Source organism: Stutzerimonas nitrititolerans (genome assembly GCF_003696285.1).
Classification (GTDB): Bacteria; Pseudomonadota; Gammaproteobacteria; order Pseudomonadales; family Pseudomonadaceae; genus Stutzerimonas; species Stutzerimonas nitrititolerans.
Genome location: NZ_RFFL01000013.1, coordinates 56,703 through 113,017 on the forward strand (window position 1 = coordinate 56,703; position 56,315 = coordinate 113,017).

The following is a 56,315-nucleotide window of genomic DNA, read 5'->3' on the forward strand; positions in this document are numbered from 1 at the left end:
CCCAGCACGCCGTGGCCGTGGACCGCGCCGCCAGCAAGGCCCAGGCCGAGGCGCTGTACCAGGCCGTGTTGGATGCGCAGAAGGCGCTGGAAGACTTCCGCCGCAGCCAGACCCTGGCCGCCGAGGAACCCGCCAAGCTGGAGCAGCTGGCCCAGGCCGAAGCCGCCCAGGACGAACTCAAGCGCACCAGCGATGCCTTCGCCGAACGCGTGCAGCAGATTTCCGCCAAGCTGCAGCTGGTCGGTCGTCAGCTGGCCGATCTGGAAGCCAAGGAACGTACGCTGGAAGATGCCCTGCGTCGGCGCCAGCTGCTGCCGGCCAACCTGCCCTTCGGCACACCTTTCATGGACCCGGTGGACGATTCGCTGGACAACCTGCTGCCGCTGTTGCACGACTACCAGGACAGCTGGCAGGCGCTGCAGCGCGTGGACGGTCAGATCGAGGCGCTCTACGCCCAGGTGCGCCTGAAGGGCGTGGCCAAGTTCGACAGCGAGGAAGATCCCGAGCGCCGCCTGCAGCTTTTGGTCAACGCCTACGCCCACCGCCAGGACGAAGCGCTGACCCTGGCCAAGGCGCGCCGCGCGGCAGTCACCGACATCGCCCGCACCCTGCGCAATATCCGCAGCGACTACGAAAGCCTCGAACACCAGCTGGCGCTGTTCAACCGCGAGATCAACAAACGCCAGGTGTCCAACCTGGAAAGCTTCCGCATCGTGCTGGCGCCGAACAAGGATGCGCTCAAGCACATCGACCAGATCATCCACAGCGCCGGCCAATATGAAGAAGGCGAGACGCTGTCGGTGTTCGACCTGTCGCAATCGGCCGAGCAGGACGCGAAGAACGAGGAAGCCAAGGAATACCTGGCGCGCCTGGTGGCGGCGAACAACAACCAGCTGGGGCTGAAGGACCTGTTCGAGCTGGCGTTCGAGATCACCAAGGTCGGTGGCCAGCCGGTGATCCATACCGACATCGACGGCGCCGCATCCAACGGCACCACCATGACCATCAAGGCGCTGACCAACATGTATCTGCTGCTGCACCTGATGGACCGCGAGCAGGCCGGGCGCATCCGCCTGCCCTACTACCTCGACGAGGCGGCGGACATCGACGAGCGCAATCAGCAGGCGCTGATCGAAACCAGCCTGCAGCTGGGTTTCGTACCGATCCTCGCCTCGGTGAAACCGCAGGTCTCGGCGCACGTCGCCATCGACCTGGAAGGCGGCAGCGGGCCGGCCGGTATCTACATCGACGAAGCAGACTGGAAATTCATCCGCCGCCGCGAATCGGCCGAGCAGGCTACCCCGGCGACGCACGAGGAGGTCGAGCTGGCGTGAGTTACGGGAACGAGTGGACCGTCCGGGCCTGCGGTTCACCCAGGCCGGCCCCATGAACTACCTCGCACACCTTCACCTGGGCGGGCCGCGGCCCGCCGACATGCTCGGCAGCCTCTACGGCGACTTCGTCAAGGGACCGCTACAGGGCCGCTGGCCGACTGGGATAGAGGCCGGCATCCGCCTGCACCGACAGATCGACGCCTATACCGACAGCCACCCGCTGGTGCTGCAGGCCAAGGCGCGCTTCCCCGCGCAACGGCGACGCTATGCCGGCATCCTGCTGGACCTGTTCTTCGACCATTGCCTGGCGGCCAACTGGCAGGACTACTCGTCCGAGCCGCTCGACCACTTCACCCGGCGGGCCTACCGGGTGCTGGAGAACGAGCCCGAGTTGCCGGGCAAACTGGCGATGATCGCACCACGCATGGCCGCCCAGGACTGGCTGGGCAGCTACCGCGAATTCGCCGTGCTGGAGCAGGTGCTGGCCGGCATGAGCCGGCGCCTGTCCCGCCCCGAAGGTTTGGCAGGCGGCCTGGCGGAGCTGGAGCAGTTGTACGAACCGCTCCTCGAGGACTTCCGCATCTTCTACCCGCAATTGCAGGATTTCGCCCGACGAGGGACGTGACGCACGAAAAACCTTCGCTCGACCGCCAGGTCTTCTCAGCCGCGCAAGGTCTTGGCGAAGTTCTCCAGCCAGGGCTCGGCGTCGGTTTCCGGCGTCACCGTCTCGCTGGCGTCCAGGCGCAGCATTTCCTGCACCTCGCGCACCCCGAGCTCGCCGTACAGCTCGCGAACCAGTTCTCCGCCGCCACAGAAGGTGTCGCCGTAACTGGCATCGCCCAGAGCGATCACGCCGCCTGGCAGGCCTTGCCAAGCCGGAAACTGGTCGCGGATGGCCGAATACAGCGGCACGAAATTGTCCGGCAGCTCACCCATGCCGGTGGTGGCGGTGACTACCAGCAGCGCGTCGGGCGCAAATTCGAGGACCTGCGCCAGCTGCGCGCGAGGATCGTGCCAGGCCTCCAGCCCGGCGGCTTTCAGGACGCCGGCGGCATGGCGAGCGACATCTTCGGCGGTGCCATAGACGGTGCCGGAAAGGATTGCGACTTTCATCAAGCGTCTCCACGCGGATCAAAGCGAGACATTATGCCGCAATCAGGCCCTTCACCCGAACCCGTCGCGGACGTAGCGCACAATGATCGCAACCGTCATTGAACCTGCGGCAAAACTCGTGGTCGCAAAGCGAGTCTTACAGTCAGTGGCCGCTCCATATGCGGCCGGGCCGGAGCCTGAGAGGCATTCACATGACGGAAGAAACGGTACTGACCAGGGACGAGCTGGCGTACATCAACCGACTCGTCAACCGAGCCGGCCCCGATACCGCCGCATCCCGCACGGGCTTTCGCATCGACGGCGGACCTCAGCCCAATGAGTTGCTCGTGCGCCTGGCCTCTCAGACCGAGCTTTCGCTGCAGGCGAAATTCCCCGACTTCACCATGTCGTTCCCGCTGCAGCTCAAGGAGGACGAGTTCCATAACCTCGACCTGCAACTGGCACCACCGCTCATCTACGAAGAACACGGTTCGGTGACCCGCGCCTGGCGCCTGCAACTGGAAGAACCGCTGGCCTTGCTGACCAGCGACGGCAGCGAAAGCTCGCTCAGCGTGCAGGAACTGTCGTCCCACGGCTTGCTGGTGAATGCCGGCAAACACCGCAAACCGCCGAAACACTTCCACCTGTGCCTGGCGCTGCCGGACGATGCGCCGCTGGAGATCGAAGCGTCCCGGGTACGCGAAATGAAGGGTGGGCTGGCGGCCTACGAGGTCGAATTCGCCAAGGAACAGGACGCCGAGCGCATCCGCGCGTTCCTCTACCAACAACATCAGCGCCTGCATCCCGAATTGCAGCCCGAGCTGCCCGTCGATCTGGTGTAAGCTGCCGAGCCGGCGGCGCTGGGGCCGCCGACCCTGCGATAGAACCTCATGAAGCAGCCTCCGATCCTCATCACCGGAGCCGGCCAGCGAATCGGCCTGCATTGCGCCGAACGCCTGCTGGACGATGGACATCCGGTCATCATCAGCTATCGCCGCGAGCGCGATGATATCGACCGCTTGCGGGCCCGGGGCGCGACGGCGCTGCGGGCCGAATTCGACGACGAAGCCGGCATCATGGCCTTCATCGGCGAGCTCGGGAAACACACCGACCGCCTGCGCGCCATCGTCCACAACGCCTCGCAATGGCGGCCCGATACGCCCGGCCAGGAAGCCGAGGCGTTCCGGCAGCTGTTCCATGTGCACATGCTGGCGCCCTACCTGATCAACCTGCATTGCGCCGAACTGCTGCGCCACGGCGGCCCGGCGGACATCATCCATATCGGCGACGACGTCACCCGTAAGGGCAGCCGGAAACACATCGCCTACGCCGCGAGCAAGGCCGGTCTGGACAACCTCACGCTGTCCTTCGCGGCCAGCCTGGCGCCGCAGATCAAGGTCAACGGCATCGCCCCCGCGCTGATCCAGTTCAATGTCGACGATGACGAAGCCTATCGCCGTGCAGCGCTGGCCAAGTCGGCGCTGGGCATCGAGCCGGGCGCCGAGGTGATCTACCAGAGCCTGCGCTATCTGTTGGACAATCCCTACGTCACCGGCACCACACTGACCGTGAACGGCGGCCGCCACCTGATCTGAACACAAGGAGACGACATGCCCAGACTGGAACCCGCGATGGCCCGCATCCGCGTCAAGGACCTGCGGCTACGCACCTACATCGGCATCAAGGAAGAGGAAATCCTCAACAAGCAGGACGTGCTGATCAACCTGACCATCCTCTACCCTGCCTCCGACGCCGTACGCGGCAACGACATCGACCAGGCGCTGAACTACCGCACCATCACCAAGGCGATCATCCAGCACGTCGAGGAAAACCGCTTCGCACTGCTGGAACGCCTGACTCAGGAAGTGCTGGACCTGGTCATGCAGCAGCCGCAGGTACGCTACGCCGAAGTGGAAGTGGACAAGCCCCACGCCCTGCGCTTCGCCGAGTCCGTTTCCATCACGCTGGCGGCGCACCGGGACTGACCGGCGCCAGGCCAGCGCTGGCCGCTTCAGTATTGCGGCGTTATGATCCGCCCGACCTCAGCCCACGCCGAGACCTGAACATGACCGAACAAGAACGCACCGAACTCGAAGCCGCCGCCTTCCGCCGCCTGGTCCAGCACCTGCGCAGCCGGCCGGACGCGCAGAACATCGACCTGATGAACCTCGCCGGCTTCTGCCGCAACTGCCTGTCCAAGTGGTACAAGGCCGCCGCCGACGACCTCGACATCGAAGTCAGCCTCGACGAGGCCCGCGAAGAGGTTTACGGCATGCCCTATGCCGAGTGGAAACGGCGCTACCAGAAAGAAGCCACGCCCGAGCAGCAGGCGGCTTTCGACAAGGGCCAGCCTTCATGAGCACGCTCAGGGACTTCCGTGCCCGCCTGCGCAACCGCAATCACCCGTTCAGCGACACCCTGGCATTCATCGCCGAGACCTACGACTACCAGCCCAGCCGGTTCGTCAACGGCAACGTCGAGAACGCCGCCGGGGAGAACGAAGGTTCCTGCAAGACACTGGGCATGGCGGTGCTGGAAGGCTTCAGTACCGAAGAGGCCTTGCTGGCGTTCGGCGAGCATTACCAGGCGGTGCTGGCCAACCCCAGCGGTAATGACCACCGCAACATCCGGACGCTGATGGAAACCGGCCTGCCCGGCGTGCGCTTCGACCAGCAACCATTGACGCGTCGCTAGGTAAGCAGTGCCGGGCCGGCACCGCATCGGCCCGCAAGCCCTCCGCCAGCGCCAGCCGGCTCTTTTCCGGGCCGAGCAAAGCCGGTAAGGTCCGAGCGTTTTCCTCTCGGAGCACTCCATGCCCTTCCCTGTCCTGTCCGGCCCGCAATACCTGCGCGAAGGCCTGCGGCTGATCCTCAGCCCCGGCCTGCGACTGTTCGTGATCCTGCCGGTGACGGTGAACCTGATACTGTTCGTCGGCCTGATCTACTTCGCGGTACGCCAGTTCGGCGGCTGGGTCGATGCCTTCATGCCGAGCCTGCCCGACTGGCTGGCCTTTCTCGAATACATCCTGTGGCCGCTGTTCGTCGCGCTGGTGCTGCTGATGGTGTTCTTCACCTTCACCATGCTGGCCAACATCATCGCCGCCCCCTTCAACGGTTTTCTCGCCGAAAAAGTCGAAACGGTGGCACGCGGCGAGGACACCTCACCGCCTTTCAGCTGGGCGGAACTGCTGGCCATGCTGCCCCGCACCCTCGGCCGCGAGGCACGCAAGCTGGCCTACTTCGCCCCTCGCGCCCTGGCCTTGCTGATCCTGTCATTCATCCCCGTCGTCAACCTGGCAGCCGCGCCGCTGTGGCTGCTGTTCGGCATCTGGATGATGGCGGTGCAATACATCGACTACCCGGCCGACAACAACAAAATGAGCTGGACCGAGATGATGGCCTGGCTGCGCCAGCGCCGTTGGCAGAGCCTGAGTTTCGGTGCGGTGACCTATGCCGCGCTGCTGGTGCCGGTGCTGAACCTGCTGATCATGCCGGCGGCGGTCGCGGGTGCCACCCTGTTCTGGGTGCGTGAGGGCGGCAAGGGGCAGCCTGTCGTTCGCCGATGAACTGCCAGCATGGACGATGTCTAGATTCAGACACATCCAAGCTCAGGAGCCCCCAATGGCGCTTTCCGCTCTGGCGATAAACTGCACGCTCAAGGCATCCCCGCAGCAATCCTCCTGCGATCTGTTGTTGACCCAGGCCCAGCGCGAGCTGGAAAAGCTCGGCGTGACCTGTGAGCAGCTGCGGGCCGTGGATTTCGACATCAAGCCCGGGGTGACCTCCGACGAAGGTCCCGGCGACGACTGGCCGATGATTCGCCAGAAGGTACTGGCCGCCGACATACTCCTGCTGGGCACGCCGATCTGGCTGGGCCATCCATCCAGCGTATGCCAACGGATACTGGAGCGCCTCGATGCCTTTCTCGGCGAGACGGACGACCAACAGCGGATGGTGTCCTACGGCCGGGTCGCCTGCGTGGCCGTGGTCGGCAACGAGGACGGCGCCCATCACGTGGTCGCCGAGCTGTACCAGGGCCTAAATGACGTCGGCTTCACCATTCCCGCCAATGGCTGTACCTACTGGGTCGGCGAGGCGATGGGCTCGACGGACTACAAGGATGCCGGGCCCCGCGAGAAGACCGCCAATACCAACGCCATGCTCGCCCGCAACGCGGTGCACCTGGCGAAGCTGCTCAAGCAGTCCGGTTACCCAGGCGCCTCGGAATGAGGCAGCCGCTGCGCAAGGCACTTGCCTGCGCAGCGGGCATACGACTCAGGCCAGCGTTTTCAACGCCTCGCGGCTGAACGGCAGAATTTCCTGCATGCGCCCTTCGCGCACCTTGAGCGCCCAGTCCGGATCACAGATCAGCGCACGACCGACGGCGACCAGATCGAATTCCTGCCTGTTCAGGCGCTCCAGCAGGCCCTCGATGTTGGCGGGCTGGGCGACCTTGTCGGTCTTGACCATGAACTGCAGGAATTCGCCATCCAGGCCGACGCTGCCCACGGTGATGGTCGGTTTGCTCGTCAGTTGGCGGGTCCAGCCGGCCAGGTTCAGCTCGGAACCTTCGAACTCCGGCTCCCAGAAACGCCGCGTCGAGCAATGGAAGATATCCACCCCGGCGGCCGAGAGCGGCGCGAGGAATGCGCCGAGCTGTTCCGGCGTAGTCACCAGCCGCGCGGTGTAGTCCTGCTGCTTCCACTGCGAAAAGCGGAAGATGATCGGATAGTCGGGGCCGACCGCGGCCCGCACCGCCGCCACCAGTTCGACGGCGAAACGCGAGCGATTGGCCAGGCTGCCGCCGTATTCGTCGGTACGCTGGTTGCTGCCTTCCCAGAAGAACTGGTCGATCAGATAGCCGTGGGCGCCATGGATCTCGACACCATCCATGCCGATGGCCTTTGCATCCCGGGCGGCCTGGGCGAAGGCGGCGATCACGTCCTGGATATCATGCCGGGTCATGCCGTGCACGACGACCTGATCGTCCTTGCGCTTTTCCATCGGCCCGTAGGCAGGCACTTCCGGCTGCGGCTCGGTGCCCTGGCGCCGCACGTTGCCGACATGCCACAGCTGCGGGACGATCTTGCCGCCGGCGGCATGCACCGCATCCACCACCTTCTTCCAGCCCGCCAGCGCATCCTCGCCGTAGAAGCGCGGCACGTGCGCGTAGCCATTGGCCGCCGGGTGGTTCACCGTGGTGCCCTCGGTGACGATCAGCCCCACCCCGGATGCGGCCCGACGACGGTAATACTCGACCACATCGGCGGTCGGCACGCCGTTCGGCGAGAAGGAACGGGTCATCGGCGCCATCACCACACGGCTCGGCAGTTGCAGACTGCCCAGCTGGAACGGCTGGAACAGGGCGTTTACGGCTGCGGTCATGCGTTGTTCTCCTTGAACTCGGAAAAATTGCAGCCAGGCACCAGCAGGTGCTCCAGCTGTGTCAGGAAAATCTTCAGCGGCGCCACGCTGCTGCCCACCTTCATGCGCAGCAGCGCGCCTTCCCAGGCGTTGCCGATGAACTCGGCCAGCGCCAGGCAATCGGTTTCGGCGCGGATCTCACCCTGCTCGCGCGCCTGCTCCAGACAGACCGCCAACACCTCGACCGAACGCAGCAGGATCGCTTCCACCTGCTGGCCGATGGGGCGGCACAGCTCGGACATCTCGAAGCTCAGGCTGCCGATGAAACAGTGATATTCGGGACGTTCCTGGCGGGCGAAATGGGCGATCAGCTCGGCGTAGTAATCCAGGATGCGCTGGCGAGGCTGCAGGCGCGCGTTGCTCAATGCCGCCTGGTAGCGCGCCAGGCGTGGCGCGTAGAGGTAGTCGAGCGCCTGCAGGGCGAAGTCTTCCTTGCTGGCGAAGTAGTGATAGAAGGAGCCCTTGGGAATACCCGCCGCCTGGACGATCTCCTGCACGCCGGTGCCGTGGTAACCACGACGCGCCATGGCCTGCGCCCCTCGGGCGAGGATGAGGTCACGCTTGTCTGTTCGGGTCGGGCTGTTCATGGGGCGAGCATATGACCGGTCGTCTAGTGCGACCAGCATCATCGACCAGGCTTATTGCCATGCAACCACCGCAGCGATGAAACAACGCTCTGCCGGACAGTCGCCCACAAAAAACCCCGGTAGGTACCGTAATGCTGCTCACTCGAGTATCAGACATTGCCCTCCCCTCTCCCTTGATGGGAGAGGGGCCGGGGGAGAGGGTGAGAGGCTCATCCCCCTCTCCCAACCCTCTCCCGCAAGGGGAGAGGGGACTGAATACCTAAGCGAACAGCACCCGTAACAACCGGGGTTTCTTCGTCAGCCCGCCGCAGCGGGAAGCCACTCAGTGGTGATGACCACCTTCGCCATGCACGTGACCGTGGGCCAGTTCTTCTTCGCTGGCGTCACGCACGCTGACGACCTTCACATCGAAGTTCAGGCGCTGGCCGGCCAGGGGATGGTTGCCGTCTACCACCACGTCGTCGCCTTCGACATCGCGAATGGTGACGATCTGCATGCCGCCATCGGGACCGGAAGCGTGGAACTGCATGCCGACCTCGAGCTCCTCGACGCCCTCGAACATGGCGCGGTTTAGTGTCGCAACCAGCTCCGGGCTGTATTCGCCATAGGCGTCTTCGGGTTCAATGGCGACCTGAACATGATCGCCGCCCTGCTTGCCCTCCAGGGCTTTTTCCAGGCCGGAGATGATGTTGCCTGCACCATGCAGGTATGCCAGCGGCGTACCGCCAGCAGAGCTGTCGATCACCTCACCGGCGTCGTTGGTGAGTGTGTAATCGATGGATACAGCTTTGTTAGCGGCGATCAGCATGGGGCAAAACCTTTGCTTGGGGAATGATGGGCAAAAGTTTAACCGTCAGTTACGCGGAATGCGAACCGGGGCCAGATAAATGGAGGTTTCACGAGGCTAAGGGTCTGTTGACGTTTCGGCGCGGCCGCGCCGAAACGTCAACAGACCCTTGAAGGACATGCTTAAGGCGCCTCGCATACAACCTTCGGATGGCATCCGTTTCCGGCAGGATGTGAAAGAATCCGGGCCTGAAATAACTGGCAGACGCTAATTAAAAACAAAATCCAGCTAAATCGAGGAAATCCGATGTCGGCTCGCAACATCCTGGTGATCAACTGCGGTAGCTCGTCGATCAAGTTCGCCTTGGTCAACGAAGCTCAAGCGACTTTCCCCCTGCAAGGCCTGGCCGAACGCCTGGGCAGCCCGGAAGCCGTGCTTCACTGGCAGTTGGGCGACGAAAAGCAAAGCCTGGAAATACCCGGAGCCGCTCACCTCGCCGCACTGGAACAGTTGCTGCCGCTGGCGCAGGAAGCCGCTGGCGGCAAGATCGATGGTATCGGCCATCGCGTGGTGCATGGCGGCGAGCACTTCACCGGCTCCTGCCTGATCACCGACGAAGTCCTCGCGGCCATCCGTGCCAACGCGCAACTGGCGCCACTGCACAACCCGGCCAACCTGATCGGTATCGATGCCGCCTTCGCACTGTTCGCGGAGCTGCCGCAGGTCGCCGTGTTCGACACCGCGTTCCACCAGACCATGCCCGAGCATGCCTATCGCTATGCGGTGCCGGAGTTCCTCTACAAGGAACACAACGTCCGTCGCTACGGCTTCCATGGCACCAGCCACCACTTCGTGAGCAAGCGCGCCGCGGAGATGACCAACCTGCCCGTCGAGGACAGCTGCTGGCTGACCGCCCACCTGGGCAACGGTTGCTCGACCTGCGCCGTGGTCAACGGCGAAAGCCGCGACACCAGCATGGGCATGACGCCGCTGGAAGGCCTGGTCATGGGCACCCGCAGCGGCGACGTCGACCCCAACCTGCACAGCTACCTGCACCGCACCCTGGGCTGGAGCCTGGAGCAGATCGACCGCATGCTCAACCATGACAGCGGCCTGAAGGGCCTGTCCGGTCTGTCCAACGACATGCGCACCCTCTACGAAGCACGCATATCCGGCCATCCGGGCGCCATGCTGGCGTTCGAGGTGTTCTGCTATCGCCTGGCCAAGTCCCTGGCCGGCATGGCCTGCGCACTGCCCAAGCTGGACGGCCTGATCTTCACCGGCGGTATCGGCGAGAACTCTTCCGCCGTTCGCAGCCGCACGCTCGAACATCTGAAGCTGTTCAACTTCAAGCTCGACGAGCAGGCCAACGCCCGCTGCACACGCGGCGTCGGTGGTGAAATCCAGGCCGCAGGCAGCCCGCGCGTGCTGGTGGTACCGACCAACGAAGAACGCCAGATCGCTCTGGACACGCTCGCCCTGCTCGACGTCTGACCAGGCTTGCAGGCGCGCGCAGCGCACTCCGAACCCGACGCCCGCGTCGGGTTTCGCGTTGCTCGCCTGGTTCCGACTCCATAGAAGGAGATCCTCATGCATACGCTGTTTCTCGCCCCCTCAGGTTTTGGCGGCGGCCTCAACTCGATCAGCCTTGGCCTGATCCGCGCCCTCGAAAGCGCCGGCCTGAAGGTCGGATTCTTCAAGCCCATCGCCCAGCCCTTCCCCCTCGACCGTGGCCTCGAGCGCTCGTGCATCCTGGTGGAACGCACGCTCAACCACAGCTCGCCCGAACCTCTGCCGCTGGAGCAGGTGGAACGCCAACTGGCCGATGGCGAGCTGGACCTGCTGCTCGAAGACGTCGTCAGCCGTTACCAGCAGGTCGCCGCCGGCAAGGATGTGGTGATCGTCGAAGGCATGGTGCCGACGCGCGAGTTCAACCACACGTCGCGCATCAACAGCCATCTGGCCAAGAGCCTGGACGCCGAGGTCATTCTGATCGCAGCGCAGGGCAAGGACACGCTCAAGCGCATGGCCGAGCGCCTCGAGATCCAGGCGCAGCTGTTCGGCGGCACCAAGGACCCAAAGGTGCTCGGCGTGATCCTCAACAAGATCAAGAGCGAAGACGGCCTGCCCGCCTTCATCGAACGGCTCAAGGAGCAGCTGCCGATCCTCGGCACGGGCGACTTCCAGCTGCTGGGGGCGATCCCCTTCGCCGAGGAGCTGAATGCGCTGCGCACCCGCGATATCGCCGAACTGCTCGAAGCGCGCATTCTGCATGCCGGAGAGGCCGAGCAGCGCCGCGTGAACAAGATCCTGCTCTGCGCACGCGCCGTTCCCAGCACCGTCCCGCTGCTGGAGCCGGGCGTGCTGGTGGTCACCCCCGGTGACCGCGACGACATCATCCTCGCCGCCTGCCTGGCTTCGCTCAACGGCGTCAAGCTCGCCGGCCTGCTGCTGTGCAGCGATTTCGAGCCGGATCCACGCATCATGGAATTGTGCAAGGCCGCGCTCGACGGCGGCCTGCCGGTGATGGCCGTGCAGACCGGCTCCTACGACACCGCGACCAACCTGTTCGGCCTGAACAAGGAAACGCCTGCGGACGACATCGAACGCGCCACCCGGGTGACCGAGTTCATCGCCAAACACCTGCAGCCCGAGTACCTGCACAGCCGTCTCAGCGTGCCGCGAGGCGAGCTGCGCCTGTCGCCACCGGCGTTCCGCTACCAGTTGGTCAAGCGCGCCCAGGAAGCCAACAAGCGCATCGTCCTGCCGGAGGGCAACGAGCCGCGCACCATCCGCGCCGCCGCCATCTGCCAGGAACGTGGCATCGCTCGCTGCGTGCTGCTCGCCAAGCCGGAAGAAGTCCAGGCCGTCGCCCGCGAGCAAGGCATCAACCTGCCGGCCAGCCTGGAAATCCTCGATCCGGAACACATCCTCAACCGCTACGTCGAGCCGATGTGCGAGATGCGCAAGGCCAAGGGCCTGACGCCCGAGCAGGCGCGTGAACAGCTGGCCGACACCGTGGTGCTCGGCACCATGATGCTCGCCCTGGACGAGGTCGACGGCCTGGTTTCCGGTGCCGTGCACACCACCGCCAACACCATCCGCCCGGCCCTGCAGCTGATCAAGACCGCGCCGGGCTACAGCCTGGTGTCCTCGGTGTTCTTCATGCTGCTGCCGGACCAGGTACTGGTCTACGGCGACTGCGCGGTGAACCCGAACCCGAACGCCACCGAACTGGCGGAAATCGCCCTGCAGAGCGCCGAGTCGGCGGTCGCGCTCGGCGTCAATCCGCGCGTGGCGATGATCAGCTACTCCACCGGCAGCTCCGGCAGCGGCGCCGAGGTGGAGAAAGTCGTGGAAGCCACGCGCATCGCCCAGGAGCGCGCGCCGAACCTGCCGATCGACGGCCCGCTGCAATATGACGCGGCATCGGTACTCAGCGTAGGCCGGCAGAAGGCGCCGAACAGCCTGGTCGCAGGCCAGGCCACGGTGTTCATCTTCCCCGATCTGAATACCGGCAACACCACCTACAAGGCCGTCCAGCGCAACGCCAACTGCCTGAGCGTAGGGCCAATGCTGCAAGGCCTGGCCAAGCCGGTCAACGACCTCTCGCGCGGCGCCCTGGTCGAAGACATCGTCTTCACCATCGCACTGACCGCCCTGCAGGCCGACAACCAGAAAGGTTGATCGACCACGCACTGCGCCCGCGACCGTTACGGCCGCGGGCGCAGTGCGTCTCCCTCCCGAGATGACGATCCCACTTGCAGTTCGGCGCGCAATCGTTACTCTGCCGCCCCAAGGGTCTGTTGCCGTTTCATATGCGGCCGCGCCGGAGCCTGCTTTTGCGCGAAGCAAGGCATGAGGAGCGAGGTTTGGCATTCCAAATGAACGACGAATAACGCCGCATCGCGCAAAAACAGGCCCGGCCCGAAGGGTTGCGCGGGAAATGGCGCCAGCTGTCGTTGTAGGACTTGGCAAGGGAATGCCATTACCTGCGTCCTACGCCTAACCTGGCGCCATTTCTCGCTGCAACGCGGCCTGCATTGAAACGACAACAGACCCTCATGAGCGAAACGAGATCATCGATGCTGAACTTCCTACCTGCTCCCCTGCGGGGCATCCTGGCCGGTCTGATCCTGGCGCTGAATACGCTGTTCTGGTGCTGGCCGCTGTTCGCCCTGGCGCTGTTGAAGGTGCTGTTACCGGTGCCGCGCATACAGCGCACCCTGCGTTTCGGCATGCACTGGATCGCCGAATCCTGGATGGCCGTCAACAGCTTCTGGATGGATCTGGTGCAGCGCACCCGCTGGGATGTCACCGGGCTGGAGCATGTCGACATGCGGCACTCCTACCTGGTGACCAGCAACCACCAGAGCTGGGCCGACATCCTGATGCTGCAGTACCAGCTCAGCCGCCGGATGCCGATCCTCAAGTTCTTTCTCAAGCAGGAACTGATCTGGGTGCCGGTGATCGGGCTGTGCTGGTGGGCGCTGGAATTCCCCTTCATGAAGCGCTTCAGCAAGGAATACCTGGAGCGGCATCCGGAAAAGCGCGGCCAGGACCTGATCACGACGCGCAAGGCCTGCGAGCGCTATCGGACCAACCCGGTTTCGGTATTCAACTTCCTGGAGGGCACGCGTTTCACCCAGGCCAAGCACGACCAGCAGGTCTCGCCATACCGCTACCTGCTCAAACCACGGGCGGGCGGAATTGCCTTCGTGTTCGACGCCATGGGCGAGCAGCTGCACGCGGTGATCGACGTCACCATCCACTACCCGGGCGGCGCGCCGAGTTTCTGGGACCTGCTCAGCGGCCGCATCGAACAGGCCGTGATGCGCATCCATGCACAACCGGTACCCGAGCAGTTTTTGCATCGAAACTACGATCAGGACGAACAGTACCGGCTCGAATTCCAGCAGTGGGTCAACCAGCTCTGGCGTGACAAGGACGAGGAGCTGGAGGCCCTGCACCAGGCTTTTCCACCGAAATAGTCGGCTGTTGAAAAGCTAACTGCATTGGCAACTTCGTTGAAAACAGCCTCGTCTTGCCTGCCTCGCCTACGTCTTTCAACGGCCTGTTGGCGATCAGTGGCTGGTCGAATCGCCTAGTTGGCGCCAGTCCACTTCGTGCGGAAAGGCCAGGGCCTGGCTGAACGACAGTCCCGGCGCGACGAGAAAGCCCTGCATCACCTGACAGCCGTGCTCGATCAGCCAGTCGCGCTGGGCCAGCGTCTCGACACCTTCGGCGATCACCTCCAGCTCGAGGTTGCGTCCCAGGTCGATGATGGTACTGACCACCGCCGCATCGCGCGGCGAGTCGAGCATGTTGGCGATGAACAACCGGTCGATCTTCAGGGTATCCAGCTCGAAATGACGCAGGTAGGCCAGCGAGGAATAGCCGGTGCCGAAATCGTCGACGGCCACCCGCACCCCCAGCCGGCGCAGCTGGCGAAGCTTCTCGCAGCTCTGCTCCAGGTCCTGCATCAGCGCACCCTCGGTCACCTCCAGTTCCAGCTGCGCCGGATCGAGCTGATAGTCGTCCAGCAGGCGCCGCAGGTCGTCCAGCAGGCCGGCCCGGGCAAACTGCACAGGGCTGACGTTGAAGCTCATGACCAGTTCGTCGCCGAACTCCTCGCGCCAGTCGCGGCACTGCCGCAACCCTTCGCGCAGCGCCCACTTGCCCACGCGGTCGATCAGGCGCGTTTCTTCCAGCAGTGGCACGAACACGTTGGGCTGGACATAGCCTCTGCCGTCCTGATTCCAGCGCAGCAGGGCCTCGAACCCTCGCAGCTTGCCGCTTTCGAGGATGATCTGCGGCTGGTAGGCCAGGCTGAAGCCGTTCTTGTCGATGGCCCTGCGAAGGTTTTCCTCCATGGTCAGCCGAGCGTGGGCGCGGCCGTTCATTTCCTGCGAGAAGTAGCGGTATTGCTGCCGGCCGGCACGCTTGGCCTCGTACATGGCCATATCGGCCGAACGCAGCAGCTCCTCGACGCTCTGCCCCGAATCGGGGAAGTGCGCGATACCGACGCTGGCGCCCAGGGTCACTTCGGTGCCGTCGATGGTATGCCGCACGGAAATCAGTTCGATCAGCTTCTCTGCCACCCGTGCGGCATCTTCCGGGTGCTTGAGCGAGTCCAGCAAGGCGGTGAACTCGTCCCCGCCCATGCGCGCGATGATGTCATAGGGCCGCATGCAGGTTTCCAGCACGCGCGCCACGCGGCAGAGGATCTCGTCGCCAGCGTCGTGGCCGAGCGAATCGTTGATGCGCTTGAAGCCGTCCAGGTCGATATAGAGAATCGCCATTCGCCGGCCATCGCGATCGACCCGTGCCAGTGCCGAGGCCAGTGCCTGGTGGAAGCCGCGCCGGTTCAGCAGGCCGGTCAGCGAATCGGTAACCGCCTGGGTCTCGAGTTGCAGGTGCAGGTTGCGCACCACCGACATGTCGAGGGCGATCACCACCATCGAACGCTGCTGACGAGGCAGCGGCGAGGACGACAGCGCCACCGGCAGGGTGCCGCCAGCAGCTGTGTGCAACTGGGCTTCATGCAGGCGGTAGGTTTCGCCGCTGCGCCAGTGCTGATAGAACTCCGATTCGCGCCAGGCCTGCGGCATCTGCGGCGCGGCGAGATGCTCGAGCAGCGTCGTGCCCTGCAGCGCCTCGACACTGGTGTGCAGCATCTGCGCAATCGCCGGGTTGGCGAAGTTGATCAAGCCATCCTCACCCACCACCAGAATGCCCTCGGCCGCGTTGCTGAGCACCGAGGCGTTGAAGGCCCGGGCGCTGTCCAGCTGCTGGGTGAGCAGTTGCAGATTGCGCCGGTTGTGCTCATGGCTGAGCAAGGTGTTGATCTTGTGCTTGAGGACCTGCGGATCGAAGGGCTTGAGGACGAAATCCACCGCCCCTGTGGCGTAGCCGCGCAACACCGACTCGCGGGTATGGGCGATGGCCGAGACGAAGATGATCGGCGTATAGCGGGTATGCGGGTTGCCCCGCATCAGCCGAGCGACTTCGAAGCCATCCATGCCGGGCATCTGCACGTCCAGCAGCACCAGTTCCACATCGATCTCCAGCAGCGTCTGCAGCGCCGCTTCCCCCGAATTGACCGTCAGCACCTGCCAGTCGCCATCGCCCAGCAGCGCTTCCATGGCCACCAGATTCGCCTCGCGGTCATCGACGACCAGCAGCGTCCGTGCGACGGATTGGTGCTTGGGCTGTAGTCTCGGCATTACCCGCATACTCCATGGGCCGCAGATTCGATTCCGCCGAAGACCGGCCCTGCCGGGGTCGTCGTAGCTGAAGAGTGCGTCACATGAATCTCCTTGTCAGCTCTGCGAAGAATCGTCATCGCGATTCAGCCAGCGTTGCAGCAGGCGCGCCAGGCTCTGGCGGTCCGCCGGTTTTGCCAGGTAGTCGTTGGCACCCGCCTCGATGCAGCGCTCCCGCTCGGTCTCCTCGGGTTCACCAAACAGGGCAACCACCGGCACCTGACAACCATAGTCGTTCCTGAGCTGGCGGATCAGCGCCGGCCCGTCGTCGTCTCGCAGCGCCGTGTCGATCAACGCCAGATCGAAGGCGTCTTCGGTGAAACGCTCGAGCGCCTCGCTACTGCTCGTGGCCGGCACCACCTGCAGCCCCTGCTCGTCGAGCAATGCACTCAGGGTGTAGATGGATCGCACGTCAGCATCCACCAGCAATACCCGTTGCCCCAGAGAGGGATGCTGCGCCTCATTCATTGCAACAGCCCCAACCTCGGTCGCGGCGGGCTTCAATGCCTCTTTCATATGCTCGAGTCCCTCGTGCTTTGACAATGCGACCGCGGAATAACGCCGCAGCCGCTGAAGATTGTGTTCCGACAGCGGTTCCTCGCTGTTGACGATGACCGACACGTCCTGCAGGGGACGCAGGCGCCCCAGTGCCTCTAGCAGATCCAGGCCATCTTCGTTGGGCAGATCGAAATCGATCACCAGCACGCTGAACGGCCGCTCGGCAAAGGCCAGGCGCGCCTCCTCGCTACGACGGCAGTCGGTCACGCGGTAGCCGAGCTGCTCGAGGTAGTTGTGCAAGCGATGACGCCGCCCGGGATCGGTTTCCACCAGCAGCAGACGCATGGGATTGCGCTCCCGTTGCGCCAGGTTGATGAACAGCCGCTCCAGCTCGGCCTGGGAGACCGGCTTGAGCAGGTATTGCGAATCACCGTCCTGCCAGTCCTGCGGTGGCGGCGCACTGGAAATGATGTAGACCGGTACGTCCTGGTGGCGGCCATCGGCACGCAAGGCGCGATGCACCTGCCAGCCGCTGATGTCCGGCAACAGGATGTCCATGATCACCGCCGCGAAGCGCTCCTGCTCTAGGGCTTGCAGGCCCTGCTGGCCGTTTCCGCAGACGATGCTGGAAAAACCATGGCTCTGACCGACTTCGGCCACCACCGAGGCGAAATCGGCATCGTCCTCGATGATCAGCAGGCCCGGCCCGCGCCCACGGTGCCGCACCACCGCCAACTGCTCGGCTTCGCCGGCAGGCGCCAGCTGCACCGGCAGTTCCACCGTGAAGCAGGCGCCCTCGCCCGGCGCGCTCTGCACGCCGATCCGGCCGCCCAGTACATCCACCAGCTGCCGGGCAATTGCCAGCCCCAGGCCGGTGCCGCCGTACTGCCGGCTGATCGATCCGTCGATCTGCTCGAACGCCAGGAAAATGCGTTCCTGCTCCGCCTCGGCAATGCCGATACCGGTATCCCGCACCTGGATCAGCAGCACATCGTCGTCAGGCTGCGGCGCCGGCCTGCGGCCCACGCGCACCTCCACCTCGCCCCGCTCGGTGAACTTCAGCGCGTTGGTCAGCAGGTTGCGCAGAATCTGCAGCAGGCGCACCCGGTCGCTGATCAGCAGCGCCGGTACATCCGGGTCCACCTGCACACGGAAAAGCAGCCCTTTCTGTTCGGCCATTGGCGCCAGGCTGGTCTCGAGCTCGTTCAGCAGTTCGCGCAGATCGAGCGACTCCAGCTTGAGCTGCATGTGTCCGGCCTCGATCCTCGCCAGGTCCAGAACGTCGTTGATCAGTTGCAGCAGATCGTGCCCGGCACGGTAGATGATCTCGGCGTGGCGCACCTGCTTGTCGCTGAGGTTGCCACCGGCATTCTGTTTCAGCTGGTCGCTGAGAATCAGGATGCTGTTGAGCGGCGTGCGCAGCTCGTGGGACATGTTGGCAAGGAATTCCGACTTGTAGCGATTGGCGACCATCAGCTGGTCCGCCTGCTCGCGCAGGCGCTGCTCGGCGGCCTTGCGATGGCTGATATCGATGACGACCGCCTGCACCAGCAGTTCGTCGCCGCTGCGCAGAGGCGAGAGACCGACCTCGACCGGTAGCAGGTGTCCGTCCTGATGAAGCCCGAACAGCTCGCGATTCTCTCCCAGACGGTGCGAATCGGGTCGCTGCATGAAACGATGGCGCACCTCCAGATAGGCGCGGCGCATCGACTCGGGGATCAGCAGTTCCGCCGGCTGGCCAAGCAACTCCTGCCGGGGATAGCCGAACAGCAGCTCGGTCTGGCGATTGACCATGACGATCCGCCCCTCGCTGTCGAACAGCAGAAAGGCATTCGGCGAAGCTTCCACCACGTTCCGGAAGCGCTCCTCGTCTCGCTTGCGCGGCTGCAGATCGAACAGGTTGAGAATGTGATAAACGCCCTCGTCACGGCGAAAGCCGGTCAGGCTCACCGATACCGGAACCGGCGTGCCGTCCTCGCGCAGCGCCTGGCTTTCCTGCTGATTGGCCTCCCGCAGCGATTCTTCCAGCGCACCGGGCACGTAGCGGGCCAGGCGCTCTCCGGCCAGCAGGCCGGCGCTGCTGCCCAGCAACGTTGCGGCGCTCTGGTTGGCCAGTTCGATGCGCCCTTGCGGATTGCACACCAGGGTGGCCACCGGCAACTGTTCGATCAGCTGCCGGAAGCGCGCCTCACGCTCCTGCAGTTGGAGGCCGAGCACCTGGCTGTTGCGCAAGGCGCGCTCCCGCAGATACAGGTAGCCACCCACCAGCAGCGCGAACAGCAGCGCGGCCGCCATCGCTGCCGCCAGACTGAAGGTCCGCCCCGGATTGGCCAGAATCGCCTCGTACTCGGGCGTGCTGGCCACTTCCAGCTGCCAGCTGCGGCCGTACATGTACAGGCTGCGCTTGTGGTGGAACGCCGCGTCGCGGCTGACCGGCGCCCGGCCTGCCAGCAGGGGCTGACCCGGCTCGGCAGCATCGAACAGTTGCAACTGGAACAGCTGGCTGCGCGAGGCCAGTATCCCCTCGATCAGATCGGTCAGACGAAACGCCCCATGCAGGGTCCCGACCAGCGCCTCGCGCCGCTCCTCGATAGTGGTGACGGGGGCACCGGCTTCATACAGCGGCAAGAACAGCAGCACGCCCGCCTGCACGTTCTCTTCGGTTTCCTGCTTGAGCCGCAAGGGGCCGGTGAGCGTCGGATTACCGCTGTCCCGCGCGGCGAATACAGCGTCCCGTCGGACCTGCTCGCTGAGCAGGTCGAAGCCGATCACGCGCCGGTTACGCCAGTCCAGCGGGTAGATGAAGTCGGTGATCAGGTACTGGTCGCGCTCGCCCAGAGGGAATACGGTGAAATCCGCTCGCTCATCGGCCTGGATGGACTGAACCAACGTCGGCAGCCCTTCACGCGGCACATAGCGCGCCAGGGCCAGTGCCTGGATGCCTGGATAGAAATCCTGAAGTTGAAGCTGGGCAGTCGCCTTCGACCAGTCGTTCAGGGAAACCTGGTTACTGCCCACGGCCAGCCCGGCCAGCCCACGCAGTACCATTTCGTAGGCGCGCATCCGCTCTCTGAGCTTGTTTTCGATTTCGCTGACAGCCAGGCTGAAACGCTGCACCTGCTCGGCGCGATTCTGTTTCTCCTGCACATGCCACTGCCAGCCAACCCATCCCCCGAGCCCGGCCATCAATGTCAGCGTTACCAACAATGGCAGCCAAGGCTTGCGGGAATGGAGAGTGGAACGATCATCCATTCGACCTCCTCAGCGCCACTACTGGCTCGCTGTCATCAGCGTCAGAGTCGCGGATTACGAAGAGGTTCCACAGGAGGCATGCAATATCTTTAATTTGACGCCAGAGTTACGCCACGGAGTAGGCGTAACTCGCTGGCTACCTATCAGAACCCTTACAGCGGGCGCAGATTGATTTCCACACGGCGATTAAGCGCACGCCCCGAAGCGGTGTCGTTGCTGGCGATCGGTTGGCTGGGGCCGGCGCCATAGGACGAGATGCGCGAAGCCGGCACGCCATTGCCTTCCAGATACGCGGCGACGCTGCGTGCACGCCGGTTGGAGAGGTCCTGGTTCAGTTGCAGCGAACCGGTGCTGTCGGTGTAGCCGACGATATCGATGCCATTCTTGTTGAATTCCTTGAACACCAGTACCAGCGAATTCAGGGTGGGGTAGAAGCTGCTGGATATGTCCGCCGAGTTGCTGGCGAAGGTGATGTTGCCGGGCATGATCAGGGTCAGGTTGTCGCCGTCACGCTGGACCTGTACGCCAGTGCCCTGCAGCGTCTGGCGCAGCTTGGCCTCCTGGGTATCGACGTAATAGCCGTAACCGCCAGCTGCCGCGCCACCGACCGCCGCACCGATCAGCGCGCCCTTGGCGCGATCCTTCTTGCTCGAAGTGGCCGCACCGATGACCGCACCGCTGATGGCGCCGACACCACCGTAGACGCCCGCCTTGCCGGCTTCTCGTTCACCGGTATAGGGGTTGGTCGTGCAACCGACCAGCAGCGCGACACCCGCAGCGAGGGCGGTCAGATTCAGCATTTTCATAAGCACTTCCTTCATCGACTCGTTGATCATCGGATTCGGGATCCGAGGGGCGTGAGGTTAACACTCGATGAAGGGCAGTACCGGAACGCGGCAGCGAAACGCTCGCAAGCACGCGACGGGCGGGGCCACCCGCCGCGTGGTTTCGTCACAATGAAGAGATCGCCGCGTGCCCCTCTGACAGCCAGCGAGCGATATCCGCGCGGATGCGCTTCTTGTCCAGCTTGCCGACGCTGGTCTTGGGAATATCGTCGACCACGGCGATCTGCTGCGGGACGGCCCATTTGTTGAGATGCCCTTGCGCCACAGCCGGCTCGAGAAAGCCTTGCAACCCTTGCGCATCCAGCTGCTTGCCTTCGCACAGCACCAGCAGCGCGAATGGCCGCTCGCCCCAGCGCTCATCCGGCACGCCGACCACCGCCACATCGCGTACGGCCTCATGACGGCTGATCAATCCTTCCAGCGCCAGCGAGGAGATCCATTCACCGCCGGTCTTGATCACGTCCTTGATGCGGTCGCGGATATCGATGCAGCCCATTTCATCGATGGTCGCCACGTCCCCGGTATGCAGCCAGCCGCCGGCCCATAACTCCTCGCTTTTTTCCGGATTGCCGGCATAGCCCTGCGTCAGCCATGGCGCACGCAACACCAGCTCGCCCTGGGCAACGCCATCGGCGGGCAGGAATTCGCCGTCCGGCCCCTGGATCGCCGCATCGACCAGCACCACCGGAACCCCGGCCTTGAGTCGGTAGCCGATGCGCTCGTCTTCGCTCGCCTGCAACAGCTCGTCGTTGATATGGGCGCCGGAAATCAACGGGCAGGTCTCCGACATGCCGTAGGCGGCGACCAGGCACATGCCGCGCTTGCTGGCAGCCTCGTACAGGCCGCGGGTCAGCGCACTGCCGCCGATGGTGATCTTCCAGCCCTTGAAATCCACGCCCTGCGCTGCCTTGGCGTTGAGCAGCATCTGCACGATGGTCGGCACGCAGTGGGAGAAGGTCACCTCCTCGCGCCGCCACAGTTCGACCAGCGCTTCGGGGTCGTAGCGGCCCGGATAGACCTGCTTGAGGCCGAGCATGGTGGCGACGTAAGGCAGACCCCAGGCGTGTACGTGGAACATCGGCGTGATGGGCATGTAGACATCGCCGGTGCCCATCAACTGCGGGTTCTCTCGGCACCCCACCGTAACCGCGGCGGCCAGCGTATGCAGGACCAGCTGCCGGTGGGTGAAGTACACGCCCTTGGGGTCACCCGTGGTACCGGTAGTGTAGAAGGTGGTGGCGACCGAGTTTTCATCGAAATCGGGGAAGGCATAGCTCGGCGCGGCGGCGGCGAGCAGTCGTTCGTATTCGCCGATGCAATCGGGCAGCACTGCACCCTCGCCTTCGCCATCGGTCAGCAGCAGCGTCTTTTCGACAGTGGTCAACTGACCGGCAATGGCCTGATACAGCGGCACGAAATCGCTGTTGACGAGGACGAAGCGATCCTCGGCATGGTTCATGGTGTAGAGGATCTGCTCGGGCGACAGGCGCACGTTGATGGTATGCACCACGGCTCCGATCATCGGAATGGCGAACATGCATTCCAGGTAGCGGTGGCTGTCCCAGTCCATCACGGCCACGGTATCCCCGGCCTTGACCCCAGCCGCGGTCAGCACATTGGCCAGCCGCGCGATGCGCTGGTTGAGGGTGCGGTAGTCGAAACGCAGCCGGTCGCGGTAGACGATCTCGCGGCTACGCTCGTAACGCTGCCCCGAGAGCAGCAGGCTCTTGATCAGCAGAGGGTACTGGTAGGCATTCTCGGCGGGTTCGATCACTCGGGTCTGCAGCATAAGGGCTTCCTGTTATTGGTGTTATGAGATGCACTCCTGCCCGACGGTGCCGCTCCGGCGTCAGGCGATTTCGCTCACTGCCAACCGCACGCCGAGACCGATCAGTACCGCACCGGTCACCCGGTCGAACCAGTGCCCCATGCGTGCGAAACCGGCTCGTACTCGCGCCCGGCTGAACAGCCAGGCCACCAGGCAGAACCACAGGGTGGTAGCGAACGTCAGATATACCCCATAGAGGGCTTGGACGACGAGCGGCGTATGAGGGTCGATCACCACCGTGAATAGCGACAGGAAGAACAGCGTCGCCTTGGGATTCAGGCCGTTGGTGATGAAGCCGGTGACGAACGCGCGACGGGCGGATCTGGCCACGACCGGGGCGCCAGCCGCCAGATCCGTCACGACCGCGGGCCTGGCACGCAGTGCCTGCACGCCCAGATAGATCAGATAAGCGGCCGCCAGCCACTTGAAGAGGTTGAACAAGACGATCGACTGCGAGACGATCAGGCCGATTCCGAGCAACGAATAGGCGACGTGCAGCAGAATACCGCTGCCCACGCCCAGAGCCGTCCAGCTGCCATTGCGCTGACCGGCGGTCACGCTTTCCCGCACCACCAGTGCGAAATCCGGCCCGGGGCTGGCTACCGCCAGCAGGTGAACGAGGGCCACGGTGAGAAATTCCATCCAGTACATCATCGACTCCACATCATGGGCGGATCGTCCGCCCTCCGACTCATACGAGTAAAGTTCATGCCCAATCGCCGCGCCGTATTTCTCGACCTCGCCCCGCTCGACCAGGGTGACCTCGACCTGACTCCGCTGCAGTCGGTCTTCGACGAACTGACCTGCCATGCGCAAACGGATGATGCGCAGATCGTCGAACGCCTGCAGGGCGCGCAGATCGCCATCGTCAACAAGATCGCGCTGGACGACGCGGTATTCGGCGCATGCCCCGACCTGCGACTGGTCCTGGTCGCCGCTACCGGCGTCAACAATATCGATCTTGCCGCGGCGCGCCAGCGGGGCGTCAGCGTCTGCAACTGCCAGGCCTACGGCACGGCGACGGTCGCCCAGCACACCCTGATGCTGCTGCTCGCCCTGGCCACGCGCCTGCCCGATTACCAGGGCGCGGTGGCCCGTGGACGCTGGCAGGAAAGCGGCCAATTCTGCCTGCTGGACTTCCCCATCGTCGAGCTGGCTGGCAAGACCCTCGGCGTACTCGGCCATGGCGAGCTTGGCGGTGCGGTGGCCAGGCTGGCCGAAGCCTTCGGCATGCGCGTGCTGACCGGCAACCTGCCGGGGCGACCGGCGCGCCCCGAACGCCTCGACCTCGACGAGCTGCTGCCCCAGGTGGATGCGCTGACCCTGCATTGCCCTCTGACCGAGCAGACGCGCAACCTCATCGGCGAGCGCGAGCTGCAGTTGATGAAACCCTCGGCATTCCTCATCAACACCGCACGCGGCGGGCTGGTGGACGAGCAGGCCCTGGCCAGCGCCCTGCGCCGTGGCCATCTGGGCGGTGCCGCCACCGATGTGCTGACCAGCGAGCCACCGTCCAGCGACAACCCCCTGCTGGCGCCGGACGTACCGCGCCTGATCGTCACCCCCCACAGCGCCTGGGGCAGCCGCGAGGCGCGGCAGCGTATCGTCGGCCAGATGACCGAGAACGCCAGCGCCTTCTTCGCCGGCCAGCCCTGCCGTCAGGTGAACTGACGCGCTCCGCGACCGCCGGCCCGGATAGCCGCGGCATCCTCACCGGACTCGAAGGCGGTCGGCGCCCATCCCGTTTCGTTCGCGGCTTGCGCCGAAACGGGAACAGCCCCTAAGCTCATCGGCTTTTTTGGGAGGGCATCATGGATCCTCGAAGCGAGGTGCTGCTGCGCCAGCGCGAACTCTTCGCCGGGCGCGTGCTGCTGGCCGGACCACCGGCCGACGACCTGCTCGGCCAGTTGCCCGAGGCGCTCACCTGGAATTGGCACGCCGGCCACCAGCAAAGGCTGCAGGCACGCTTCGCCGGACGCAACAGCTACGGCACCGAGGTGCCCGAGATCGAATTCGATCATGCAGTGCTGTTCCTGCCCAAATCCCGCGAACTCACCGATTACCTGCTCAACGCACTGGCCGCACGTCTGCACGGCGGCACGCTCTATCTGGTCGGCGAGAAACGTGCCGGTATCGAGCGCGCCGCCAAGCAGCTTGCCGCGTTCGGCCAGCCACGCAAGCTGGACAATGCCCGTCACTGCCAGTTGTGGCAGGTCCAGGTGAACCAGGCGCCGAAAGCGCCGGACCTGCAGGCGCTGGCCCAGCCGTTCAGCCTGGACCTCGCCGATGGTCCGTTGCAGGTGATCAGCCTGCCGGGGGTATTCAGCCATGGCCGGCTGGATCGCGGCAGTGCGTTGCTGCTGGAGCATCTCGACGATATTCCCCATGGCCGCCTGCTGGACTTCGGCTGCGGAGCCGGGATCATCGGCGCCGTGCTGAAACGCCGCTATCCGCACAGCGAGGTGGTGATGCTGGATGTCGACGCCTTTGCCGTGCGGAGCAGCCGCATGACCCTGGCCGCCAATGGCCTGGACGCTGAAGTGATCAGCGGCGACGGCATCGATGCGGCGCCGGGACAACTGGCCGCGATCATCAGCAATCCCCCTTTCCACCAGGGCGTACATACCCATTATCAGGCCAGTGAAACGCTGATCGAGCGGGCCGCGCAGCATCTGTCGCCGGGCGGTGAAATGCGTCTGGTGGCCAATGCATTCCTGCGCTATCCGCCGCTGATCGAGGCTCACCTGGGCCACTGCCAGACACTGGCGAACGCCGACGGTTTTCGTATCTATCGTGCGCGACGCGGCTGATACCGGTTGCACAACGAGTGCCGCTTGGGCAAACTCGCTCCCCGTCCTGGGGGAGTAGTCTCCGGTGAGCGCCCTGCTCACCCGGCACGCGTCAACATACTTGGTCCACAGACCATGGCGCCTGCGACCTGCGTGACCCGCTTCGTGCGGCCCGCGCCGGTTTGACAAGACCCATGACATGTACACCTGACCCAGGGCGGGCAGGCGTTGCATGTCATGGTGTTCTTATTGTCGACCCGCCCTTCAAGGATGTTCGTTGGAACCGCTCTTCGTCTCCACCCTGATCGTTGCCCTCGCCGAAATCGGCGACAAGACCCAACTGCTCGCCTTGCTGCTGGCGGCGCGCTATCGGCGGCCCTGGCCGATCATCTGGGGCATCGTCATCGCCACCCTGGCCAACCACGCCGCCGCCGGTGCCATCGGCAACTGGGTGTCACAGGCACTGTCGCCGGTCACCCTGAGCTGGATTCTGGCCGCCTCCTTCGCTGCCGTGGCGCTGTGGACCCTGGTGCCGGACAAACTCGAGGAGGAAGAAGCCTCGCGCGGGCGACGCTTCGGACCCTTTCTCGCCACGCTGATCGCCTTCTTCCTGGCGGAAATGGGCGACAAGACGCAGATCGCCACCGTGATGCTCGCCGCGCAATATTCCGACTTCGTTCTGGTCATCCTCGGTACCACCGTGGGCATGCTGCTCGCCAACGTCCCCGTGGTGCTGGTCGGCAACCTGGCTGCGGGCCGCCTGCCGCTGACGCTGATCCGACGCATCGCGGCCCTGGGCTTCGCGGCGCTGGCCATTTACGCGGTGTACGAAGCGATAAGCCTGAGCGCGCTGCCATCAGTCTGATACGCAGCGCAAATTTCCTCTCCCGGCGAGCTGCTAGAGTGCCCCTTCGCGAGATTAGGGTCTGTTGCCGTTTCGTACGCGGCCGCGCCGGAGCCTGTTTTTGCGCGAAGCAAGGCGCGAGGAGTGAAGTTTGGTCATTCCATATGAGCGACGAGGAACGCAGCGTCGCGCAAAAACAGGCCCGGCCCCTCGGGCTGCGCGGCAAATAGCGCCATGCGGCGTTGCGGAACTCGGCAAGGGAATGACGCGGCCGGCCGAGGCCATTGCCTGTGTCCCGCGCCTTGCCTGGCGCTATTTGGCGCGGCAACGCGGCTCGCGACGAAACGACAACAGACCCTACGACGCGGCTCGCAACGCCAGACACCCACGGGAGCGGCCAGAATGTCACCAGAGGAACGCAAGCGCAGGGTCCATCAACACATCGACCTGAGCTGGGGCAAGGGGCGCCTGGCGCTGGCCGAACAGCTGCAAAGCAAGTACTTCCGCTACAAGAGCTCGCTGATTCTGCAGACGGTCGACAGTGCCGGCTTCGCGCTGATCATCCGCCGGATTCGTAGCGCCGTGCCGGACCTGGAGGTGGTAGTCGAGGAATGCCTGGCCGATGGCGACAAGGTGATCACCAGCAGCACCCTGTTCGGCACCCTGGTGGAACCTGTCTTCGGCTATCCGCCGAGCGGAAAGATCCTGTCCGTGGCGGCCATGTCGCTCTGGACGTTCAATCCGGCCGGGGATATCGAGGAGCTCAACACGCTGTTCGATCTGGAAAGCACCCGCCAGCAGTTGGGCATGGAAAGCGCTTTCCCGGTCACGCTGCCGCCGATCTGAACAACGACCGGCGGCCCTTCCTCAGCGGCGAGCCTTTTCGTAAAGCGGCATCACTTTCGGGATATTCGCCTTGAGCGCTGCCGTGCGGCTATCCGAGGACGGGTGGGTGCTCATGAATTCCGGCGGTGCCGAACCACCCTGCGCCCCCATCTTCTGCCACAGCGTGACAGCCGCGTTGGGGTTGTAGCCAGCCCGCGCAGCCAGCTCCAGACCGATCAGGTCGGCCTCGTTTTCATTGCTGCGGCTGTTGGGCAGCGTCATCAGGTATTCGACGCCCATGTTGGCCAATTGCAGGCTGCCGTCGCCGACCCCGAAGGCCGAGCCCAACTGCGTCGCCATCTGCACACCATAGGCCTTGGACATCGCCTCGCGACCGTGTTCGCGCAGGGCATGGGCGATCTCGTGACCCATCACGGCGGCGATCTCGTCATCGGTCAGCTTCAGCTTCTCGATCAGGCCCGTGTAGAAGATGATCTTTCCGCCAGGACCGCAGTTGGCGTTGAGCTCGGGGCTGTCGATCACGTTGACTTCCCAGTTCCACTGCGCGGCGTCTGGACGAAATACCGATACCTGGGCGATCAGTCGTTTGGCAATCGCATCCACGCGCTTGTCGATCGCGCTGCTCTTTTCCAGAACACCCTTGCTGGAAGCCTCGCTCAGTGTTTCCTGGTAGGACTGCGCGTACATCTGGTTGACCTGCTCGGTGGACAACATGCTGAACATGTACTGCTTGCGCTCGACGCCCACGGCACCGCCGCTGGTGGTATTGACCGCCTGACAGCCGGCGAGCAGTGAAACAGCCAGGGTCAGGGTAATTGAATGCGGCTTGAACATGTCGCGTCTCCAGTGAATTCTGCGCCGTATGCTAGAGCGAGCCCGACAGCCGGGCAACAGTGCCCGCTGGCCGGTTGGTGCAGCGCCGACCGAAACTGCTAGCGACTTCTCGCAGGGACCGATGCGAAGGCGAGCTGCCGGCTCAGGCCGGTGTCAGGCACTGCGGCCCATCCAGCGCGGGGTCGTTGACGAAGGTCGCCAACGGTCGCTCGCGCAGCAGCGGTTGCGGCTGCATCAGCAGGGGCTGGAGCTCGGCTACCGGCGTATCGGGGTCGAGCCAGGCGGCCTGCGCCGCCTCGTCGAGAATCAGCGGACGGCGCAGATTGGCCGCCGGCAGCGTCACCACCGCCACGCTGAGATAGCTGTATCCCTCGACGGGATAGGCTTCCCAGATGGCAGCGAAATGCGTCAGCGAACCTTCGGCGGTCATCCAGAACGGACGCTTGCGCGCCGTGCCGCGCCATTCATAGAAACCATTGGCCGGAAGCAGTCCCCGGCGCTGACGGAACGCCTCACGGAACATCGGCTGCTCGGCCAGGGTTTCCGCACGCGCCTGCGCCGGTGTACGAGTAAAATCGTTGAGCCAGGCCGGGGTGAGTCCCCAGCGGGCACGACTCAGCTGCAACTGCGCCTCGACCTTGCGCATCAACAGCACCGAGGCGCCCGGGGCCAGGCTCCAGTGCGGTTGCTGATCGGCGGGAAATCCCGGCAAGGCAGCAAATTCGGGATTCCAGCGGAACAAGGCGTAGCGGCCACACATCGGCGGGGACTCGTAGAAAAGGAAGGTATGAAGAGAAAGCGTCGCTTGCGGACGACGGTACGACTAGCAGATCAGCTCGCCCGGGTAACCTTCCGGTTCGTCGCCCGGCAGCGGCTGGGCGCCATTGTACTCATCGATGAGCAGCCGTGCGCGCTCGGCCTCCTCGTCCGCTACCATCATTCCCAGCAGGCCACTGACGGGCAGCTCACCGACTGCGCCGATCAGGTGGCGCCCGGTCAGGAACGCCTCGATGCCTTCACCGGCCAGCATGCCGATGAGCATTTCGGCCTCGAGCAGGTCCCGCGGTTCATAGATGCGCTGCATCGCAAGCTCCCTTCGACCATGCGCCCCGCGAAGCGGCGCTAGGGTCTGTTGCCATTTCGCCCGCGGCCGCGCCGGCGCCTGTTTTTACGCGAGGCAAGGCATGAGGAGAGAAGTTTGGTCATTCCAAATGAACGACGAATAACGCCGCTTCGCGCAAAAACAGGCCCGGCCCGAAGGGTTGCGCGGGAAATGGCGCCAGCTGTCGTTATAGGACTTGGCAAGGGAATAACCATTGCCTGCGTCCTACGCCTAACCTGGCGCCATTTCTCGCAGCAACGCGGCTCGCGACGAAACGGCAACAGACCCTAATCATCCTCTCGCGATACCTCGAGCTGCCAGTCGCGGCCATCGGTGCGCAGATCCAGCACGACCGGGCGGCAACAGACCGAACAGTCCTCGGTGTATTGCTGGTCGCCACCGCTCAGATCGAGCAGCGCTTCGACCACTTCACCACAGTATGGACATTGGTATGGCTGCGTTTCCAGCATCGGCATTTCCTTGTCGCTATAATCGCCGTCTAGTTTCGCCCCTCAACAGGTAGGGGTATTCGTTGTTTCCTTTACAGAGAGCATGATGGACGAATTCGAAGCCATCCGACCATACGCTGACGCCGAAGTCCCGGCCGTCATGGCCCGGCTGTTTGCCGACCGGGAGTTTCTGGAGATTCTTGCGCGGTTTCGCTTTCCGCGCCTCGCCGGCAGTCTGGGTTGGCTGCTCAAGCCGCTCATCGCGCGGCGCCTGCACGGTGAGTTCGCCGGCATCCATTCGGTGGATACACTGCAGGAGCGCATCGAGTTCTACCTCGACCGCACCATCGAACGCGCGACCGACGGCATCACCTACTCGGGGCTGGACCAGCTCAAACCCGGCAGCGCCTATCTGTTTCTGGCCAACCACCGCGACATCGTCATGGATCCGGCCTTCGTCAACTACGCGGTGTTCCAGGCCAGGATGCGCACGCCGCGTATCGCCATCGGCGACAACCTGCTGCAGCGCCCCTTCGTCAGCGACCTGATGCGCCTGAACAAGAGCTTCATCGTCCGCCGCTCGCTCACCGGGCGGCGCGAGAAACTCGCCGCGTACCAGGTGCTCTCCGCCTACATCAACCACTCGATCCGCAACGATGGCGAATCGGTGTGGATCGCTCAGGCCGAAGGACGTGCCAAGGACGGTGATGACCGAACCGACTCGGCCATCCTGAAGATGCTGCACATGAGCCGCAAGGACGAGGAGTCTTTTGCCGAAACCCTGACCGCCCTGCGCCCCACGCCGGTATCGATCAGCTACGAGTACGACCCCTGCGACCAGGCCAAGGCCCGCGAGCTCTATATCCGCGCTACCACCGGCAGCTACACCAAGGCGCCTGGCGAGGACGACACCAGCATCGCCCTGGGTATCACCGGCTACAAGGGGCGCGTGCATATCAGCTTCGGCAGGCCGATCGAGGAGATTCCGGACGACGCCAAACAACTGGCCGCGGCGGTGGACCGGCAGATCCTCGGCAGCTACCGCCTGTTCCCGGTGCACTACCTGGCCTACCGGATCTGGGACGAGCGCGACCCGCAACTGGCGATACCCAGCCTTGCCGAGCTGTTCAGCGAGGAGGAAATCGCCCGGGCCGAAGCCGAATGGAGCAAGCGCCTGGCCGCCTGCCCGAGCGTGCAGCAGCCCTACCTGATCCAGCAATATGCCAATCCGGTGCGCAATCGGTATCGTCTGGAGTCCGGGCTCGAGCCCTGAAACCAGCGCGCCCCATCGAGCGGAGCAACCTTCTTAGGGCCGCCCCGCTCACTCACCGTTCCAGCCCCTACCACAAAGCCGCCCCGACCGAGCGAACCCCGGCTCGAAAGGCCTGCGGTATTTACGCCATTTATGGAGATAGGCCAGCGGCCCAACCTTGACTTATAGTCCCGCTCGGCTTCACCCTCTGCCTGACCCGAACCTCCGAAATAGAGCGTGCGCCTGAATTGAGCAAGCAGGCGGGACTGCCATGGAATCGGTAAAACAGGCAACTCGTGAGCAGGCGAGTCACTGGCGCCGCTTACCGGGCCATTATCGGTCCGCTACTGATCCGGTCAGCGGGAGTCGCCACTTTCGAGCCTGCCTTTTCGTGACGGCTTGAAGGCAACAGTTATCAGGATCGACAGGATATAAAAATGAATAAGAAGAAGTTGAAAACGGGGGCACTTACACTCTCATTGCTGGCAACGGCGCTGATGACAGGCCACGCCATGGCGGCGGTCTCCGAGTCGGAGGCGGCCAAGCTGGGCAATAGCCTGACGCCGGTCGGCGCCGAGAAGGCCGGCAACGCCGCCGGCACCATCCCTGAGTGGACCGGCGGGCTGCCCACCGATGCCGCCGCCATCACGCCCGACGGCTTCGTCGGCGATCCCTATCCCGGTGATCAGCCTAAGTTCACCATCACCGCGCAGAACTATGAGCAGTATCAGGACAACCTGACGCCGGGCCAGATCGCCATGCTCAAGCGTTATCCGGAGACCTACCGGTTGCCGGTTTTCGAAACCCGGCGCAGCGCCGCCATGCCGCAACGCATCTACGACGCGGCGCAGCGCAACGCCACCCAGACCAAGCTGGTACGCGGCGGCAACGGCCTGGAAAATCTCGACACGGCCATCGCCTTCCCCATTCCGCAGGATGGCCTGGAAGCGGTCTGGAACCACATCACCCGCTACCGTGGCGGATCGGCTCGCCGCGTAGTCGCCCAGGCGACCCCTCAGGTCAATGGCAGCTACAGTCTGGTGAAGTTCGTCGACGAGGTGGTCTATACCGACTCCCTGACCGACTACAACCCGGAAAAACACGGCAACGTGCTGTTCTACTTCAAGCAGCAGGTAACCGACCCCTCGCGCCTGGCGGGCAACGTGCTGCTGGTGCATGAAACCCTCGACCAGGTGAAGGAACCGCGCATGGCGTGGATCTACAACGCCGGACAACGCCGTGTGCGTCGGGCGCCGCAGGTCGCCTACGATGGTCCGGGCACCGCTGCCGACGGCCTGCGCACTTCCGACAATCTGGACATGTTCAACGGCGCACCGGATCGCTACGAATGGAAACTGGTCGGCAAGAAGGAGTTGTACATCCCCTACAACTCCTACCGCCTGGATTCGCCGAAGCTGAAATATGACGACATCGTCAAGGCTGGCCATATCAACCAGGACCTGACCCGTTACGAGTTGCACCGCGTATGGGAAGTCGAGGCGACGCTGAAGAAAGGCGAGCGGCATATCTATGCCAAACGCAACTTCTTCATCGACGAGGATACCTGGCAGGCGGCGATCATCGATCATTACGATGGCCGCGGCTCGCTGTGGCGGGTTGCCGAGGCACACAGCACCTACTTCTACGACGTGCAGGTACCGCTTTATGCCATGGAAACCCTGTATGACCTGGTTTCGGGACGCTACCTGGTCATGGGCATGAAGAACGAAGAGAAGAACCCCTACGTCTACAACTACGAAGCCAGCTCGCACCAGTACACACCGGCGGCGCTGCGCAACTCGGGCGTGCGCTGAACGCACCGGCCGGATGAAAAAAAACGCCCCGATCGGGGCGTTTTTTTGTGGAGGCGTCTTGCGACCGGTCACTCAGCCAGTAGCTGACCGATGTTCTGGTCCTTGAATACGCGGGTCAGCGCATCGCTCAGCACATCGCTGACCAGCTTGGTGTTGGTCTGCTCGTTGGGCGCCATGCCGAAACGCTGATTGAGGGTGGCGCCATAGCGCCCGGTATAGCGCCGCCCGCCATTCTGAACCTCGACGCGGAACGTCGCGCCGATATTGGCCTCGGTCACGTAGAGCCCTTCCTTCGGCGACTGGTACTTCAGATCCGCCAGCGTCAGGGTCAGCTGCGGGGCGTTATAGGCGTTGGCCGACGGCGTGAAACCGAGCAGGCGCACCGCCGCTTCGCTCTGCGCCTGCAGCTTGGGCAAAAGCTTGTCGCCCGGCACCGAGACCGCGCTGGTTTCCGGATAGAGTCCGCCGCGGGTGCCCAGCGTCGGCGAAGAACGTCCGTCGACGACCCGCACCACCACCGGCTGACCTTGCCCGACAGGGCTGATCTCGCTGGTGAGCTTGGGCGAGGGATCGAGTTGTTGCGGGCTGTGGGCGCAGCCCGCCAGGGCCAGTACACACACAGCGACAGGGCCGAACAACAGGCGTTGCAGCATGCTGTTTACTCCAGGTTGGGATGATGGATGACACGCAGTATAACCAGCACCGCAACCACTCGACAGTGATGCCCCGCATCGTCTCCGTCGGCAGGCCGGCGGTCGTCATCACAGCGTAACGAAAGGCTGCGATAACGCGTGCAAACCATCCGGAGCCTGCCCATGTCGTCGTGGACCCGTCTTTTTCAGCGGCCCAAGCGCCGCCACTTTGCCCTGCTCGATGAAGAACGCCGCTGCCGCATGCTGTTGACCGCCGTCGAGCGGCCATGCAGTGCGCAATGGATAGAGGTACCGGAGATACGCCTGGACTGGATCGGCAAACCGATACCGGGCGCCCTACAACGCTGAAGCAGGAACACCCTGAATGAAAAAGCCGCCCTGCTCGTTACAAGCAGGGCGGCTCGGGGACAGGTCGCGGCTGAATCTCAGTCTGCCAGGCCCAGTTTCCGATCGACCACCGCGACGATCTCGCGATAGGCCACGGCATCGGTCTCCAGCACCTTTTCCCGGGCAGGGAAAATCTCGCCGAGCTTGCTGGCCCAGGCCTCGCTCCTGGCTTGCTCGGGGAAGCAGCGCTCGATCAGGTCCAGCATGATCGAGACGGTAACCGAAGCACCCGGAGAAGCCCCCAGCAGCGCCGCGATGGAACCGTCCTTGGCGGACACCAGTTCGGTACCGAACTGCAGGATGCCGCCCTTCTTGGGATCCTTCTTGATGATCTGCACACGCTGGCCGGCCACTTCCAGGCGCCAGTCTTCGGCCTTGGCTTCGGGATAGAAGCCACGCAGGGTCTTCAGTCGGTCCTCCATGGACTGCATGACTTCCTTGATCAGGTAGCGCGTCAGGTCCATGTTGTCACGTGCCACCGCCAGCATCGGGCGCAGGTTGGAGGGGCGGATCGACATGGGCAGATCCAGCGCCGAACCGTATTTCAGGAACTTGGTGGTGAAGCCGGCGTACGGTCCGAACAGCAGCGATTTCTGGCCGTTCACCACGCGTGTATCGAGATGCGGCACCGACATCGGCGGCGCACCGACGGCCGCCAGGCTGTACACCTTGGCCTGATGCTGCTTGACGATCTCCGGGTTGTCGCAACGCAGCCACTGACCACTGACCGGGAAGCCACCGAACCCCTTGCCTTCCTCGATATCGGACATCTGCAGCAACGGCAGCGCCGCGCCACCGGCACCCAGGAACACGAAGCCGGCATCGAGCGTGCGGCTGCTGCCGTCGCGGGTATTCTTGATTTCCACGCGCCAGCCTTTGCCATTGCGCTGCAGACCGGTGACCTTCTGGAAATAGGACATCTTCACGCCGGGCTTGGCCGCGAGATAGACCAGCATCTGCCGAGTCAGCTCACCGAAGTTGACATCCGTGCCGTTCATCGCGCGGGTGGCGGCGATCGGCTCGTCGGCGTCGCGCCCCGGCATCATCAGCGGCATCCACTCCGCCATGGTGGCGCGGTCTTCGGTGTAGACCATGTCCTCGAACGCGTGATGGGTCTTCAGCGCGTCGAAACGGCGCTTGAGGAAGTCGATGTTCTTGCTGCCACGAACGAAGCTCAGATGCGGGACGGCATTGAGGAACTCCCGCGGATTGCCGAAACCTTCGCGACCGGCCAGGTAGGCCCAGAACTGCTTGGACACCTCGAACTGGGTGTTGATGGTGACGGCTTTCTTGATGTCGATCGGGCCGTTCTTGTTGTCCGGCGTGTAGTTCAGTTCGCAGAGCCCCGCGTGGCCGGTACCGGCGTTGTTCCACGGGTTGGAACTCTCGACGGCTCCGGATTCCTGCAGTTCGACGATTTCCAGCTTGATGTCGGGATCGAGTTCCTTGAGCAGTACGGCCAGGGTCGCACTCATGATGCCGGCTCCCACCAGCACCATGTCCACTGCTTCACTATCGTGTTGCGTCATCAACGCGTTCTCCAGAAACACAGCATTAAACTGTCACGACCGCAGTACGCGATCGCGTAGAACCACCAGCCAGGCGGATAGAAACGGAGGATGGCTTCTATGATCCGCTGCTCGGGCTTGTGCCCGAAGACAGGCACCTGCGTGGTGACTGCCCGCTGTCGGAAGGGCGGCTTTTGGCCTCCTCCCACTCGCCCCGAGGCATCCGGAGCAGAGCGATGTGCCGAGGCTCTACGGATGGATCGAGGCGAGAAAATCAATGCGCCGGCCTGTCAGTGGCCAGCCACTCGGATACCTGTTCGATGGATCTGTTGGCGCTGCTGCGTGAGCCTGTCAGCCACGTGCCTCGCGAACCAGCTCGATGTACGGCTGCGCCTGGCGCTGGTCGGCGATCAGCGCGATGAAATCCTGCCCCTTGGCATCGGTCGCGCCGAGGTCGTAGCCGGCTTCCTTGAAAAAGACGAGGAAACGCCCGAAATCATCGACGCGCAAACCACGATACGCCTTGATCAGCTTGTGCAGCGAAGGCGGCGTATCGTCGGTCGGCTCCGGCTGAAGAAACAACCTGATCGCGTCATCGCCGATGTCTTCACCGATTACCTGCTTCTTTTCTTTACGCATACCTGCTCCACAGCCCAACCTGGACTTACGGGGGCGGGAGTTTACTCCTCGTGACCGAAGCTCTCAACGCAACTGGCCCTCTTGCGACCAAGGTCGTATGCATGAACCACGGCAATAGGGCTCGGATCCCGACACTTGTCATCAAATAGAGGGTTTATACTCTCGCTTTGCGCACAAGGAGTGTCCGGGATGCGTCTTCCTCCCCTGTTCGCCGCATGGCGCCAGAGTCTGCGGCAGGGTTACAACGGCCAGGCCCTGCGCGGCGACGTGAACGCCGGCCTGACCGTTGGCATCATCGCCATCCCGCTCGCCATGGCGCTCGCGATCGCCGTGGGCGTGCCGCCCCAGCACGGCCTCTACACGGTGCTGATCGCCGCTCCGCTGATCGCCCTCACCGGCGGCTCGCGCTTCAACGTTTCCGGCCCCACGGCCGCCTTCGTGGTGATACTGCTGCCCATCACCCAGAAGTTCGGCATCGGCGGGTTGCTGCTCTGCACCATGCTGGCCGGCCTGATCCTGATCGCCCTCGGGTTGCTGCGCGCCGGGCGCCTGATCGCCTTCGTGCCCTACCCGGTGACCCTGGGCTTCACCGCTGGCATCGGCATCGTCATCGCCACCCTCCAGCTCAAGGATGTGTTCGGCCTGACGCTGGACGCGCAACCGCAAAACTACATCGAGCAGATCACCGTGCTGGTGCGCGCATTGCCCGGTGCCCATCTGGGCGATGCCCTGGTCGCGGCACTCTGCCTGGCGGTGCTGATTCTCTGGTCACGCTGGGTCCCCAGGGTGCCGGCCCACCTGGTGGCGCTGACGGTCGGCGCCCTGGCGGCGCTGGGCCTGGAAGCCTCGGGTCTGGAGGTCGCCACGCTTGGCGAACGCTTCAGCTATCAATTCGGCGGCCAGTCATATCCCGGCATTCCGCCCTTCCTTCCGGACCTTGCCTGGCCCTGGCAACTGCCCGGTGCCGATGGCCAGCCACTGCAACTCTCGTTCGAGCTCCTGCATCAGCTGTTGGCCCCGGCGTTCGCCATCGCCATGCTCGGTGCCATCGAATCGCTGCTCTGCGCCGTGGTCGCAGACGGCATGACCGGCAGCAACCATGACCCCAACGCCGAACTACTCGGCCAGGGCCTCGGCAATCTGGTGGCCCCTCTGTTCGGCGGTATCACCGCCACCGCCGCCATTGCCCGCAGCGCCGCCAACGTTCGCGCCGGTGCCTTCTCGCCGCTGGCTGCGATCATCCATGCCGGCGTGGTCCTGGTAGCGATCCTCTGGCTGGCACCGCTGTTCAGCTACCTGCCGATGGCGGCCCTCGCCGCGCTGCTGCTGATGGTGGCGTGGAACATGAGCGAGGCCCCGCACGTGCTCAAGACACTGCGCATCGCACCACGCAGCGACGTGCTGGTGCTGCTGACCTGCCTGGCGCTGACGGTGCTCTTCGACATGGTGCTGGCGGTGGGCGTGGGCCTGTTGCTGGCCGCCGGGCTGTTCATCAAGCGCATGAGCGAGCTGACCGACACCACCGCGCTGTCCCGTAGCCAACGGCAGATCCTCCGCGACCTTCCCGAACATGTCGCGGCTTACGCCATCCACGGGCCGCTGTTCTTCGGCGCGGCCGAGAAGGCCCTCAGCGTGCTGCGGCGCTTCAACCCCGACGTGAAGGTGATGATCGTCGATATCAGTGGCGTGCCGCTGCTGGACATGACCGCACTGGCCGCGCTGGAAAACGTGCTGCTCGATTACCGCAAACGAGGTATCGCGCTGATCCTCAGCGGCAGCAACGTGCGGATTCGGCTGAAACTGCGCCGCGCCGGAATCCAGCGCCTGCAAGGCCAGCTGCATTACGTGCGCGACCTGCCGCAGGCCCGGGCGATGGCCCTGCGACTGCTACCGCCCGCGATGGAAGGCGACACCGGCCGGCTCGAACCTTCCAGCTGAACGCCAGGCCACGCGGCCCGGCGTATTCAAGATCAGCCAGTGTGCTTCTGCAGGTTGGCCATCATTTCCCGGAGCGCCTCCAGGTTGTCGGCCGGATGGGCGGCATTCTCGAAGTTGCAGATCTGCTGCCAGTTGGCAGCCACGTCTTCGGCGTCGAAACCGGCCTTGGGATCGAAGCCCATGCCCAGGCTGCGCTCCCAGCGGACCTTGCCCATCCAGCCGCCGCCCACCTCGAACAGACCGGAGGTTTCCTGGCACTGCTCGCTGGCCAGGTAGACCACCAGCGGGCTGACCAGCTCGGGCTTGAGCTGCTCGAAGATCTGCGGCGGAATCAGCCCCTCGGTCATGCGCGTGCCACCGGTGGGGGCGATGGCGTTGACCAGGATGTTGTTCTTGCGTCCCTCCAGCGCCAAGGTCCGCGTCAGGCCGTAGAGACCCAGCTTGGCCATGCCGTAGTTGGACTGACCGAAGTTGCCATAGATGCCCGAAGTGGATGCCGTGAAGATGACCCGGCCATACCCCTGCTCGCGCATGTGCGGCCAGGCGGCGCGGGTCACCTTGTAGGCGCCTTCGACATGCACCCGGTAGACCAGATCCCAATCGGCATCCTCCATCTTGTGGAAGCTCTTGTCGCGCAGGATGCCGGCGTTATTCACCACCACATCGACACGGCCGAAAGCTTCCAACGCGTGCTGCACGATCTTCTCGCCGTCGGTGACCGAGTCGTGGTTGGCCACCGCCGTACCGCCGGCCTGGCGGATCTGCTCGACCACCAGATCGGCCGCCGAGCTGCTGGCGCCTTCACCCTGAGCGCTGCCGCCCAGGTCATTGACCAGCACCTTGGCACCATGACGGGCGAACAGCAGCGCATGGGCGCGGCCGAGGCCGCCACCGGCGCCGGTCACTATTACAACCTTGTCTTCGAAGCGGATGCTGTCGGTCATGCGTGACTCCTGCGTGATCCTGTTGGAATGAAGGCCTGAGTGTCCGCGCCGCTCCATCCACCCACAATCAAAACAGCCGGCAATGAATGGCGCAGCATAAAAGCCAGGGATGATACGCCACTGAGCAGGACGGGCCGAGCAAGCGGGCGCCCCAATGAATCTCGGCCTCTGCACGACTTACCAACAGAGTTATCCACAGATAATCGACCAGGCCGAAGATAACGACTGCCAAGGACTGTCAAAGCAGGTGTAATTCAACTCATTGATTATGGAAGAGTTTTCATCACGAACAACGATGAGCATTCTTTGATCAACGATCCGAAATGCCCGTCGCGCCTGGCTTTCGAGGTTTCATCAAACGTTTATCCACAGAACGCCACACAGCAAACGGGGATAACCAAGGCGTACGAGAATGGTTCTCGATCGGCCTATCGAAGCGATAGTCAGAAACCAAGAGCGCCGCGGGATACGGCGCTCTAGCATCTCTCTATCGTGGATAAGGAGACCGCCATGTACGTATCGTTCCTGATTGAAAACATTCTGGCCAACTATGCTTCGGCCAGCTGCTGCGCCTGCTACGGCCCGAGTTGAGCAAAAAACGAACAGTTTCTCGCGAGCCCCGGCTGTAGCGCCACCCAGCGCTTCAAACACGGGTTATCCACCGTTCACTCCACAGCAAGCGGGGATAACCTTGCATAACCGCGCATCGAAAGGCAGAAAGTTGCTTGAATCCTGTTGCAGCCAACGCTGATACCGCCTTTGGTCAAATATCGATCAATGGCCTGAAAGCGTCGGAACCAGTGGCCTACGCCGTTTCGCTAAGAGCTTATCCACAACTCGCTGCACAGCGATAGGGGATAACTGGCCAGGCCTCATCCGGCCGCTATCGAACTTCGCGCTCGGCATATGTCCAACGAGAACGCGCCACTCCTGCTGCCGGTCGAGAACGCCCATGCCCAACGTCACGCACTCCCCGCCTTTGCGGAGCCGCCGGATATCAGCCGAACAGGCCGGCCTCGGCAGGACACCCGCATGAGCTTGCTGATCGTGGTGCTGGCGGCCTTCGCCTGTTTCGCGCTGGTGTTCCTGATCAAGCAACGTCAATTCAGCCAGCCCGCCATCCGCTTGCCCTATCAGCTCAAACAGCCCTTCTTCTCGCCGAGCGAACGGGCGCAGCTGGAACTGCTCGAGCAAGCGGTTGGCGGGGAGTTCCGGATCCTGACCAAGGTGCGTCTCGCCGACGTGGTGAACGTGACAGCCATCCCCCGCCGCAGCACCTGGTATCACGCCACCAACCGAATCTCCGCGGCAAGCTTCGACTTCCTGCTCTGCGACAGACAACAGCTGGCACCGGTCTGCGCGGTGGAGATCGAAGAGGCGTCGGAAGCCAATGCCTTCCTCGACGAGCTCTGCGAGGCGATCGGCCTGCCGCTGGTACGGCTCAGCCCACGCACCGCCGGTTCTTTCGATCAGGTGCGCGCCGCCATCGAGCAGGCGCTCGCATGCTGTCCGACCACTCGTTCCTGAGCGACGAGCCTTCGCCGGAAATAAGCGCATAATGCCCGCCCGGTGCCGTCAACCCACGAGAATCACATGCCGGTAAACCATGCCGCCCGCCGTGTTTTCACCCTTGCCAGCCGGCTGATCAACCGGTATCCGGGGCTGGTCGCGCTGTTCGGTTTCTGCTCCGGCATCGCCAGTTTCCTGCTGGTGGAGCGCCAGGCCGGGCTGGCCAAGGTGGTGGCGTTCGTGATGCTGGCCAGCTGGCTCTGGCTGATGCTGGAAAACAGTTTGCGCCGCAGCCTGGAACGCTGGTTCGGCTGGAAGGTGCCGCCACCGCTGTTGCGCTACGTCACCCAGATGGTCCACCAGGAAAGCCTGTTCTTCATCATTCCGTTCTTCGTCATCACCACCACCTGGAACAGCGGCCAGGCGCTGTTCACCCTACTGCTCGGCGGCGCGGCGCTGGTGTCGCTGATCGATCCGCTGTACTACAAATGGCTGACGCCGCGGCGCTGGTTGTACCTGGCCTTCCACGCGCTGACGCTGTTTGCCGTGCTGCTCACGGCGCTGCCGATCATCCTTCATCTGTCCACGCCGCAAAGCTACCAGCTGGCGCTGGGCGTGGCGCTGTTGCTGGCGCTGCCGAGCCTGGGCGTACTCTTCTCGGAATGGAACTGGAGGAGCCTGACCGGGGCGCTGTTGCTGGCCTGCGCGGTCGGGTTCGCCGGCTGGATGGGCCGTACCTGGGTACCTCCCGCCACGTTGTGGCTGGCCGATGTCGCGGTGACCACCAGCTTCGATGGCACCTCGCGCCAGCCCGGCGACCGCCTGCGCCAGGTGAGCGAGGCCGAACTGCGGGGCAACGGCCTCTACGCCTACACCGCCATCAATGCGCCACGTGGCCTCAAGGAGCGCATCTATCACGAATGGGTGCACAACGGGCGCCGTGTCGACCGTATCGCCCTCGATATCAGCGGCGGCAGAAAGGCCGGTTATCGGGCCTGGACCCACAAGCAGAACTTCCCCGAACAACCGGTCGGCAAATGGCGCGTGCGGGTGGTGACCGAAGCCGGCCAGATGATCGGCATGCTGCGCTTCGAAGTGGTGCCTTAGGGTCTGTTGACGTTTCGCTCGCGGCCGCACCGGTGCCTGCGTCCCGCGCCTGGCCTGGCGATATTTGACGCAGCAACGCGGCTCGCGCCGAAACGTCAACAGACCCTGGTACCGCAGCCGAACTGCTTCGGCGCGCCGAACTCCAATCGATAGACGCGGCCAGCCCGCCACGGGGAGATCGGCATGGAATGGTGGGACATCGTTACAGGCACCATCGCCTCGGAGTTTTCCGACCTCCCTGATCTCGAGCATGCGACCCGTATTTCCCTGCGCCTGATACTGGCGGCACTGCTGGGCGGTGTGCTGGGCTATGAGCGCGAGTACAAGGGCAAGGCGGCCGGGCTGCGCACCTATATGCTGGTCTCGGTCGGCGCCGCCCTCTTCGTCCTGGTGCCACTGGAAGCCGGTATGCCGCTGGCGGATGTCTCCCGGGTGATGCAGGGCATCATCACCGGCATTGGCTTTCTCGGTGCCGGCACCATACTCAAAGGCAACTCGCCGCGCGATGTGAAAGGCCTTACCACGGCGGCGGGCATCTGGCTGACCGCGGCCATCGGTGTGGCAACGGGGTTGGGGCATGAGGCGACGGCCGTGCTGACCACCGTCTTCGCGCTGGCGATATTCAGCCTGATGGCGCGCCTGGAACGGCACGTCGCCAGAGCCGCTGCGCACAAACGCAGGAAAGATCCGGACCCCGATCGAATGCCCTGACCCATTCAATCATCACCAGGAGCAGCCCATGCAGCACCACCATGCCCATCTGACTCTCGGCATTCTCCTGCTCGGCGTCGCCGGCTGCAGCGAAACCGCCAAGCTACCCGTGGATTCGGGTTATGGCCCGAGCCCGGTGCTTGTCGAGCCCAACCGAACCCTGATCCCGACCGTCAATATCGCCAAGGCCGTCGGCTGGCCGGCCGGCACCCGGCCCGTTGCCGCGCCGGGCTTGCAGGTCCAGGCGTTCGCCCGCGACCTCGACCATCCGCGCTGGCTGCACGTGCTGCCCAACGGTGACGTGCTGGTGGCCGAAAGCGATGCGCCGGCCAAGCCCGAGGGCAACCGGGGCATTCGCGGCTGGGTCATGAAGAAGGTCATGGCCCGCGCCGGCTCGGGCGGCCAGAGCGCCAATCGCATCACCCTGCTGCGCGACGAGGATGGCGACGGTACGCCCGAGGTACGCACCACTTTTCTCGAAGGGCTCAACTCGCCGTTCGGCATGGCGCTCGTCGACGATCAGCTGTACATCGCCAACACCGACGCAGTGTTGCGCTTCCCCTACGAGGAAGGTGCCACGCGAATCGATGCCAAGGGCGAGAAGGTCGTCGACCTGCCGGCCGGGCCGATCAATCATCACTGGACCAAGAACGTGATCGCCAGTCCCGACGGCTCGCGACTTTATGTCACCAGCGGCTCCAACAGCAACGTCGGCGAGAACGGCATGGCCGCCGAAGAAAATCGCGCGGCCATTCTCGAGGTCAATCCGCAAGCCAAGCGCCTGCGCCTGTTCGCCTCCGGCCTGCGCAACCCCAACGGCCTGGCCTGGCAACCGGACAGCGGCCAGCTCTGGACCACGGTGAACGAGCGCGACGAGATCGGCAGCGACCTGGTTCCGGACTACATGACCTCGGTGCAGGATGGCGGTTTCTACGGCTGGCCCTACAGCTACTTCGGCCAGCACGTCGACCCGCGCGCCGAACCACCGCGACCGGATCTGGTGGCCAAGGCCCTGGTTCCCGATTACGCCCTGGGTGCACACACGTCCTCGATGGGCCTGGCCTTCTACGAAGGCGACCTGCTACCGGAGCGTTATCGCAACGGCGCGCTCATCGGCCAGCACGGTTCCTGGAACCGCAAGCCGCGCAGTGGCTACAAGGTGGTTTTCGTGCCGTTCAGGGATGGGCGTCCGGACGGACCCGCCGAGGACATTCTCAGCGGTTTCGTCGATAACGAGGAGCAGGCCATGGGCCGTCCGGTCGGCGTGGTGGTGGACAGCCAGGGGGCGCTGCTGGTGGCGGATGACGTGGGCGATGTCATCTGGCGCGTGACACCCAGCGACGACTGAGGCGATTCAGAGAATCACCGGCAGCCGCCGGGACAGACGAATCTCCTCGGGCGAAATCTCCACACCATAGGCCAGCACCTCGACGCCCGCCGCCACCGCCTCGCGCAATGCCGCGGCGTACAGCGGGTCGATCTCGCTGGCCGGCCGCACCGCCTCGATACCGGTCAGGTTCACGCAATACAGCTGCACCGCGCGGACGCCATCGCGCGCCAGTGCCGCCAGCTCGCGCAGATGTTTCGCGCCGCGTAGCGTGACCGCATCGGGAAAGGCCGCCACCGCGGTATCGCCGAAGCCCAGGGTGACGCTCTTCACCTCGACGTAAGCCGGACCTGCGGGATAGTCCAGACGAAAGTCCACCCGGCTGTTCTCCAGACCGTAGGCCACTTCGCGCCTGAGCGCGGTGAACCCCGCCAGCTCCTCGATCACGCCACCCAGCAGCGCCTCCTCCACCAGGCGATTGGCCCGCGCGGTATTTACGCAGGCCAGGCGCCCCTGAGGGGTTTCCACCAGCTCCCAGGTGCCCGGCAGCTTGCGCCTGGGATCGTTGCTGCGCTGAAACCAGACGCGCGCGCCCTCGCCCATGCAGTTGAGCATCGAGCCGGTATTGGGGCAGTGGATGCACAGTGCCTCGCCGGCGTCGCTGACGATATCGGCGAGAAAGCGTTTGTAGCGACGTACCAGCCGGCCCGCCTCCAGCGGTGTGGAAAAGCGCATCAGCCTTGCCAGCTTTGCAGGCCACGGGCGATACGCTCGACCGCCTGTTCCAGGCGCGGCAGATCCTGGGTATAGGCGAAACGTACATGGTGCCCGGCCTGGTGACGGCCAAAATCCAGCCCCGGGGTGATGGCCACGAACTGGGTTTCCAGCATGTGCCGGCAAAAGGCGAAGGCATCGCCGCCGAAAGAGCTGATATCGGCGTAAAGGTAGAAAGCGCCTTCCGGCACCACGGCGATATTGAAGCCCAGCTCGCGCAAGGCCGGCAGCAGGAAATCGCGGCGGCGGGCGAACTCGGCGCGGCGGGCCTCGAGGATTTCCAGCGTGGCCGGCTCGAAACAGGCCAGCGCCGCATGCTGGGCCATGCTCGGGGCACTGATGTAGAGGTTCTGCGCCAGCTTTTCCAGCTCGGGCACCGCATCGGCCGGCGCCACCAACCAGCCCAGGCGCCAGCCGGTCATGCCGAAGTACTTGGAGAAGCTGTTGAGCACGAAGGCATCGTCATCGACCTCCAGCACGCTGGCGGCGTCGCAGCCGTAGGTCAGGCCGTGATAGATCTCGTCCACGACCAGATGGCCGCCACGGGCTTTCAGCGCGCCGGACAGTTCGGCCAGCTCGTCACGGCTCAGCACCGTACCGGTGGGGTTGGCGGGCGAGGCGACCAGGGCGCCGACGCAATCGCGGTCCCAGTGTCGTTCGACCAGGTCGGCATTGAGCTGATAGCGCACCTCCGGGCCTACCGGCACCAGTTGCGCGGCGCCCTCGATCAGCCGCAGAAAGTGCCGATTGCAGGGATAGCCGGGGTCCGCCAGCAGCCAATGCTTGCCCGGATCGACCAGCAGGCTGCTGGCCAGCAACAAGGCGCCGGAACCGCCGGGAGTAATCAGCACGCGTTCGGGGTCAATAGAAGCCTGATAGCGTTGCTCGTAGAACCGCGCGATCGCCTCCCTGAGCCGAGGCAGCCCTCGGGCCGCGGTGTAGCGCGTGTGTCCGGCGGCCAGTGCGGCCTGTCCGGCGGCGACGATGGGCGCAGCGGTGGTGAAGTCCGGTTCGCCTATTTCCAGGTGAATGACGTCACGTCCCAGCGCCTGCAATTCATTGGCTCGCGACAGCAGCGCCATGACGTGAAAGGGTTCGATTGCGCGACTACGAGCGCTATAAGACGAGGTCATCTGACCTTCCCTATGAGTACAAAACGTGAATTCTACCGAAGGTCCCTGTCACACCGCAGCCACCGTCCTATCGAGGAGTAGCGCACCCCGATACGATCTGGTAAGTTCGCCCGCTTGCAGCCGCAGGGCCGGCACGGGTCGGCAGAGGGACTCATCATCCTGCGCAATGGACATAGCGAGAGGCGTTCATCCATGCCCATTACTAAAACTACACCTACAAGCAATCAACTGGTCCGCGCCTTTGAGCCCTATAAGGAAACCAAGGGCGAGGAATACATGAGCGACAAGATGCGCGCTCACTTCACCGCCATCCTCAACAAGTGGAAGCAGGAGCTGATGGAGGAAGTCGATCGTACCGTGCATCACATGCAGGACGAAGCGGCCAACTTCCCCGATCCGGCCGACCGCGCCAGCCAGGAAGAAGAGTTCAGCCTGGAACTGCGCGCCCGTGATCGCGAGCGCAAGCTGATCAAGAAGATCGACGAGACGCTGCAGCTGATCGAAGACAACGAATACGGCTGGTGCGATTCCTGCGGCGTCGAGATCGGCATTCGCCGTCTGGAAGCCCGCCCCACCGCCACGCTCTGCATCGACTGCAAGACGCTGGCGGAGATCAAGGAAAAACAGCTGGGATCCTGATCCCGCAAACGGGGCGCTTCGGCGCCCCGCTTCGTTTCAGCCTGGCGCCATACCTGACTGCCGCTTTATCCCGCCTCATCCGAGCCGGACCCCGCCATGCCCTCATCCGCTTCGCCTTCCTATATAGGTCGCTTCGCACCGACACCCAGCGGCCATCTGCATTTCGGCTCGCTGATCGCCGCCCTCGCCTCCTACCTGGATGCCCGCGCCGTTGGCGGTCGCTGGCTGCTGCGCATGGAGGATCTCGATCCGCCACGGGAAATGCCCGGAGCGCAGGCGGCCATCGTCGAAAGCCTGCAACGCTACGGCTTCGAATGGGATGGCGAAATGCAGCGCCAGAGCGACCGACATGACGCCTATGAAGAGGTGATCGAACGCCTGCTGCGGGCCGGGCTGGCCTATCCGTGCGTCTGTTCGCGCAAGCAGCTGGAAGCCCACCCCGGCGCCTATCCGGGCTTCTGTCGCGACGCCAACCAGCCCAAGGAAGACGCCGCGATCCGCCTGCGTGTACCGAACCTGGAATACGGTTTCACCGACCGTGTCCAGGGCGAATACCGCCAGCATCTGGGGCGTGAAGTCGGCGACTTCGTGATTCGCCGTCGCGATGGCCTGTTCGCCTATCAGTTGGCCGTGGTGCTGGATGACGCCTGGCAGGGCGTGACCGACGTGGTACGCGGCGCCGACCTGCTCGACTCGACGCCGCGCCAGTTGTACCTGCAGGAACTGCTCGGCCTGCCACAGCCGCGCTACCTGCACGTACCACTGATCATCCAGCCGGACGGCCACAAACTGGGCAAGCGCTATCGCTCGCCCCCCCTGCAACCGGCCGAAGCCACGCCGTTGCTGCTTCGCGCATTGCGCGCCCTCGGTCAGCCGACCGCCACCGAACTGAGCGACGCCCTGCCCGGCGAAGTGCTGGCCTGGGCGATCCCGCGCTGGAATGCCGACAGAATCCCTCGAACCCGCACCCTGGCCGAAGCGCAGCTGCGCTGAAAGCTGGAAGCGAATCCCTGTGAGGCCTGGCGCTTATGGCTTCGAGCTTTCAGCTTCAAGCTTCCAGCGGCTTCCTTTACCATCCCCCCACTTACGACACGAGTTCCAGCATGTACATCTACCGACTGGTATTGCTCCTGGTGGTGGGGATCTATCTGTTCTCCCCGGCGATCATGGATTGGTGGATCGATCCCAACGGTGCCTGGTATCGCCCCTACCTGCTGTGGCTGATTCTCATCGTGGTGACCTTCATTCTTCAGAGCCAGCGCGATGCCGACGAGCTTTAGCCTCAGCCACCTGATCCTGATCAGCGCCGCCTACCTGCTACTGCTGTTCGGGGTGGCCTGGGTCAGCGAGCGTGGTCTGATCCCGCGCTGGATCATCCGCCACCCGCTGACCTACACCCTGTCGCTCGGCGTCTATGCCAGCGCCTGGGCCTTCTATGGCACCGTCGGGCTGGCCTATCAGTACGGCTACGGCTTTCTGGCTACCTATCTCGGTGTCTGCGGCGCCTTCCTGCTGGCGCCGGTGCTGCTTTATCCGATCCTGCGCGTCACCCGCACCTATCAGCTGGCGTCCCTGGCGGACCTGTTCGCCTTTCGCTTTCGCAGTACCTGGGCCGGCGCGCTGACCACGGTGGTGATGCTGGTCGGCATGCTGCCGCTGCTGGCACTGCAGATCCAGGCAGTCGCGGACGCCATCGGCATCCTCACGCATGAACCGCTGCAGGAGCGGGTGGCGCTGGGCTATTGCGTGATGATCATGCTCTTCACCATCCTCTTCGGCGCGCGGCATATCGCGACGCGGGAGAAGCACGAGGGCCTGGTCTTCGCCATTGCGTTCGAATCCATCGTCAAGCTCGTGACCTTCAGCGCCATCGGCCTGTATGCGCTCTACGTCGTGTTCGGCGGCCCCGTGCAACTGGAGATCTGGCTGTTGCAGAACCAGTCCGCCCTCCAGGCGCTGCACACCCCGCTGCAGGAAGGCCCCTGGCGCACCCTGCTGCTGGTGTTCTTCGCCTCGGCCATCGTCATGCCGCACATGTACCACATGACCTTCGCCGAGAACCTCAACCCGCGTGCCCTGGTCAGCGCCAGCTGGGGCCTGCCGCTGTACCTGCTATTGATGAGCCTAGCGGTGCCGTTGATTCTCTGGGCCGGGCTCAAGCTGGGCGTCAGCACCAACCCCGAATATTTCACCCTCGGCCTGGGGCTCACCGCGCAAAGCGAAGCGCTGACGCTGCTCGCCTTCGTCGGCGGCCTGTCCGCCTCCAGCGGGCTGATCATCGTCAGCACCCTGGCGTTGTCGGGCATGGCGCTCAACCACCTGGTGCTGCCGCTCTATCAGCCGCCCACCGAAGGCAACATCTACCGCTGGCTGAAATGGACCCGGCGCAGCCTGATCCTGACCATCATCATGGCCGGTTACGGTTTCTACCTGCTGCTGGGCGCCGAGCAGGACCTGTCGAACCTGGGCATCGTCGCCTTCGTCGCGACCCTGCAGTTCCTCCCCGGCGTACTGTCGGTGCTGTACTGGCCCTCGGCCAACCGCCGTGGCTACATCGCCGGTCTGCTGGCGGGCATCGCCGTCTGGGTGGTGACCATGCTGCTGCCGCTGGTCGGCAATCTGGATGGCATCTACATTCCGCTGTTCAACGTCGTCTACGTCCTCGATGACACCAGCTGGCACCTGGCGGCGATCGCCTCGCTAGCGGTCAACGTGCTGGCCTTTTCCCTGTTCTCGCTGTTCACCGAGACCAGCGCCGAGGAACAGAGCGCCGCCGAAGCCTGTGCCGTGGAGAACATCCGCCGCCCGCAGCGGCGCGAACTGACCGCCACCTCACCGCAGGAATTCGCCGAACAGTTGGCCAAACCACTGGGCGGCAAGACCGCGCAACGGGAAGTCGAGCAGGCGCTGCGCGACCTGCAGCTGCCCTTCGACGAGCACCGGCCCTACGCGCTGCGCCGCCTGCGCGACCGGATCGAGGCGAACCTCTCCGGCCTGATGGGGCCGAGCGTCGCCCAAGACATCGTCGAGAATTTCCTGCCTTACAAGAATGGCGCCGAGGGCTACGTTACCGAGGACATCCATTTCATCGAGAACCGCCTGGAGGAGTATCACTCGCGCCTGACCGGCCTGGCGGCTGAACTCGACGCCCTGCGCCGTTACCACCGGCAGACCCTGCAGGACCTGCCCATGGGTGTGTGTTCGCTGGCCAAGGACCAGGAAGTGCTGATGTGGAACCGCGCGCTGGAAGAGCTCACCGGGATTGCCGCGCTGCAGGTGGTCGGCTCGCGCCTGACCACCATCGACGAGCCCTGGCGCAGCCTGCTGACGGAGTTCATCCAGCAACCCGACGAACACCTGCACAAGCAACGCCTCTCCCTGGATGGCGACACCCGCTGGCTGAACCTGCACAAGGCGGCCATCGACGAACCGCTGGCGCCGGGCAACAGCGGCCTGGTGCTGCTGATCGAGGACCTGACCGAAACCCAGGTGCTCGAAGACCGGCTGGTGCATTCCGAGCGCCTGGCCAGCATCGGTCGCCTGGCCGCCGGGGTCGCCCACGAGATCGGCAACCCCATCACCGGCATCGCCTGCCTGGCGCAGAATCTGCGCGAGGAGCGCGAAGCCGACGCGGAGATCGGCGAGATCAGCAGCCAGATCATCGAGCAGACCAAGCGGGTGTCGCGCATCGTCCAGTCGCTGATGAGCTTCGCCCATGCCGGCGGGCGCCAGCACAACCTGTATCCGGTGTCCCTCGCCGAAATCACCCAGGATGCCATCGGCCTGCTTTCGCTCAACCGCCGCACCACCGAAGTGCAGTATTTCAACCTCTGCGATCCGCAGCATCTGGCCGAAGGTGACCCTCAGCGGCTCGCTCAGGTGCTGATCAACCTGCTTTCCAACGCCCGCGACGCCTCGCAACCGGGCGGGATCATCCGCATTCACAGCGAAGTCTCCGAACAGACCGTCTACCTGATCGTCGAGGACGAAGGCAGCGGCATCCCCAAGGCGGTCCAGGACAAGCTGTTCGAGCCTTTCTACACCACCAAGGACCCCGGCGAGGGGACTGGCCTGGGCCTTGCGCTGGTCTATTCCATCGTGGAAGAGCATTATGGCCAGATCAATATCGACAGCCCGACAGATCCCGAAACCCAACGCGGCACCCGTTTCCGGATTACCCTGCCGAGGTATGTCGAAGCCGCGAACAGCGTAAGTTGAAGAGGCGATCACAGAAAATCTGCCCAAAGCAAGCCGTTGCATAACGGCGAACGGCCTGACGGCAGCGACATCTCGAGTGCTTGCACTGTCGCAGCCGGTCAGCGCCGCCGCCGGCAACGGCCCGTAGCCGCCTCCAGACCGTCGAGAGAGTTCTGATGCCACATATTCTGATCGTCGAAGACGAAACCATCATCCGCTCCGCCTTGCGCCGACTGCTCGAGCGCAACCAGTACGAAGTGAGTGAAGCCGGTTCGGTACAGGAAGCCCAGGAACGCTTCAGCATTCCGGGTTTCGACCTCATCGTCAGCGACCTTCGGCTACCCGGCGCCCCCGGAACCGAGCTGATCAAGCTGGCCACAGGCGTACCGGTGCTGATCATGACCAGTTATGCGAGCCTGCGCTCGGCCGTCGACTCGATGAAGATGGGCGCCGTGGACTACATCGCCAAGCCCTTCGACCACGATGAAATGCTGCAGACCGTCGCGCGCATCCTGGGCGACCGCGAGCAGGCTCGCAGCGCCCCTGCGCAGAGCGGTACCGGCCAGCCAGGGGCCGCAGCGCAGAACACAGCCAACGGAGAGATCGGCATCATCGGCCACTGCGCGCCCATGCAGGATCTGTTCGGCAAGATCCGCAAGGTGGCGCCGACCGACTCCAATGTGCTCATCCAGGGTGAGTCCGGTACCGGCAAGGAACTGGTCGCCCGCGCCCTGCACAATCTTTCGCAGCGCGCCAAGGCGCCGATGATTTCCGTCAACTGCGCAGCGATCCCCGAGACGCTGATCGAATCCGAGCTCTTCGGACACGAGAAAGGCGCCTTCACCGGCGCCAGTGCCGGCCGCGCCGGGCTGGTGGAGGCCGCGGACGGTGGCACGCTGTTTCTCGACGAGATCGGCGAATTGCCGCTGGAAGCCCAGGCCCGGCTGTTGCGCGTACTGCAGGAAGGCGAGATCCGGCGAGTCGGCTCGACCCAGTCGCAGAAGGTCGACGTCCGCCTGGTCGCCGCGACGCACCGCGACCTGAAGACACTGGCCAAGCTCGGCGACTTCCGTGAAGACCTTTATTACCGCCTGCACGTCATTGCGCTCAAACTGCCGCCGCTGCGTGAGCGCGGCAACGATATCCTGGAAATCGCTAAGGCCTTTCTGGCGCGCCAATGCGCACGCATGGGCACCGAGACCATGTACTTTTCCCGGGAAGCCGAGCAGGCCATTCGTCATTACCCCTGGCCCGGTAACGTGCGGGAGCTGGAGAACGCCATCGAGCGGGCCGCGATCCTCAGCGAGAGCCCGGAGATCGATGCGGAACTGCTGGGCATCGACATCGAGCTCAGCGAGCTCGACGAGGATTTCGATGCGCCCTGCGCGCCGCTCGGCACCGGCAGCAACAACGAACCGACCGAAGATCTGTCGCTGGAGGACTACTTCCAGCATTTCGTGCTCGAGCATCAGGACCACATGACCGAAACCGAGCTGGCCCGCAAACTCGGGATCAGTCGCAAGTGCCTGTGGGAACGCCGGCAGCGCCTGGGTATCCCGCGCCGCAAATCCAGCACCACAACCGGGTAGCGCTTGTTACCCCGGCACATGCGCCGTAACAAAAACCGGGTTCATCGGTAACGGAACCCGGTTTTTTCTACCTGCCGCCAGCACTCAAAAATCATAACCCCTTGATATTGCTATATTTTCAAAAACTGGCACGGCAACTGCTTTATATCTGGCACAACAACAATAACAAGCAGACCCACAATAAGAACAAAACGTACCGACTCCAGCAGAACAACGACAAGAAGGCGGAGGCGTAGCTAACTGATTCTTTTGGAGAGGACTTGCCAAACGGGGTTCGCCCCACAGCCAGGCCGAGAACAACAAAACTGCTCAAGCAGTACCCGAACTGGATGGATCTACGGATGATGGCAACTCAGCGACCAAAGCAATCCGTTTGCTTTTGGCTCCCGGCGTAGGAGCAACCCCCAAAGGCCATGGCTGGAGGGAACGAGCGATCCAACAAAAACAATACGCTCGGAAATACTAATAACAACAAAGCACGCGACAATATTTTAAAGGGGAGCTTCGGCTCCCCTAGTGCTTTGTGGCCCGTCGCAATTTTTGACAGCTTTTCGTGCTTCGTTCACCATCCCCGCTTCCCGGTGCTAGAATCCACGCTCGTTCGTGGTCATTCGCCACTTCGCCCCGTCATTTCGCCACACAGTGCTCCCCATGCTGAAAAAGCTGTTCCAGTCTTTTCGTTCTCCTCTGCGCCGCTTCCCGCATCCCCGTCGCACTCCCGAAATACTGTCCAGCCGGCAGCACGCCCTGCGCCGCAACGAGATCAGCCGCCACGCGGTCAGCGTCGTCGAGCGCCTTCAGCAGGCAGGGTATGAAGCCTATGTGGTCGGCGGCTGCGTTCGCGACCTGCTGCTGGAACTCACGCCCAAGGACTATGACGTCGCCACCAGCGCCACGCCGGAGCAGGTGCGCGCCGAGTTCCGCAATGCGCGCGTCATCGGCCGGCGCTTCAAGCTGGTCCACGTGCATTTCGGTCGCGAGATCATCGAAGTCGCCACCTTCCGCGCCAACCATCCGGAAGAGGACGACGATGACGCCAGCCACCTGGCCTCGCGCAACGAAAGCGGGCGGATCCTGCGTGACAACGTCTACGGCACCCTGGAAGACGATGCCCAGCGGCGCGACTTCACCATCAACGCGCTGTATTACGACCCCTCCAGCGAGCGCATCCATGACCATACCCATGGCATGCAGGATATTCGCAATCGGCAGATACGCCTGATCGGCAACCCCGAGCAGCGTTACCAGGAAGACCCGGTGCGGATGCTGCGTGCGGTGCGCTTCGCCGCCAAGCTCGACTTCGACATCGAAAGGCACAGCGCCGAACCCATTCCCGAACTGGCCGACCTGCTCGACGGCATCCCCTCGGCACGACTGTTCGACGAAACACTCAAGCTGTTCCTCGGCGGCAAGGCCGAGCGCACCTTCGAGCTGCTGCTCGAATACGACCTCTTCGCACCGCTGTTCCCGGCCAGTGCCGAAGCCCTGGAAGAGGATCCCGACTATGCCGGCACGCTGATCCGCAACGCCCTGGCCAACACCGACCTGCGGATCGCCCAGGGCAAGCCCGTTACCCCGGCGTTCCTGTTCGCCGCGCTGCTGTGGCCCGCGTTACCGGCACGGGTAGCGGAAGTCCAGGCGCGGGGGCTGCCCCCGATCCCGGCCATGCAGGAAGCGGCCCACGACCTGATCTGGGAACAGTGCCAGCGCACGGCGATCCCCAAGCGCTTCACCATGCCCATGCGGGAAATCTGGGACATGCAGGAGCGCCTGCCGCGCCGGCAGGGTCGCCGTGCCGATCAACTGCTGGAAAACCCTCGCTTCCGCGCCGGCTACGACTTCCTCCTGCTGCGCGAGAGCGCCGGCGAGCAGACCGATGGCCTGGGCGAGTGGTGGACCGAATACCAGGAAGCCAACGACAGCGAGCGACGCAGCATGATTCGCGAGCTGAGCAACAAGGACCAGCCTGGTGGCGCCCCACGCAAGCGCCGCCGCAGTGGCGGGCGCCGCAAGCGCGGTGCCGGTGAAGGCTCCTCGGCTGCGAGCGAGTAACACCATGGAGCGCGTCTACATCGGCCTTGGCAGCAACCTTGCCGAACCGCAGAAACAGCTGCGCACGGCGCTGCTGGCGCTGGACAATATTCCAGCAACGCAGCTGGTAGCCGTCTCCTCCTTCTATTCCAGCGACCCGCTGGGACCCGCGGACCAGCCGCGCTATGTGAATGCCGTCGCGGCACTGGATACAACCCTGCCGCCACTGCAGTTGCTCGACGCCCTGCAAGCCATCGAACTGGACCAAGGCCGCGAGCGCAAGGCCGAGCGCTGGGGACCGCGTAGCCTGGATCTGGACATCCTGCTGTTCGGCGACCGGCTGATCGACGAACCGCGGCTCCAGGTCCCGCACTACCACCTGCACGCACGCGCCTTCGTGCTCTATCCGCTGGCCGAACTGGCCCCGCCTGACCTGCTGCTGGCCGACGGCAGGCGACTCGACGCGCTGCTGGCCGCCTGTCCGTTCGAAGGCCTGCAGCGCCTGGACTGAGCGGACGACGACGTCCAGAGCCCTGGTACCCATCGGGTAACAAGCGTTACCACGAGGTAACACTCGCGATTGACTTAGCGTGCCGCCATCGGGACTATAAGCGCCCTCTGCCGGTACGCACCGAACCAGGCATGGCGTCCTTTCGGTTCCGGCAACTCCGCTCCCTCAGAGCCTCGAAGAGGACGGCATCATGTCAGATGTAACCCTGACCACCTTGCGTGGCCTCAAGCAGAAAGGCGAGAAGATCGCCATGCTCACCTGCTACGACGCCACCTTCGCCAAGACGGCCAGCGAAGCCGGCGTCGAGATGCTGCTGATCGGCGACTCCCTGGGCATGGTTCTGCAAGGGCACGACAGTACCCTGCCGGTAACGGTCGCCGAGATGGCCTATCACACCGCCTGCGTCAAGCGCGGCAACCGGGGCGCGATGATCGTCGCCGACCTGCCCTTCATGGCCAACGCCACCACCGAACAGACGCTGCAAAACTCGGCCATCCTGATGCAGGCGGGCGCCAACGTCATCAAGGTCGAGGGGACGGCCTGGCTGGCCGAGTCCATCACCCTGCTGGCCGAACGCGGCATTCCCGTGTGCGCGCACATGGGCCTGACCCCGCAGGCGGTGAACGTCTTCGGCGGCTACAAGGTCCAGGGGCGCGGTGAGGCCAAGGCGCAGCAGATGGTCGAAGATGCCCGGGCGCTGGAAGCGGCCGGCGCGGCAATGCTGCTGCTCGAATGCGTGCCCAGCGAACTGGCCGCACGCATCACCCAGGCGGTCGAGATTCCGGTGATCGGCATCGGTGCCGGCAGTGACACCGATGGCCAGGTGCTGGTCATGCACGACATGCTGGGCCTCTCGCTGAGCGGCCGGGCGCCGAAGTTCGTGAAGAACTTCATGGCCGAGCATGGCGACATCGCCAAGGCGTTCGGTGCCTATGTCGCCGCCGTCAAGGCAGGCGAATTCCCGGCCGCCGAACATGGTTTTTCCGCATGAATGTGGTCAGGACCATCGCCGACCTGCGTGCCGCCGTGACCCGCGCGCGCGGTGAAGGCAAGCGCGTCGGCTTCGTGCCCACCATGGGCAACCTGCACGACGGGCATATCGCACTGGTGAGGAAGGCCGGCCAGCGCGCCGATTTCGTCGTCGCCAGCATCTTCGTCAACCCGCTGCAGTTCGGGCCCAACGAAGACCTGGCCAGCTATCCGCGCACGCTTGCCGCCGACCAGGACAAGCTCTTCGAGGCCGGCTGCCACCTGCTGTTCGCACCGACCGTGGAAGAGATGTATCCCAGCGGCCAGACGCTGCAGACCATCGTCAGCGTTCCGGGCGTCTCCGAGGGACTCTGTGGCGGCAGCCGTCCGGGCCATTTCGATGGTGTCTCCACCATAGTCACCAAGCTGTTCAACATGGTGCTGCCGGATCTGGCGGTGTTCGGCGAGAAGGATTTCCAGCAGCTGGCAGTGATCCGCACCATGGTGCGCGATCTGAACATGCCGGTGCAGATCATCGGCGAGCCCATCGTGCGTGCCGAGGACGGCCTGGCGCTGTCCTCGCGCAACGGCTATCTCAGCGCCGACGAACGCGCCACCGCGCCCGTGCTGTACCGCACGCTGAGCCAACTGGCGCAACGGGTACGCGGCGGCGAACGCGACTACCCCGCCCTGCTCACCGAAGGCGAGAACGCGTTGCGCACCGCCGGACTGCGGCCGGACTACCTGGAAGCACGTGACGCCCTGACGCTGCAGCCGGCCACGGAGCAAACGACCCAGGTGGTCATCCTCGCCGCGGCATTTCTCGGCAAGACGCGTCTGATCGATAACCTGCTGGTCGAGACCGGCACCCACTGACCCATTGCCACAACTGCCCGGCCGGCGTCCTT

Annotated in this window: 52 protein-coding genes and 1 riboswitch (1 of these 53 only partly in view); of the genes, 33 read left to right on the forward strand and 19 right to left on the reverse strand. The window is 64.1% G+C overall.

The genetic code is table 11. The features are described from left to right. Window positions 1–1,334: the final stretch of an Mks condensin complex protein MksF gene (gene mksF, locus EA795_RS16150; RefSeq protein WP_122078388.1), read on the forward strand. The gene continues 1,510 nt to the left of window position 1, outside the view; only the last 1,334 of its 2,844 coding nucleotides appear in the window; the start codon falls outside the window, past its left edge; it ends in the stop codon at window positions 1,332–1,334. A 52-nt stretch (window positions 1,335–1,386) separates the two neighbouring features. After that, window positions 1,387–1,959, forward strand: coding sequence for an acyl carrier protein phosphodiesterase (locus EA795_RS16155; RefSeq protein ID WP_122078455.1), 573 nt, complete (start codon window positions 1,387–1,389; stop codon window positions 1,957–1,959). 35 nt (window positions 1,960–1,994) lie between these two features. Here EA795_RS16155 and EA795_RS16160 read toward each other — a convergent pair whose 3' ends face one another. Then, window positions 1,995–2,447: a flavodoxin gene (locus EA795_RS16160; protein ID WP_122078390.1), complete on the reverse strand. Its 453-nt coding sequence runs from the start codon at window positions 2,445–2,447 to the stop codon at window positions 1,995–1,997. A 191-nt stretch (window positions 2,448–2,638) separates the two neighbouring features. Here EA795_RS16160 and EA795_RS16165 point away from each other — a divergent pair, with 191 nt between their 5' ends. The 7 genes from EA795_RS16165 (at window position 2,639) to EA795_RS16195 (ending at window position 6,655) form a co-directional block, all read left to right on the forward strand. Then, entirely contained in the window at window positions 2,639–3,268 is a 630-nt protein-coding gene (locus EA795_RS16165) for a PilZ domain-containing protein (protein ID WP_122078392.1), read from the forward strand. 48 nt (window positions 3,269–3,316) lie between these two features. Continuing rightward, window positions 3,317–4,021 (forward strand): dihydromonapterin reductase, encoded by a 705-nt coding sequence (folM, locus tag EA795_RS16170; RefSeq protein ID WP_014853855.1) that lies wholly within the window; start codon window positions 3,317–3,319, stop codon window positions 4,019–4,021. Window positions 4,022–4,036: 15 nt separating this feature from the next. Beyond that, the gene (gene folX, locus EA795_RS16175) at window positions 4,037–4,411 is read left to right on the forward strand and encodes a dihydroneopterin triphosphate 2'-epimerase (RefSeq protein ID WP_014853856.1); all 375 of its coding nucleotides are present in this window, start codon (window positions 4,037–4,039) and stop codon (window positions 4,409–4,411) included. Between the two features lie 80 nt (window positions 4,412–4,491). Beyond that, window positions 4,492–4,785: a DUF1244 domain-containing protein gene (locus EA795_RS16180; protein WP_014853857.1), complete on the forward strand. Its 294-nt coding sequence runs from the start codon at window positions 4,492–4,494 to the stop codon at window positions 4,783–4,785. Next, window positions 4,782–5,120, forward strand: a complete 339-nt coding sequence (locus EA795_RS16185) for a HopJ type III effector protein (RefSeq protein WP_058074104.1) — start codon at window positions 4,782–4,784, stop codon at window positions 5,118–5,120. Before EA795_RS16180 ends, EA795_RS16185 begins: the two co-directional genes overlap by 4 nt. A 118-nt stretch (window positions 5,121–5,238) precedes the next feature. Next, entirely contained in the window at window positions 5,239–5,991 is a 753-nt protein-coding gene (gene cysZ / locus EA795_RS16190; RefSeq protein ID WP_058074103.1) for a sulfate transporter CysZ, read from the forward strand. Window positions 5,992–6,046: 55 nt separating this feature from the next. Further along, the gene (locus EA795_RS16195) at window positions 6,047–6,655 is read left to right on the forward strand and encodes a flavodoxin family protein (protein ID WP_058074102.1); all 609 of its coding nucleotides are present in this window, start codon (window positions 6,047–6,049) and stop codon (window positions 6,653–6,655) included. 45 nt (window positions 6,656–6,700) lie between these two features. Here the strand turns inward: EA795_RS16195 and EA795_RS16200 are convergent, their stop codons facing one another. From EA795_RS16200 to EA795_RS16210, 3 genes are all read right to left on the reverse strand, one after another. After that, window positions 6,701–7,810, reverse strand: a complete 1,110-nt coding sequence (locus EA795_RS16200) for an NADH:flavin oxidoreductase (protein ID WP_122078394.1) — start codon at window positions 7,808–7,810, stop codon at window positions 6,701–6,703. Next, entirely contained in the window at window positions 7,807–8,436 is a 630-nt protein-coding gene (locus tag EA795_RS16205) for a TetR/AcrR family transcriptional regulator (protein ID WP_122078396.1), read from the reverse strand. The genes EA795_RS16200 and EA795_RS16205 overlap by 4 nt, the downstream gene beginning before the upstream one ends. A gap of 322 nt (window positions 8,437–8,758) precedes the next feature. Beyond that, complete coding sequence (locus EA795_RS16210; protein WP_014853863.1) at window positions 8,759–9,244, reverse strand: FKBP-type peptidyl-prolyl cis-trans isomerase; 486 nt, start codon at window positions 9,242–9,244, stop codon at window positions 8,759–8,761. A gap of 285 nt (window positions 9,245–9,529) precedes the next feature. On the opposite strand from EA795_RS16210, the gene EA795_RS16215 reads away from it, so the two are divergent. From EA795_RS16215 to yihG, 3 genes are all read left to right on the forward strand, one after another. Then, the gene (locus EA795_RS16215; protein WP_058074099.1) at window positions 9,530–10,717 is read left to right on the forward strand and encodes an acetate kinase; all 1,188 of its coding nucleotides are present in this window, start codon (window positions 9,530–9,532) and stop codon (window positions 10,715–10,717) included. A gap of 96 nt (window positions 10,718–10,813) precedes the next feature. Beyond that, window positions 10,814–12,910, forward strand: coding sequence for a phosphate acetyltransferase (gene pta / locus EA795_RS16220; RefSeq protein ID WP_014853865.1), 2,097 nt, complete (start codon window positions 10,814–10,816; stop codon window positions 12,908–12,910). A gap of 398 nt (window positions 12,911–13,308) precedes the next feature. Continuing rightward, window positions 13,309–14,214 carry a 1-acylglycerol-3-phosphate O-acyltransferase, YihG family gene (gene yihG, locus EA795_RS16230; RefSeq protein WP_122078400.1) on the forward strand — a complete coding sequence of 302 codons (906 nt, stop codon included), beginning with the start codon at window positions 13,309–13,311 and terminating at the stop codon, window positions 14,212–14,214. Window positions 14,215–14,307: 93 nt separating this feature from the next. Here the strand turns inward: yihG and EA795_RS16235 are convergent, their stop codons facing one another. From EA795_RS16235 to EA795_RS16255, 5 genes are all read right to left on the reverse strand, one after another. Then, window positions 14,308–16,449 carry a putative bifunctional diguanylate cyclase/phosphodiesterase gene (locus EA795_RS16235; RefSeq protein ID WP_122078402.1) on the reverse strand — a complete coding sequence of 714 codons (2,142 nt, stop codon included), beginning with the start codon at window positions 16,447–16,449 and terminating at the stop codon, window positions 14,308–14,310. A gap of 96 nt (window positions 16,450–16,545) precedes the next feature. Then, window positions 16,546–20,238, reverse strand: a complete 3,693-nt coding sequence (locus EA795_RS16240; RefSeq protein ID WP_122078404.1) for a CHASE domain-containing protein — start codon at window positions 20,236–20,238, stop codon at window positions 16,546–16,548. Window positions 20,239–20,390: 152 nt separating this feature from the next. Continuing rightward, the gene (locus tag EA795_RS16245) at window positions 20,391–21,044 is read right to left on the reverse strand and encodes a YiaD family glycine zipper/OmpA-like lipoprotein (protein ID WP_058074221.1); all 654 of its coding nucleotides are present in this window, start codon (window positions 21,042–21,044) and stop codon (window positions 20,391–20,393) included. Window positions 21,045–21,189: 145 nt separating this feature from the next. After that, on the reverse strand, window positions 21,190–22,872 hold the full coding sequence (locus EA795_RS16250; protein ID WP_122078406.1) for a fatty acid--CoA ligase: 1,683 nt from the start codon (window positions 22,870–22,872) through the stop codon (window positions 21,190–21,192). A gap of 60 nt (window positions 22,873–22,932) precedes the next feature. After that, a complete protein-coding gene (locus EA795_RS16255; RefSeq protein ID WP_014853871.1) occupies window positions 22,933–23,562 on the reverse strand; it encodes a LysE family transporter in 630 nt (209 codons plus the stop codon). Window positions 23,563–23,619: 57 nt separating this feature from the next. On the opposite strand from EA795_RS16255, the gene EA795_RS16260 reads away from it, so the two are divergent. The 4 genes from EA795_RS16260 to EA795_RS16275 all read left to right on the forward strand — a co-directional run bounded on the left by EA795_RS16260 (window position 23,620) and on the right by EA795_RS16275 (window position 27,390). After that, entirely contained in the window at window positions 23,620–24,582 is a 963-nt protein-coding gene (locus EA795_RS16260) for a 2-hydroxyacid dehydrogenase (RefSeq protein WP_122078408.1), read from the forward strand. A gap of 140 nt (window positions 24,583–24,722) precedes the next feature. Next, window positions 24,723–25,721, forward strand: coding sequence for a methyltransferase (locus EA795_RS16265; RefSeq protein ID WP_058078758.1), 999 nt, complete (start codon window positions 24,723–24,725; stop codon window positions 25,719–25,721). Window positions 25,722–25,758: 37 nt separating this feature from the next. Continuing rightward, a riboswitch (yybP-ykoY riboswitch) is annotated at window positions 25,759–25,884 on the forward strand. A gap of 93 nt (window positions 25,885–25,977) precedes the next feature. Next, window positions 25,978–26,565 carry a TMEM165/GDT1 family protein gene (locus EA795_RS16270; protein WP_122078410.1) on the forward strand — a complete coding sequence of 196 codons (588 nt, stop codon included), beginning with the start codon at window positions 25,978–25,980 and terminating at the stop codon, window positions 26,563–26,565. 381 nt (window positions 26,566–26,946) lie between these two features. Continuing rightward, window positions 26,947–27,390, forward strand: coding sequence for an ester cyclase (locus tag EA795_RS16275; RefSeq protein WP_014853875.1), 444 nt, complete (start codon window positions 26,947–26,949; stop codon window positions 27,388–27,390). A gap of 21 nt (window positions 27,391–27,411) precedes the next feature. Here the strand turns inward: EA795_RS16275 and EA795_RS16280 are convergent, their stop codons facing one another. From EA795_RS16280 to EA795_RS16300, 4 genes are all read right to left on the reverse strand, one after another. Further along, window positions 27,412–28,224 carry a M48 family metallopeptidase gene (locus EA795_RS16280; RefSeq protein WP_122078412.1) on the reverse strand — a complete coding sequence of 271 codons (813 nt, stop codon included), beginning with the start codon at window positions 28,222–28,224 and terminating at the stop codon, window positions 27,412–27,414. A 142-nt stretch (window positions 28,225–28,366) separates the two neighbouring features. Then, a complete protein-coding gene (locus tag EA795_RS16285; RefSeq protein ID WP_122078414.1) occupies window positions 28,367–28,984 on the reverse strand; it encodes an SOS response-associated peptidase in 618 nt (205 codons plus the stop codon). A 63-nt stretch (window positions 28,985–29,047) separates the two neighbouring features. Next, the gene (locus EA795_RS16290; RefSeq protein ID WP_122078416.1) at window positions 29,048–29,308 is read right to left on the reverse strand and encodes a putative signal transducing protein; all 261 of its coding nucleotides are present in this window, start codon (window positions 29,306–29,308) and stop codon (window positions 29,048–29,050) included. Window positions 29,309–29,613: 305 nt separating this feature from the next. Then, a complete protein-coding gene (locus EA795_RS16300; protein ID WP_014853879.1) occupies window positions 29,614–29,796 on the reverse strand; it encodes a CPXCG motif-containing cysteine-rich protein in 183 nt (60 codons plus the stop codon). A gap of 82 nt (window positions 29,797–29,878) precedes the next feature. On the opposite strand from EA795_RS16300, the gene EA795_RS16305 reads away from it, so the two are divergent. Then, complete coding sequence (locus EA795_RS16305) at window positions 29,879–31,048, forward strand: 1-acyl-sn-glycerol-3-phosphate acyltransferase (protein WP_122078418.1); 1,170 nt, start codon at window positions 29,879–29,881, stop codon at window positions 31,046–31,048. A gap of 416 nt (window positions 31,049–31,464) precedes the next feature. Then, window positions 31,465–32,841: a DUF1329 domain-containing protein gene (locus EA795_RS16310; protein WP_043942655.1), complete on the forward strand. Its 1,377-nt coding sequence runs from the start codon at window positions 31,465–31,467 to the stop codon at window positions 32,839–32,841. A gap of 68 nt (window positions 32,842–32,909) precedes the next feature. On the opposite strand, the gene EA795_RS16315 is transcribed toward EA795_RS16310, so the two are convergent. Then, window positions 32,910–33,494 (reverse strand): YajG family lipoprotein, encoded by a 585-nt coding sequence (locus tag EA795_RS16315; protein ID WP_122078420.1) that lies wholly within the window; start codon window positions 33,492–33,494, stop codon window positions 32,910–32,912. Between the two features lie 162 nt (window positions 33,495–33,656). On the opposite strand from EA795_RS16315, the gene EA795_RS16320 reads away from it, so the two are divergent. After that, window positions 33,657–33,842, forward strand: a complete 186-nt coding sequence (locus EA795_RS16320; protein ID WP_058078753.1) for a hypothetical protein — start codon at window positions 33,657–33,659, stop codon at window positions 33,840–33,842. A 77-nt stretch (window positions 33,843–33,919) separates the two neighbouring features. Here EA795_RS16320 and mqo read toward each other — a convergent pair whose 3' ends face one another. Then, window positions 33,920–35,431: a malate dehydrogenase (quinone) gene (gene mqo / locus EA795_RS16325; RefSeq protein WP_083237780.1), complete on the reverse strand. Its 1,512-nt coding sequence runs from the start codon at window positions 35,429–35,431 to the stop codon at window positions 33,920–33,922. A gap of 309 nt (window positions 35,432–35,740) precedes the next feature. Further along, window positions 35,741–36,028, reverse strand: coding sequence for a PA4642 family protein (locus EA795_RS16330; protein ID WP_058078751.1), 288 nt, complete (start codon window positions 36,026–36,028; stop codon window positions 35,741–35,743). A gap of 189 nt (window positions 36,029–36,217) precedes the next feature. Here EA795_RS16330 and dauA point away from each other — a divergent pair, with 189 nt between their 5' ends. Next, window positions 36,218–37,966 carry a C4-dicarboxylic acid transporter DauA gene (gene dauA, locus EA795_RS16335; RefSeq protein ID WP_122078422.1) on the forward strand — a complete coding sequence of 583 codons (1,749 nt, stop codon included), beginning with the start codon at window positions 36,218–36,220 and terminating at the stop codon, window positions 37,964–37,966. Window positions 37,967–37,998: 32 nt separating this feature from the next. Here the strand turns inward: dauA and EA795_RS16340 are convergent, their stop codons facing one another. Then, entirely contained in the window at window positions 37,999–38,910 is a 912-nt protein-coding gene (locus tag EA795_RS16340; RefSeq protein ID WP_058078749.1) for an SDR family oxidoreductase, read from the reverse strand. Window positions 38,911–39,942: 1,032 nt separating this feature from the next. On the opposite strand from EA795_RS16340, the gene EA795_RS16345 reads away from it, so the two are divergent. From EA795_RS16345 to EA795_RS16360, 4 genes are all read left to right on the forward strand, one after another. Then, complete coding sequence (locus EA795_RS16345; protein ID WP_122078457.1) at window positions 39,943–40,437, forward strand: DUF2726 domain-containing protein; 495 nt, start codon at window positions 39,943–39,945, stop codon at window positions 40,435–40,437. Between the two features lie 66 nt (window positions 40,438–40,503). Further along, window positions 40,504–41,526 (forward strand): DUF5924 family protein, encoded by a 1,023-nt coding sequence (locus EA795_RS16350; RefSeq protein ID WP_122078424.1) that lies wholly within the window; start codon window positions 40,504–40,506, stop codon window positions 41,524–41,526. 183 nt (window positions 41,527–41,709) lie between these two features. Further along, window positions 41,710–42,237, forward strand: coding sequence for an MgtC/SapB family protein (locus EA795_RS16355; RefSeq protein ID WP_014853891.1), 528 nt, complete (start codon window positions 41,710–41,712; stop codon window positions 42,235–42,237). A gap of 28 nt (window positions 42,238–42,265) precedes the next feature. Beyond that, window positions 42,266–43,585, forward strand: coding sequence for a PQQ-dependent sugar dehydrogenase (locus EA795_RS16360; RefSeq protein ID WP_122078426.1), 1,320 nt, complete (start codon window positions 42,266–42,268; stop codon window positions 43,583–43,585). Window positions 43,586–43,591: 6 nt separating this feature from the next. On the opposite strand, the gene sfsA is transcribed toward EA795_RS16360, so the two are convergent. Continuing rightward, a complete protein-coding gene (gene sfsA / locus EA795_RS16365) occupies window positions 43,592–44,299 on the reverse strand; it encodes a DNA/RNA nuclease SfsA (RefSeq protein ID WP_014853893.1) in 708 nt (235 codons plus the stop codon). After that, window positions 44,299–45,471 carry a pyridoxal phosphate-dependent aminotransferase gene (locus tag EA795_RS16370; RefSeq protein WP_058078747.1) on the reverse strand — a complete coding sequence of 391 codons (1,173 nt, stop codon included), beginning with the start codon at window positions 45,469–45,471 and terminating at the stop codon, window positions 44,299–44,301. Before EA795_RS16370 ends, sfsA begins: the two co-directional genes overlap by 1 nt. Before the next feature lie 192 nt (window positions 45,472–45,663). Here EA795_RS16370 and dksA point away from each other — a divergent pair, with 192 nt between their 5' ends. From dksA to panC, 9 genes are all read left to right on the forward strand, one after another. Further along, complete coding sequence (gene dksA, locus EA795_RS16375; protein ID WP_014853895.1) at window positions 45,664–46,110, forward strand: RNA polymerase-binding protein DksA; 447 nt, start codon at window positions 45,664–45,666, stop codon at window positions 46,108–46,110. Window positions 46,111–46,206: 96 nt separating this feature from the next. Then, a complete protein-coding gene (gluQRS, locus tag EA795_RS16380) occupies window positions 46,207–47,103 on the forward strand; it encodes a tRNA glutamyl-Q(34) synthetase GluQRS (RefSeq protein ID WP_122078428.1) in 897 nt (298 codons plus the stop codon). Window positions 47,104–47,213: 110 nt separating this feature from the next. Further along, window positions 47,214–47,390, forward strand: coding sequence for a hypothetical protein (locus tag EA795_RS16385; RefSeq protein ID WP_003095129.1), 177 nt, complete (start codon window positions 47,214–47,216; stop codon window positions 47,388–47,390). Then, window positions 47,374–50,328, forward strand: a complete 2,955-nt coding sequence (locus EA795_RS16390; protein WP_058078745.1) for a sensor histidine kinase — start codon at window positions 47,374–47,376, stop codon at window positions 50,326–50,328. The genes EA795_RS16385 and EA795_RS16390 overlap by 17 nt, the downstream gene beginning before the upstream one ends. A gap of 155 nt (window positions 50,329–50,483) precedes the next feature. Next, window positions 50,484–51,896 (forward strand): sigma-54-dependent transcriptional regulator, encoded by a 1,413-nt coding sequence (locus EA795_RS16395; RefSeq protein WP_065983537.1) that lies wholly within the window; start codon window positions 50,484–50,486, stop codon window positions 51,894–51,896. Window positions 51,897–52,547: 651 nt separating this feature from the next. Next, on the forward strand, window positions 52,548–53,948 hold the full coding sequence (locus EA795_RS16400) for a polynucleotide adenylyltransferase PcnB (RefSeq protein WP_058074075.1): 1,401 nt from the start codon (window positions 52,548–52,550) through the stop codon (window positions 53,946–53,948). 4 nt (window positions 53,949–53,952) lie between these two features. Next, window positions 53,953–54,438, forward strand: coding sequence for a 2-amino-4-hydroxy-6-hydroxymethyldihydropteridine diphosphokinase (folK, locus tag EA795_RS16405; protein ID WP_014853900.1), 486 nt, complete (start codon window positions 53,953–53,955; stop codon window positions 54,436–54,438). Window positions 54,439–54,628: 190 nt separating this feature from the next. Further along, complete coding sequence (panB, locus tag EA795_RS16410) at window positions 54,629–55,429, forward strand: 3-methyl-2-oxobutanoate hydroxymethyltransferase (RefSeq protein WP_014853901.1); 801 nt, start codon at window positions 54,629–54,631, stop codon at window positions 55,427–55,429. Continuing rightward, on the forward strand, window positions 55,426–56,283 hold the full coding sequence (panC, locus tag EA795_RS16415) for a pantoate--beta-alanine ligase (protein ID WP_014853902.1): 858 nt from the start codon (window positions 55,426–55,428) through the stop codon (window positions 56,281–56,283). The genes panB and panC overlap by 4 nt, the downstream gene beginning before the upstream one ends. Window positions 56,284–56,315 lie beyond the last annotated feature (32 nt).

What these genes read in the sequence shown, in the direction of transcription:
- EA795_RS16360 (WP_122078426.1), top strand. Translation starts at nt 42,266, where the DNA reads ATGCAGCACCACCATGCCCATCTGACTCTCGGCATTCTCCTGCTCGGC.
- EA795_RS16250 (WP_122078406.1), bottom strand. Translation starts at nt 22,872, where the DNA reads ATGCTGCAGACCCGAGTGATCGAACCCGCCGAGAATGCCTACCAGTAC.
- EA795_RS16355 (WP_014853891.1), top strand. Translation starts at nt 41,710, where the DNA reads ATGGAATGGTGGGACATCGTTACAGGCACCATCGCCTCGGAGTTTTCC.
- cysZ (WP_058074103.1), top strand. Translation starts at nt 5,239, where the DNA reads ATGCCCTTCCCTGTCCTGTCCGGCCCGCAATACCTGCGCGAAGGCCTG.
- EA795_RS16165 (WP_122078392.1), top strand. Translation starts at nt 2,639, where the DNA reads ATGACGGAAGAAACGGTACTGACCAGGGACGAGCTGGCGTACATCAAC.
- panC (WP_014853902.1), top strand. Translation starts at nt 55,426, where the DNA reads ATGAATGTGGTCAGGACCATCGCCGACCTGCGTGCCGCCGTGACCCGC.
- gluQRS (WP_122078428.1), top strand. Translation starts at nt 46,207, where the DNA reads ATGCCCTCATCCGCTTCGCCTTCCTATATAGGTCGCTTCGCACCGACA.
- pta (WP_014853865.1), top strand. Translation starts at nt 10,814, where the DNA reads ATGCATACGCTGTTTCTCGCCCCCTCAGGTTTTGGCGGCGGCCTCAAC.
- sfsA (WP_014853893.1), bottom strand. Translation starts at nt 44,299, where the DNA reads ATGCGCTTTTCCACACCGCTGGAGGCGGGCCGGCTGGTACGTCGCTAC.
- yihG (WP_122078400.1), top strand. Translation starts at nt 13,309, where the DNA reads ATGCTGAACTTCCTACCTGCTCCCCTGCGGGGCATCCTGGCCGGTCTG.
- EA795_RS16350 (WP_122078424.1), top strand. Translation starts at nt 40,504, where the DNA reads ATGCCGGTAAACCATGCCGCCCGCCGTGTTTTCACCCTTGCCAGCCGG.
- EA795_RS16395 (WP_065983537.1), top strand. Translation starts at nt 50,484, where the DNA reads ATGCCACATATTCTGATCGTCGAAGACGAAACCATCATCCGCTCCGCC.
- EA795_RS16235 (WP_122078402.1), bottom strand. Translation starts at nt 16,449, where the DNA reads ATGCCGAGACTACAGCCCAAGCACCAATCCGTCGCACGGACGCTGCTG.
- EA795_RS16160 (WP_122078390.1), bottom strand. Translation starts at nt 2,447, where the DNA reads ATGAAAGTCGCAATCCTTTCCGGCACCGTCTATGGCACCGCCGAAGAT.
- folK (WP_014853900.1), top strand. Translation starts at nt 53,953, where the DNA reads ATGGAGCGCGTCTACATCGGCCTTGGCAGCAACCTTGCCGAACCGCAG.
- dauA (WP_122078422.1), top strand. Translation starts at nt 36,218, where the DNA reads ATGCGTCTTCCTCCCCTGTTCGCCGCATGGCGCCAGAGTCTGCGGCAG.
- EA795_RS16180 (WP_014853857.1), top strand. Translation starts at nt 4,492, where the DNA reads ATGACCGAACAAGAACGCACCGAACTCGAAGCCGCCGCCTTCCGCCGC.
- EA795_RS16285 (WP_122078414.1), bottom strand. Translation starts at nt 28,984, where the DNA reads ATGTGTGGCCGCTACGCCTTGTTCCGCTGGAATCCCGAATTTGCTGCC.
- EA795_RS16345 (WP_122078457.1), top strand. Translation starts at nt 39,943, where the DNA reads ATGAGCTTGCTGATCGTGGTGCTGGCGGCCTTCGCCTGTTTCGCGCTG.
- EA795_RS16200 (WP_122078394.1), bottom strand. Translation starts at nt 7,810, where the DNA reads ATGACCGCAGCCGTAAACGCCCTGTTCCAGCCGTTCCAGCTGGGCAGT.
- EA795_RS16255 (WP_014853871.1), bottom strand. Translation starts at nt 23,562, where the DNA reads ATGTACTGGATGGAATTTCTCACCGTGGCCCTCGTTCACCTGCTGGCG.
- EA795_RS16215 (WP_058074099.1), top strand. Translation starts at nt 9,530, where the DNA reads ATGTCGGCTCGCAACATCCTGGTGATCAACTGCGGTAGCTCGTCGATC.
- EA795_RS16330 (WP_058078751.1), bottom strand. Translation starts at nt 36,028, where the DNA reads ATGCGTAAAGAAAAGAAGCAGGTAATCGGTGAAGACATCGGCGATGAC.
- EA795_RS16275 (WP_014853875.1), top strand. Translation starts at nt 26,947, where the DNA reads ATGTCACCAGAGGAACGCAAGCGCAGGGTCCATCAACACATCGACCTG.
- EA795_RS16210 (WP_014853863.1), bottom strand. Translation starts at nt 9,244, where the DNA reads ATGCTGATCGCCGCTAACAAAGCTGTATCCATCGATTACACACTCACC.
- EA795_RS16315 (WP_122078420.1), bottom strand. Translation starts at nt 33,494, where the DNA reads ATGCTGCAACGCCTGTTGTTCGGCCCTGTCGCTGTGTGTGTACTGGCC.
- dksA (WP_014853895.1), top strand. Translation starts at nt 45,664, where the DNA reads ATGCCCATTACTAAAACTACACCTACAAGCAATCAACTGGTCCGCGCC.
- EA795_RS16370 (WP_058078747.1), bottom strand. Translation starts at nt 45,471, where the DNA reads ATGACCTCGTCTTATAGCGCTCGTAGTCGCGCAATCGAACCCTTTCAC.
- folX (WP_014853856.1), top strand. Translation starts at nt 4,037, where the DNA reads ATGCCCAGACTGGAACCCGCGATGGCCCGCATCCGCGTCAAGGACCTG.
- EA795_RS16245 (WP_058074221.1), bottom strand. Translation starts at nt 21,044, where the DNA reads ATGAAAATGCTGAATCTGACCGCCCTCGCTGCGGGTGTCGCGCTGCTG.
- folM (WP_014853855.1), top strand. Translation starts at nt 3,317, where the DNA reads ATGAAGCAGCCTCCGATCCTCATCACCGGAGCCGGCCAGCGAATCGGC.
- panB (WP_014853901.1), top strand. Translation starts at nt 54,629, where the DNA reads ATGTCAGATGTAACCCTGACCACCTTGCGTGGCCTCAAGCAGAAAGGC.
- EA795_RS16205 (WP_122078396.1), bottom strand. Translation starts at nt 8,436, where the DNA reads ATGAACAGCCCGACCCGAACAGACAAGCGTGACCTCATCCTCGCCCGA.
- EA795_RS16195 (WP_058074102.1), top strand. Translation starts at nt 6,047, where the DNA reads ATGGCGCTTTCCGCTCTGGCGATAAACTGCACGCTCAAGGCATCCCCG.
- EA795_RS16265 (WP_058078758.1), top strand. Translation starts at nt 24,723, where the DNA reads ATGGATCCTCGAAGCGAGGTGCTGCTGCGCCAGCGCGAACTCTTCGCC.
- EA795_RS16155 (WP_122078455.1), top strand. Translation starts at nt 1,387, where the DNA reads ATGAACTACCTCGCACACCTTCACCTGGGCGGGCCGCGGCCCGCCGAC.
- EA795_RS16340 (WP_058078749.1), bottom strand. Translation starts at nt 38,910, where the DNA reads ATGACCGACAGCATCCGCTTCGAAGACAAGGTTGTAATAGTGACCGGC.
- EA795_RS16300 (WP_014853879.1), bottom strand. Translation starts at nt 29,796, where the DNA reads ATGCTGGAAACGCAGCCATACCAATGTCCATACTGTGGTGAAGTGGTC.
- EA795_RS16280 (WP_122078412.1), bottom strand. Translation starts at nt 28,224, where the DNA reads ATGTTCAAGCCGCATTCAATTACCCTGACCCTGGCTGTTTCACTGCTC.
- EA795_RS16305 (WP_122078418.1), top strand. Translation starts at nt 29,879, where the DNA reads ATGATGGACGAATTCGAAGCCATCCGACCATACGCTGACGCCGAAGTC.
- EA795_RS16385 (WP_003095129.1), top strand. Translation starts at nt 47,214, where the DNA reads ATGTACATCTACCGACTGGTATTGCTCCTGGTGGTGGGGATCTATCTG.
- EA795_RS16240 (WP_122078404.1), bottom strand. Translation starts at nt 20,238, where the DNA reads ATGGATGATCGTTCCACTCTCCATTCCCGCAAGCCTTGGCTGCCATTG.
- EA795_RS16400 (WP_058074075.1), top strand. Translation starts at nt 52,548, where the DNA reads ATGCTGAAAAAGCTGTTCCAGTCTTTTCGTTCTCCTCTGCGCCGCTTC.
- EA795_RS16310 (WP_043942655.1), top strand. Translation starts at nt 31,465, where the DNA reads ATGAATAAGAAGAAGTTGAAAACGGGGGCACTTACACTCTCATTGCTG.
- EA795_RS16320 (WP_058078753.1), top strand. Translation starts at nt 33,657, where the DNA reads ATGTCGTCGTGGACCCGTCTTTTTCAGCGGCCCAAGCGCCGCCACTTT.
- EA795_RS16290 (WP_122078416.1), bottom strand. Translation starts at nt 29,308, where the DNA reads ATGCAGCGCATCTATGAACCGCGGGACCTGCTCGAGGCCGAAATGCTC.
- EA795_RS16260 (WP_122078408.1), top strand. Translation starts at nt 23,620, where the DNA reads ATGCCCAATCGCCGCGCCGTATTTCTCGACCTCGCCCCGCTCGACCAG.
- EA795_RS16390 (WP_058078745.1), top strand. Translation starts at nt 47,374, where the DNA reads ATGCCGACGAGCTTTAGCCTCAGCCACCTGATCCTGATCAGCGCCGCC.
- EA795_RS16185 (WP_058074104.1), top strand. Translation starts at nt 4,782, where the DNA reads ATGAGCACGCTCAGGGACTTCCGTGCCCGCCTGCGCAACCGCAATCAC.